Source organism: Shewanella sp. SG41-3, from assembly GCF_014164545.1.
In the GTDB taxonomy this organism is placed as follows: domain Bacteria; phylum Pseudomonadota; class Gammaproteobacteria; order Enterobacterales; family Shewanellaceae; genus Shewanella; species Shewanella vesiculosa.
In genome coordinates, this window is the sequence record NZ_JACJFJ010000010.1 from 57,672 (window position 1) to 115,342 (window position 57,671).

44 protein-coding genes (2 of these 44 cut by a window edge) are annotated in these 57,671 nt (G+C 43.0%); 10 read left to right on the forward strand and 34 right to left on the reverse strand.

Annotated features, from left to right (window positions below; translation table 11 throughout):
• Positions 1-678: the 5' portion of a 4'-phosphopantetheinyl transferase superfamily protein gene (locus H5164_RS20170; RefSeq protein ID WP_182757200.1), read on the reverse strand. 183 nt of this gene lie to the left of the window's left edge; the window shows 678 of its 861 coding nt (coding positions 1-678); its start codon is at positions 676-678; its stop codon lies beyond the left edge, outside the window.
• Between the two features lie 294 nt (positions 679-972).
• Between H5164_RS20170 and H5164_RS17505 the strand changes: the two genes are divergently transcribed.
• The 7 genes from H5164_RS17505 (at position 973) to H5164_RS17535 (ending at position 20,240) form a co-directional block, all read left to right on the forward strand.
• Positions 973-1,110 (forward strand): hypothetical protein, encoded by a 138-nt coding sequence (locus H5164_RS17505; RefSeq protein ID WP_182757201.1) that lies wholly within the window; start codon positions 973-975, stop codon positions 1,108-1,110.
• Positions 1,111-1,479: 369 nt separating this feature from the next.
• Positions 1,480-2,361, forward strand: coding sequence for a helix-turn-helix domain-containing protein (locus H5164_RS17510; RefSeq protein ID WP_124016959.1), 882 nt, complete (start codon positions 1,480-1,482; stop codon positions 2,359-2,361).
• The gene (locus tag H5164_RS17515) at positions 2,345-10,189 is read left to right on the forward strand and encodes a type I polyketide synthase (protein WP_182757202.1); all 7,845 of its coding nucleotides are present in this window, start codon (positions 2,345-2,347) and stop codon (positions 10,187-10,189) included. Before H5164_RS17510 ends, H5164_RS17515 begins: the two co-directional genes overlap by 17 nt.
• Positions 10,186-12,372: a PfaB family protein gene (locus H5164_RS17520; protein WP_182757203.1), complete on the forward strand. Its 2,187-nt coding sequence runs from the start codon at positions 10,186-10,188 to the stop codon at positions 12,370-12,372. Before H5164_RS17515 ends, H5164_RS17520 begins: the two co-directional genes overlap by 4 nt.
• The gene (locus H5164_RS17525) at positions 12,369-18,278 is read left to right on the forward strand and encodes a beta-ketoacyl synthase N-terminal-like domain-containing protein (RefSeq protein WP_220492737.1); all 5,910 of its coding nucleotides are present in this window, start codon (positions 12,369-12,371) and stop codon (positions 18,276-18,278) included. Before H5164_RS17520 ends, H5164_RS17525 begins: the two co-directional genes overlap by 4 nt.
• Positions 18,279-18,298: 20 nt before the next feature.
• Complete coding sequence (pfaD, locus tag H5164_RS17530; RefSeq protein WP_182757204.1) at positions 18,299-19,927, forward strand: eicosapentaenoate synthase subunit PfaD; 1,629 nt, start codon at positions 18,299-18,301, stop codon at positions 19,925-19,927.
• A gap of 55 nt (positions 19,928-19,982) precedes the next feature.
• The gene (locus H5164_RS17535; protein WP_124016955.1) at positions 19,983-20,240 is read left to right on the forward strand and encodes a hypothetical protein; all 258 of its coding nucleotides are present in this window, start codon (positions 19,983-19,985) and stop codon (positions 20,238-20,240) included.
• A 151-nt stretch (positions 20,241-20,391) separates the two neighbouring features.
• Here the strand turns inward: H5164_RS17535 and H5164_RS17540 are convergent, their stop codons facing one another.
• Entirely contained in the window at positions 20,392-21,084 is a 693-nt protein-coding gene (locus tag H5164_RS17540; protein ID WP_182757205.1) for a fumarylacetoacetate hydrolase family protein, read from the reverse strand.
• Positions 21,085-21,484: 400 nt separating this feature from the next.
• Between H5164_RS17540 and H5164_RS17545 the strand changes: the two genes are divergently transcribed.
• Positions 21,485-23,521 (forward strand): methyl-accepting chemotaxis protein, encoded by a 2,037-nt coding sequence (locus H5164_RS17545; RefSeq protein ID WP_259396858.1) that lies wholly within the window; start codon positions 21,485-21,487, stop codon positions 23,519-23,521.
• Positions 23,522-23,844: 323 nt separating this feature from the next.
• Here H5164_RS17545 and H5164_RS17550 read toward each other — a convergent pair whose 3' ends face one another.
• The 4 genes from H5164_RS17550 to H5164_RS17565 all read right to left on the reverse strand — a co-directional run bounded on the left by H5164_RS17550 (position 23,845) and on the right by H5164_RS17565 (position 28,291).
• The gene (locus tag H5164_RS17550) at positions 23,845-25,428 is read right to left on the reverse strand and encodes a PAS domain-containing methyl-accepting chemotaxis protein (RefSeq protein ID WP_182757206.1); all 1,584 of its coding nucleotides are present in this window, start codon (positions 25,426-25,428) and stop codon (positions 23,845-23,847) included.
• Between the two features lie 506 nt (positions 25,429-25,934).
• A complete protein-coding gene (locus H5164_RS17555; protein ID WP_124016952.1) occupies positions 25,935-26,951 on the reverse strand; it encodes a succinylglutamate desuccinylase/aspartoacylase family protein in 1,017 nt (338 codons plus the stop codon).
• A complete protein-coding gene (rimK, locus tag H5164_RS17560) occupies positions 26,951-27,856 on the reverse strand; it encodes a 30S ribosomal protein S6--L-glutamate ligase (protein ID WP_124016951.1) in 906 nt (301 codons plus the stop codon). The genes H5164_RS17555 and rimK overlap by 1 nt, the downstream gene beginning before the upstream one ends.
• Before the next feature lie 3 nt (positions 27,857-27,859).
• Positions 27,860-28,291 carry a RimK/LysX family protein gene (locus H5164_RS17565; RefSeq protein ID WP_124016950.1) on the reverse strand — a complete coding sequence of 144 codons (432 nt, stop codon included), beginning with the start codon at positions 28,289-28,291 and terminating at the stop codon, positions 27,860-27,862.
• A 466-nt stretch (positions 28,292-28,757) separates the two neighbouring features.
• Between H5164_RS17565 and H5164_RS17570 the strand changes: the two genes are divergently transcribed.
• Complete coding sequence (locus H5164_RS17570; protein WP_182757207.1) at positions 28,758-29,429, forward strand: DUF2461 domain-containing protein; 672 nt, start codon at positions 28,758-28,760, stop codon at positions 29,427-29,429.
• 169 nt (positions 29,430-29,598) lie between these two features.
• On the forward strand, positions 29,599-30,975 hold the full coding sequence (locus H5164_RS17575; RefSeq protein WP_182757208.1) for an RsmB/NOP family class I SAM-dependent RNA methyltransferase: 1,377 nt from the start codon (positions 29,599-29,601) through the stop codon (positions 30,973-30,975).
• A gap of 95 nt (positions 30,976-31,070) precedes the next feature.
• Here the strand turns inward: H5164_RS17575 and H5164_RS17580 are convergent, their stop codons facing one another.
• The 28 genes from H5164_RS17580 to fliE all read right to left on the reverse strand — a co-directional run.
• Positions 31,071-31,469 carry a DUF2802 domain-containing protein gene (locus H5164_RS17580; protein ID WP_124016947.1) on the reverse strand — a complete coding sequence of 133 codons (399 nt, stop codon included), beginning with the start codon at positions 31,467-31,469 and terminating at the stop codon, positions 31,071-31,073.
• 88 nt (positions 31,470-31,557) lie between these two features.
• Complete coding sequence (locus tag H5164_RS17585; RefSeq protein WP_124016946.1) at positions 31,558-32,052, reverse strand: chemotaxis protein CheW; 495 nt, start codon at positions 32,050-32,052, stop codon at positions 31,558-31,560.
• Between the two features lie 2 nt (positions 32,053-32,054).
• Positions 32,055-33,113 (reverse strand): chemotaxis protein CheW, encoded by a 1,059-nt coding sequence (locus H5164_RS17590; RefSeq protein ID WP_124016945.1) that lies wholly within the window; start codon positions 33,111-33,113, stop codon positions 32,055-32,057.
• The gene (locus H5164_RS17595; protein WP_124016944.1) at positions 33,097-33,891 is read right to left on the reverse strand and encodes a ParA family protein; all 795 of its coding nucleotides are present in this window, start codon (positions 33,889-33,891) and stop codon (positions 33,097-33,099) included. The genes H5164_RS17590 and H5164_RS17595 overlap by 17 nt, the downstream gene beginning before the upstream one ends.
• A 46-nt stretch (positions 33,892-33,937) precedes the next feature.
• Positions 33,938-34,390, reverse strand: coding sequence for a membrane anchored protein in chemotaxis locus (locus H5164_RS17600; protein ID WP_310736204.1), 453 nt, complete (start codon positions 34,388-34,390; stop codon positions 33,938-33,940).
• Positions 34,383-35,576, reverse strand: coding sequence for a chemotaxis response regulator protein-glutamate methylesterase (locus H5164_RS17605; protein WP_124016943.1), 1,194 nt, complete (start codon positions 35,574-35,576; stop codon positions 34,383-34,385). The genes H5164_RS17600 and H5164_RS17605 overlap by 8 nt, the downstream gene beginning before the upstream one ends.
• 27 nt (positions 35,577-35,603) lie before the next feature.
• Complete coding sequence (locus tag H5164_RS17610; RefSeq protein ID WP_182757209.1) at positions 35,604-37,817, reverse strand: chemotaxis protein CheA; 2,214 nt, start codon at positions 37,815-37,817, stop codon at positions 35,604-35,606.
• Between the two features lie 15 nt (positions 37,818-37,832).
• Entirely contained in the window at positions 37,833-38,570 is a 738-nt protein-coding gene (locus tag H5164_RS17615; protein ID WP_124016941.1) for a protein phosphatase CheZ, read from the reverse strand.
• A gap of 13 nt (positions 38,571-38,583) precedes the next feature.
• The gene (cheY, locus tag H5164_RS17620; RefSeq protein ID WP_011919599.1) at positions 38,584-38,967 is read right to left on the reverse strand and encodes a chemotaxis response regulator CheY; all 384 of its coding nucleotides are present in this window, start codon (positions 38,965-38,967) and stop codon (positions 38,584-38,586) included.
• Positions 38,968-39,011: 44 nt separating this feature from the next.
• Positions 39,012-39,731, reverse strand: coding sequence for an RNA polymerase sigma factor FliA (locus H5164_RS17625; protein ID WP_182698022.1), 720 nt, complete (start codon positions 39,729-39,731; stop codon positions 39,012-39,014).
• The gene (locus H5164_RS17630) at positions 39,724-40,605 is read right to left on the reverse strand and encodes a MinD/ParA family protein (RefSeq protein WP_124017021.1); all 882 of its coding nucleotides are present in this window, start codon (positions 40,603-40,605) and stop codon (positions 39,724-39,726) included. The genes H5164_RS17625 and H5164_RS17630 overlap by 8 nt, the downstream gene beginning before the upstream one ends.
• Positions 40,606-40,609: 4 nt before the next feature.
• Positions 40,610-41,995, reverse strand: a complete 1,386-nt coding sequence (flhF, locus tag H5164_RS17635) for a flagellar biosynthesis protein FlhF (protein WP_182757210.1) — start codon at positions 41,993-41,995, stop codon at positions 40,610-40,612.
• A 29-nt stretch (positions 41,996-42,024) separates the two neighbouring features.
• Positions 42,025-44,124 (reverse strand): flagellar biosynthesis protein FlhA, encoded by a 2,100-nt coding sequence (gene flhA, locus H5164_RS17640; protein WP_124016938.1) that lies wholly within the window; start codon positions 44,122-44,124, stop codon positions 42,025-42,027.
• Between the two features lie 137 nt (positions 44,125-44,261).
• Positions 44,262-45,395, reverse strand: a complete 1,134-nt coding sequence (gene flhB / locus H5164_RS17645) for a flagellar biosynthesis protein FlhB (protein WP_182698020.1) — start codon at positions 45,393-45,395, stop codon at positions 44,262-44,264.
• A 9-nt stretch (positions 45,396-45,404) separates the two neighbouring features.
• Positions 45,405-46,208 carry a flagellar biosynthetic protein FliR gene (gene fliR, locus H5164_RS17650; RefSeq protein ID WP_182698019.1) on the reverse strand — a complete coding sequence of 268 codons (804 nt, stop codon included), beginning with the start codon at positions 46,206-46,208 and terminating at the stop codon, positions 45,405-45,407.
• A gap of 3 nt (positions 46,209-46,211) precedes the next feature.
• Entirely contained in the window at positions 46,212-46,481 is a 270-nt protein-coding gene (gene fliQ / locus H5164_RS17655) for a flagellar biosynthesis protein FliQ (RefSeq protein WP_182698018.1), read from the reverse strand.
• 12 nt (positions 46,482-46,493) lie between these two features.
• The gene (gene fliP, locus H5164_RS17660; RefSeq protein WP_182757211.1) at positions 46,494-47,255 is read right to left on the reverse strand and encodes a flagellar type III secretion system pore protein FliP; all 762 of its coding nucleotides are present in this window, start codon (positions 47,253-47,255) and stop codon (positions 46,494-46,496) included.
• On the reverse strand, positions 47,255-47,656 hold the full coding sequence (fliO, locus tag H5164_RS17665) for a flagellar biosynthetic protein FliO (protein ID WP_371697198.1): 402 nt from the start codon (positions 47,654-47,656) through the stop codon (positions 47,255-47,257). Before fliO ends, fliP begins: the two co-directional genes overlap by 1 nt.
• An 85-nt stretch (positions 47,657-47,741) precedes the next feature.
• The gene (gene fliN / locus H5164_RS17670; protein ID WP_124016933.1) at positions 47,742-48,125 is read right to left on the reverse strand and encodes a flagellar motor switch protein FliN; all 384 of its coding nucleotides are present in this window, start codon (positions 48,123-48,125) and stop codon (positions 47,742-47,744) included.
• Positions 48,126-48,135: 10 nt separating this feature from the next.
• Complete coding sequence (gene fliM, locus H5164_RS17675) at positions 48,136-49,164, reverse strand: flagellar motor switch protein FliM (RefSeq protein ID WP_182698016.1); 1,029 nt, start codon at positions 49,162-49,164, stop codon at positions 48,136-48,138.
• A 29-nt stretch (positions 49,165-49,193) separates the two neighbouring features.
• Positions 49,194-49,718, reverse strand: coding sequence for a flagellar basal body-associated protein FliL (fliL, locus tag H5164_RS17680; RefSeq protein ID WP_404948435.1), 525 nt, complete (start codon positions 49,716-49,718; stop codon positions 49,194-49,196).
• Positions 49,719-49,808: 90 nt separating this feature from the next.
• Positions 49,809-51,368, reverse strand: coding sequence for a flagellar hook-length control protein FliK (locus tag H5164_RS17685; RefSeq protein ID WP_182757213.1), 1,560 nt, complete (start codon positions 51,366-51,368; stop codon positions 49,809-49,811).
• A gap of 295 nt (positions 51,369-51,663) precedes the next feature.
• On the reverse strand, positions 51,664-52,116 hold the full coding sequence (gene fliJ, locus H5164_RS17690; RefSeq protein WP_124016929.1) for a flagellar export protein FliJ: 453 nt from the start codon (positions 52,114-52,116) through the stop codon (positions 51,664-51,666).
• 5 nt (positions 52,117-52,121) lie between these two features.
• Complete coding sequence (gene fliI / locus H5164_RS17695) at positions 52,122-53,462, reverse strand: flagellar protein export ATPase FliI (RefSeq protein WP_124016928.1); 1,341 nt, start codon at positions 53,460-53,462, stop codon at positions 52,122-52,124.
• Positions 53,443-54,621: a flagellar assembly protein FliH gene (gene fliH / locus H5164_RS17700; RefSeq protein WP_182757214.1), complete on the reverse strand. Its 1,179-nt coding sequence runs from the start codon at positions 54,619-54,621 to the stop codon at positions 53,443-53,445. The genes fliI and fliH overlap by 20 nt, the downstream gene beginning before the upstream one ends.
• 136 nt (positions 54,622-54,757) lie before the next feature.
• A complete protein-coding gene (gene fliG / locus H5164_RS17705) occupies positions 54,758-55,804 on the reverse strand; it encodes a flagellar motor switch protein FliG (RefSeq protein ID WP_124016926.1) in 1,047 nt (348 codons plus the stop codon).
• The gene (fliF, locus tag H5164_RS17710) at positions 55,797-57,476 is read right to left on the reverse strand and encodes a flagellar basal-body MS-ring/collar protein FliF (protein ID WP_165870119.1); all 1,680 of its coding nucleotides are present in this window, start codon (positions 57,474-57,476) and stop codon (positions 55,797-55,799) included. The genes fliG and fliF overlap by 8 nt, the downstream gene beginning before the upstream one ends.
• A gap of 71 nt (positions 57,477-57,547) precedes the next feature.
• Positions 57,548-57,671, reverse strand: partial view of a flagellar hook-basal body complex protein FliE gene (gene fliE / locus H5164_RS17715; protein ID WP_124016924.1) — the 3' portion only. The gene runs 218 nt beyond the window's last position; 124 of the gene's 342 nt are visible here — the last part of the coding sequence; its start codon lies off the right edge, out of view; it ends in the stop codon at positions 57,548-57,550.

Consider the following 57,671-nt stretch of genomic DNA (forward strand, 5'->3'; position numbering starts at 1 on the left):
ATAGTCACTCGCTGCGATAGTAGGAAATTGCTTATTAACAGCTTCAAACACGCTATTAGCAGCGAATGTAAACCCAAAAGAGGTTAACGACTGCGCCAACCCTTTGCCTGTTGCTTTAATAAAAGCCTCTTTTAACGCCCATAAATCAAAAAAACGTTGGCGTTGTAACTCAAGCGGCAATGCCATCAAATCTTCTATTTCAACAGCAGAAAAGTAGTGATTCAAAATAGCTTCTATTTTGGTACTGCTGCGTTCACGCTCAATATCAACACCAAATGACAAGGCTGTTTCAGCGGCATATGCTTGCTTATTACTGACAATGCCGATCATTAGCCAATCGCCGCTATGGCTCAAATTAAAATGCAGCCCAGTTTGAACCAATAAGTCTTCGCTAAGCGCCGGTTTACCCTTAGCACCATAGCTAAAACGCCACTCAAAAGGTTTTAGATCACTATGAAGTGACATAATAGCCCGAAGCGCTAAACGCACTTGTAAACCAGTATTGCGCGCCGATTCACTTCTGTAACGACTAACCTTAGCAACCTCGTCATCGGTTAACCAATTTAAGGCTAAACCAGCCTCATAATCTGCAGCACAAAGCGCACCATCCAGTGGCACAAAATAAATATGTGGCTGAAAAAGCGGCTGAGATGAGTTTATAGGAGATGAAACAGACATTAAAACAAACAAGGCTCTATTAAACGTTAATACCGTTAAATTACCTCAATAAGCTCGATTCAGCGAGGAATTTGTCAAACTCCCTGTATCACGGCGGGTACAAGTCAGTATAGTTAACCTGATAATCGTTATGTTAACTTTTACTGTTGATGATTAGTGCTAATTCATCAACAATCATCACGACCACAACATCGAAAGCTTGAACATTTATACGCATAGTCAGCCTAGTCATTATATTATTGTTATCGTTATTCAGCTCAAACGCTGCATTTGCCCAATGGCACCATCAGCAAAGTGGCGATTAAATCAAGCGAACTCAATAACCCCAAGTTAGAGCGTCAATTAACCTTAGTATTGCGTTCAATCAACTTCCCTGCCGAAAGTGTCGCTGTAATGACCACCATCTGGGCCATTGATTTCTTTCCAAATTAATTGGCTTTAAAAACCGATGAAATTGTTCCAAAGCCGGTAATGAGACTGCTCGTTAGCGGCTTTTTACTCAAATAATATACCGTTTAATTGACGGCTAAATAATTGCCATGATAACGCGGTTTCAGGGCAATTACAGCGACGATGGAAGCATTGAAACATAGCATTAATAGTCGTTTTTACCGCTCAGATCTTGTTTTTAGTCTCGGGTGATTGTATCGGAGTGAAACCTCAGGTAATCTGCTTTGTGCTAAAAAAAGCATAAATGGATATTTGGACTCATTTTTTAACTTATTTAAGTATGAATTAAGTAAGTATGGGTAAGTTTAAATGCGCTAAAGTCCCAATAGATTATTTGGAATACCGGTCTAGATGACAAAAAAGATAACCACACATTTAGCACCTGAACTATTGAAGAGTAAGCCTCGCCCAAAATCGGTTTATCACCGTAATGCGACCACGACGCCGGAAATGCGTCAATTTATTCAGCAATCCGATTATAGTGTCAGTCAGTTATCCAAAATCCTGAATATTAGCGAAGCCACCGTTCGTAAGTGGCGTAAACGTGACTCCATCGATAACACGCCAAATACCCCGCACAAACTCAACACAACACTCTCTCCGATGGAAGAGTACGTGATGCTGGGCTTGCGTTATCAATTAAAAATGCCTTTAGACAGGTTATTAAAAGTTACCCAAGAATTTATCAACCCTAATGTATCCCGATCTGGCCTAGCTCGCTGTTTAAAGCGCTTTGGAGTATCAAAACTCGACGAGTTTGATACTCCTTTTGTGCCAGAAAAATTTTTCAATCAGCTGCCGATCACTCAGGGAGCCGATATTCAAACCTATACCGTTAACCCGCAAACCTTAGCCGATACTTTAGCCCTGCCAAGTCCAGATCCGGACAACGTAGTGCAAGTGGTGTCGTTAAGTATTCCGCCTCAATTAACAAAGCAGCAAGCCTATTCTGTTTTGCTTGGCGTTGATTTTAAGTCTGACTGGGTTTACCTCGATATTTATCAAGACAGCCATACTCAAGCGAGTAATCGCTATATAACCCATGTCTTAAAGCACGGGCCATTTCATTTACGTAAGTTATTGGTTCGCAACTATCACACTTTTCTTGCTCGTTTTCCTGGAGCAAGTCAACCAGCCGCAGTATCTACTAGCACCATTGATGCAGCTGGATCCCAACACCAGATAACTGAACCTCAGTTATCAAACGGAGACTCATATGAGCCAATCCAGTAATAAAGATAAGCGTTTAAACAAACGCTTAAAAGATATGCCAGTCGCGATTGTCGGCATGGCGAGTATTTTTGCTAACTCACGTTACCTAAACAAGTTTTGGGATTTAATCAGCGAAAAAATTGATGCCATTATCGACGTTCCAGAAACCCATTGGAACGCTGAAGATTACTACAATGCTGATAAATCAATGGCCGATAAAACCTACTGTAAACGCGGTGGTTTTTTACCCGAAGTCGATTTCAATCCAATGGAATTTGGCTTGCCACCGAATATCCTCGAACTGACAGACACCTCACAACTCTTATCTTTAGTGGTCGCCAAAGAAGTGCTGGCCGATGCAGGTATTGATGCGCAGTACGATACCGATCGCATCGGTATTACATTAGGCGTCGGCGGTGGTCAAAAAATCAATCATAGTCTCAGCGGTCGTTTACAGTACCCTATACTCAAAAAAGTATTTAAAAATAGTGGTCTAAGCGACGCAGACACTGAGATGTTGATCAAAAAGTTTCAAGATCAATATATCCACTGGGAAGAAAACTCATTTCCAGGCTCACTTGGTAACGTGATTGCTGGGCGTATTGCTAACCGCTTTGATTTAGGCGGCATGAATTGCGTGGTTGACGCGGCATGTGCAGGTTCTTTAGCGGCGATGCGCATGGCGATAACAGAATTAGTTGAAGGCCGCAGTGACATGATGATCACCGGCGGTGTGTGTACCGATAACTCGCCATCTATGTACATGAGCTTTTCAAAAACACCGGCATTTACCACTAATGACACCATTCAACCTTTCGATATCGATTCTAAAGGCATGATGATAGGTGAAGGCATTGGCATGATGGCGCTTAAACGCCTTGACGATGCTGAGCGCGATGGTGACCGAATTTATGCTGTTATTAAAGGGATTGGCTCATCATCTGATGGTAAGTTTAAAAGTATTTATGCCCCGCGCCCAGAAGGCCAAGCTAAAGCATTAAGACGCGCTTATGATGATGCGGGTTTTGCACCGCACACGGTAGGCTTAATTGAAGCCCATGGAACAGGCACTGCCGCTGGCGATGTGGCAGAGTTCAATGGTCTAAAATCGGTGTTTACCGAAGATAATGATACCCAACAGCACATTGCTCTTGGGTCAGTAAAATCACAAGTCGGCCACACTAAATCGACCGCTGGAACCGCTGGGGTCATTAAAGTTGCTTTGGCTTTGCATCATAAAGTGTTGCCTCCGACCATTAACGTCAGTAAGCCCAATCCTAAATTAAACATTCAGGACTCGCCGTTTTATTTAAACACCGAAACCCGTCCATGGTTACCTCGTACAGACAATACGCCGCGCCGCGCGGGTATTAGTGCCTTTGGTTTTGGTGGCACCAACTTCCACATTGTGTTGGAAGAATACCGCCAAGAACATGTTCGAGGCGATAAATATCGTCAACGTTCCGTGCCGCAAAGTCTGTTAATCCATGCTGAAAATAAAGCTGCATTACAGACTCAATTAAGCGCACTGCAAGCTGAAATTAGTGCTGTTGATACCACACAGCAAAATCGTCAAGAAATTGTGTTGGCTGATTTTGGTAAACGTTTTGCCTTAACGACCATAGCCCCTAAAGCCGCGCGCATAGGCTTAGTGGTGGCATCATTAGCAGACTTAACCATTCAGCTGACTCAAGCGCTGGCGCAATTGAGTTCGAATACTGCCGACAGCTGGCAATTGCCTTCTGGCACCAGTTATCGCTCAGCAGCATTAATTCATCCTGAATCGGCAAGCCATAAAGTGGCGGCATTATTTGCCGGACAAGGGGCGCAGTATCTGAACATGGGCGTCGATTTAGCCTGTTTGTATCCAGAAATGCGTCAACAATTGATGCAAGCAGATAAGGTATTTGCGCAACATAAACAAATGCCACTATCGCAAATAATGTACCCTACCCCGGCTTTTGAAGCCGAAGATATTGCCGCACAACACGCAGCATTAACCAATACTGCCAATGCCCAAAGTGCTATTGGTGCAGTGAGCATGGGCCAATATGCATTATTGACTCAAGCAGGTTTTAAAGCCGATATGGTGGCCGGTCATAGTTTTGGTGAACTGTCAGCATTATGTGCTGCGGGGGTCATTAGCCAAGCTGATTATTATCAATTGGCCTTTGCTCGTGGCCAAGCAATGGCGGCAACGCCTAAAGATCAAGATGCTGGCGTGATGTACGCCATTATTGTCCCCGCTCAAGCTGCTGACCAAGGTGTTGAAAAGCTTGAACAGTGCATTAGTGCATTTGAGGGCGTCAAAGTGGCTAATTACAATGCACCAACCCAACTGGTTATTGCAGGCCCAACAGCATCATGTACCTTAGCGGCACAAGCAATCACCGCTGAACTTGGCTTTAAAGCAATCGCCCTGCCGGTTTCTGGCGCGTTCCACACGCCATTAGTGGCCCATGCGCAACAACCCTTTGCTGCGGCCATCGATAAGGTTAAATTTGCTAAGCCAAAACTAAGCCTATATGCCAATGGCACAGGTAAAGCACATCCAAATGATCCTAAAGCAATCAAGGCAGCATTTACTGATCATATGCTGCAGTCAGTTCGTTTTAGCGAGCAATTAACCGCCATGTATGACGCTGGCGCACGAGTATTTGTTGAGTTTGGTCCTAAAAACATCCTCCATAAATTGGTTGAGGCGACCTTAGGCAACAAAGCCGAATCAGTCAGCATAGTGAGCTTGAACCCAAATCCTAAAGGCAATAGCGACACTCAACTGCGTCAAGCAGCGTGTCAGCTTGCGGTATTAGGGCTGGCATTAACCGAGGTTGATCCTTATCAAGCGCCCATCGCTGAACTTGCAAAAGTGTCACCGATGAACGTCAAGTTAACTGCGAGTAATTATATTAGCGCCACCACCCAAGCCAAAATGAACAAGTCGCTGCAAACTGGCACAGTTACCAGCAAAACAGTAGAAGTACCGGTTGAGAAAATTGTGGAAAAAATTGTGGAAAAAGAAGTGATTAAAACTGAATACATTGAAGTGCCTGCAACATCAGCACCAGCCTCTGCGGTTGCCGCACCTTTGGCGGCAACGACGGCTGTAGCGGCTAAACCAGTTAGCGCAAATGTGCCTGCGTCGGCCGATAGTATCGGTGCATTTTTTGCTGCGCAGCAACAAACGGCGCAATTACATCAGCAATTTTTAGCCATACCACAGCAATATGGCGACACGTTTGCTCATTTGATGACAGCGCAAGCACAAATGGCATCATCAGGATTAGCCATTCCTGAAAGCTTGCAACGTTCTATGGAGCTGTTCCACCAGCATCAAGCACAAACATTGCAAAGTCACAGTCAATTTTTAACGCTGCAAGCGCAAGCAAGTCAAGCTGCATTAGCCATGTTACAAGGGCAAACACCAATGCCAGCGTCGACGTCAGCACCAGTAGCTGCGGCATCTATGCAGCCTGCATTTGTGCCCCAAAGCCAAGTTGCTCAGGCCACAACGACGCCTTCGACTGTGGTAGCTCCTGTTGCTGCTGCTCAAGTTCAACCAGCTCAAGCGGTTCAATCTCAACAGACTGCCAGTAAACCAGTCCAGGCTCCTGTAGCTCAGCAAGTGAGTTCGCTTGCAGTTTCAGCCCCAACAGCAGGACTATCGCAGCAACAAGTGTTAGACACTATGCTCAATGTGGTCGCAGATAAAACCGGTTACCCAACTGAAATGCTTGAACTTGGCATGGACATGGAAGCCGATTTAGGTATCGACTCTATCAAACGCGTCGAAATTTTAGGCACAGTACAAGATGAGCTACCAGGTTTACCTGAACTCAGCCCAGAAGATTTAGCCGAATGTCGCACCTTAGGTGAAATCGTTAGCTACATGCAAACTAAATTACCTGCTGCTAATGCAGTTAGTGTTGCGTCCTCTGCACCAGTCGCGGCAAACACTGCAACTGCATCAACTGGCTTAACAGCTGAAAACGTCCAGCGCACCATGCTTGCCGTGGTTGCCGATAAAACCGGTTACCCAACAGAAATGCTTGAACTTGGCATGGACATGGAAGCTGATTTAGGTATCGACTCTATCAAACGCGTCGAAATTCTCGGCACAGTACAAGATGAGCTGCCAGGCTTACCTGAGCTGAGCCCAGAAGATTTAGCCGAGTGTCGCACCTTGGGCGAAATCGTCAGCTACATGCAAACTAAATTACCTGTTGCCAATGCAGTTAGTGTAGCGTCCTCTGCACCAGTCGCGGCAAACACTGCAACTGCATCAACTGGCTTAACAGCTGAAAACGTCCAACGCACCATGCTTGCCGTGGTTGCCGATAAAACCGGTTACCCAACAGAAATGCTTGAACTTGGCATGGACATGGAAGCTGACCTCGGTATCGACTCCATCAAGCGCGTCGAAATTCTCGGCACAGTACAAGATGAGCTACCAGGTTTACCTGAACTGAGCCCAGAAGATTTAGCCGAGTGTCGCACCTTGGGCGAAATCGTCAGCTACATGCAAACAAAACTGCCTGCAGCCATTACAGTTTCATCGGTAGCAACCGTCTCTTCATCTACAGCACCAACAACGGGCTTGAGTGCTGATACGGTATTAAGCACTATGATGTCAGTCGTCGCCGACAAAACCGGTTACCCTGCTGAAATGCTTGAACTGAGCATGGACATGGAAGCCGATTTAGGCATCGACTCAATCAAACGTGTTGAAATTCTAGGTACAGTGCAAGATGAGCTGCCAGGTTTACCTGAACTCAGCCCAGAAGATTTAGCTGAGTGTCGCACTTTGGGCGAAATCGTCAGCTATATGCAAACCAAACTGCCTGCAGCCATTACAGTGGCACCAGTAGCAACCGTCTCTTCATCTACAGCACCGACAACGGGCTTGAGTGCTGATACGGTATTAAGCACCATGATGTCAGTCGTCGCCGACAAAACCGGTTACCCAGCTGAAATGCTTGAACTGAGCATGGACATGGAAGCGGATTTAGGTATCGACTCAATCAAACGGGTCGAGATTTTAGGCACAGTACAAGACGAGTTGCCTGGCTTACCTGAGCTTAACCCAGAAGATTTAGCCGAATGTCGCACCTTAGGTGAAATCGTCAGCTACATGCAAACCAAATTGCCTGCAGCGAACTCAACCGCGATTGCGGCTGTCGCCCCAGCGTCAACGGCAAACAAGGTTGAGGTTAACACCGCAGCATTACCGCCACACAGCGAGGTAGCGCTAAAAAAGTTACCCGCGGCGGATAAACTCGTAGATTGTTATTCAGCGAAAAACTGTATTGTCATCACAGATGATGGCCATAACGCCGGTTTACTCGCTGAAAAACTCACTGCAAAGGGATTAACCGTCGCCGTTATTCGTAACCCACAAACCATCAGCGTAGCGCATTCACCATTAAGCAGTGATATTAAAAGCTATACCTTGAGCAGCATTGATGATGCGCACATTGCTCAGGTGATTGCCGATATTAAAGCCGACTTGGGCGCTGAACATGCCATTGCAGGTTTTGTTCATTTACAGCCGCAAACGCTAGTAAATAATCACCCATTAATGTCGTGTACTCTTGCTGCAAAAGCTGCTGTCGACAACGCGTTCTTATGGGCTAAGCATCTTCACCCAGAATTTGCTAAACCAACGTCTTCGCGTCTGTGCTACTTTACCGTGAGTCGTTTAGACGGCGGGTTTGGCTACTTAGATAATGACCAATTAGCCACAGCGGAACTGAATCAAGCGGCCTTGTCTGGGCTGAGCAAAACCTTAAGCCATGAGTGGCCACAAGTATTTTGCCGCGCCTTAGACATTAACAATAATATTGATGCTACAAGCTTTGCCGATGCCATCGTTGCTGAGTTGTTTGATATCGATGGTGCCAATGCAAGCGTAGATCGCATTAATGAAGTGGGGATTAGTCAGCAAGGTCGAGTAACCTTAGTCGCCGCCAATGCCAGTGAGCAGTTTGCACCAGCAACGCTTGATGGTAACGACACTATTTTGGTCACCGGCGGCGCAAAAGGGGTAACGTTTGAATGCGCCCTCACCTTAGCCAAACAATGCCAATCGCATTTTGTGTTAGCAGGTCGTAGCCAACATTTTGGCAGCGACTTACCGGCTTGGGCACAAGGCAAGCAAGCCTCTGAGTTAAAAGCCGCGGCCATTGCTTATATTCAATCGCAAGGCAATAAACCCACGCCAAAACAAATTGATGCATTAGTGTGGCCAATTAGCAGCAGCCTAGAAATCGATGCTGCATTAGCCGCTTTCAGTAAGGTCGGCGCCAGCGCGCAATATGTCTCAATGGATGTCAGCGACGCCACAGCGGTAGCCGCCAGCCTTAACAGCCTGACGAATGCTAAGGGCGACTCGTTAACCATTAATGGCGTTATTCACGGCGCCGGAGTGTTAGCCGACAAGCATATTCAAGACAAAACCTTGGATGAACTTAACCGCGTTTACCACACCAAAGTGACCGGGCTTGCAAGCATAATTAATGCACTCGACCCACAACAGATCAAGCTGATTGCCTTGTTTTCATCCGCTGCTGGTTTCTACGGAAATACCGGACAAAGCGATTATGCTATGTCGAATGAAATCCTCAATAAAACCGCCCTTAAACTGGCACACACCTTAGCGCATGCTAAAGTAATGAGTTTTAACTGGGGCCCTTGGGATGGCGGAATGGTCAGTTCGGCATTAAAGAAAATGTTTGTTGATCGCGGTGTTTACGTGATTCCATTACAAGCAGGTGCCGAGTTATTTGCCCACAGTTTATTAAGTCAGCAAGGCGCACAATTGCTTATTGGCTCTGATATGCAAGGTTCATCAGATCAGGATAATGCTGTAAAAAAGCTTAATGCGGACGCTTTGCTTATCGCCAAGGGTTCGCTGACGTTTGCAGCTAAGACACAGTCCTCTGATCTTATCAGTATGACGGTGACTCGAGTCTTAACCCCGGCTGAAATGCCTTTTGTTAGCGATCATTGTATTGCTGGTAATCCGGTATTGCCGACAGTATGTGCCATGCAATGGATGCGTGATGCAGCACAAACCTTATGTCATGTGCCTGTCAGTATTGCTGAATATAAATTGCTTAAAGGGGTTATTTTTGACACCAATGAGCCACATTTGCTGCAACTGGAACTAACGCAAACTGACGCTGGGATCAACGCGCTGATCTCATCTCGTTTGTTAAATGAGCCAAGTGCAGCGATGAAACCGCAATATCAAGCAACATTAGTGATCAATAGCGCCGTCTTGAGTGATGATATTGCCAAGCCCGTGATTGATACAGCGAGCCTGACAAAGTGGTCGCATATAGCGCCGTTGAGCTCAGGGGTTGAACTGTATCAAAACGGAACCTTGTTTCATGGCCCGCGTTTGCAAGGCATTAAGCAAGTGTTGGCATTTGATGATGCTCAGCTCTTGTGCCAAGTGCAATTACCGCAGATTAATACCGCTGACTGTGAACATTTTATCCCGTCATCGGCATTAGGTGGCAGCCAAGTTTTCGCGGAAGATTTGCTGCTACAAGCCATGCTGGTATGGGCCAGACTTAAATACGGTGCAGCCAGTTTACCGTCATCTACGGCTGAATGCGTTACCGCTTGGCCATTTGCCAGTGGTGATAAAGGCTATATTCAACTGGATGTTGTTAAACACAGCGGCAGAATGTTAATCGCTAACGTGAGTTTATACCATCAAGATGGTCGCTTGAGTTGCCAAATGCTCAACGCTAAAGTGACTATCAGTAAAAGTTTGAATGGGGCCTTTATTCCACATCAAGCGGCTACTGGTGTGTCTCACCACAGCAAGGAAACAGTGTGACGGTATTAAGCAACATGGCGCTAAACACGATGAGTGAGCGTATTGCAAAGCAACAAACTAAGCCTATGCGATTAGCTTTGTTGCTTTGCAAGCCTAATATTGCCTCGATTAATGAACACCTGATCACTGTCGACACTCATAGTGTCGACGGCTTTGCGTTGGCGTTATTGCACGCTTGCGAACACCTATCGTCCACCAGCAATGATATGGTCAACATTGGCGATCGATTGTGGATTATGTCTGGGTTAATTGCGGCTAAAAACGGTATTCATGCGCATGTTTATATCAATGGTATTGCGCTGAGTAACAACCAAAATGAAGCGGTAACACTTGCCCTTAAGCATGCAAAACGTCTGCATGCTCAGCCACAGATAGTCGCGCTAGATGGCTGTTATAATTTTAGTGCAAGTTCTGATGGCAATGCCACTGATGATGCAGTGACGGATCCAGCTAATGATTCTAGATCTGAGTCCGCTCCTCATGCAAGTGCGCCCCATACGAATGAGATGGCACAAACAGCACTGACGGCAATGGTCAACCTAGTCGAGTCTATCGCGAGTCGCTGTATACCAACCCAAGACAAGGCTAACGGTCAATATTGGTTTAGTGCATTTCACCAAAGTCGAGTCGCAGCTTTATGTTATCCAACCGCATCAGGTGTTCAGGCAATCATCCTTACCCAAGGTCGTGCACTTATCGCCGCCAAGCCGTTAATCAGTGCTCAACGTTTATGGCTGCCGCTTAGCGCCGCTTCATTGGCGCAATTGCACACTAAGCTGATGGGCCTTTCTTCGCAGTTACACTCAGCCATTGACGACATAAGCTTACTCGAGCTTATCAAAACCAGTTTGTTAGATTATCAAACAGATGCACCGCTAGCCCTAGTCTTAATGGCAGCCGATCGCCGCGCATTAGTACAAGAAGTCAGCGCGATGATGACCATAATCGCCACTCATCAGCAGCATGATGCGAATAGTCATACCCCGATAGAATATAAAACGCCTGCGGGCAGTTGCTTATATTCAGCGCCGCTGGGTCATAATGGCTTGAGCTTTGTTTATCCTGGCGTTGGCACTGTGTACCCAAAAATGCTTAGTCAAATAGGCCTGGTTTTCCCAGATTTGTATGCTGAACTTGAAAACCAAGGTGACATGCAATCGATGTTACAAACGGACTTTATCTATGCGGCAGATAAAAATCGTGCCGCACAGATGAGCCTGAGCCAATTAGCCATTGCAGGTGTTGGCGCCAGTTATATTTTAACCAAGCTGTTGCAGCAAGAATTTGCCATTGAGCCTCGTTTTGCTTTGGGTTATTCCATGGGTGAAGCGGCCATGTGGGCGAGTTTAAACGTATGGCAAACACCGCACAGCATGATTGCAGCCACGCAAAACAGCAGTATTTTTACCCAAGATATTTCTGGTGAGCTCCGCTGTGTTCGCCAACAATGGCAATTAGCCGATGACGAAAACATTGTATGGAATAGCTTCGTTACTCGAGCCAGCATTGACGAACTCGCGCCCCATTTAGCCAATTACCCTCGGGCTTATATTGCTATTATTCAGGGTGATACCTGTGTTGTTGCCGGCTGTGAAAACAGTTGTAAAGCCTTACTAAAACAAGCTGGTAAACGCGGTATTGCCGCTAATCGCGTCACCGCAATGCACACGCCTGCGGCATTGAACATCAGCGAATCAGTAAGGCAATTTTATCAACAACCATTAGTAGAAAACTTACCAAGCCAATTGCAGTTTATCTCCGCAGCAGAGACTCAGCCTGTTGTATTAACCTCACAAGCCATTGCAAAATCGATTGCCGATACTTTTTGTCATCAGCTCAATTTTACTCAGTTAATTCTTAATGCGCGAGAGCAAGGCTGTCGACTATTTGTTGAAGTAGGTGCCGATCGGCAAACTACCACCCTAATTGACAAAATCAATGCGCAGAGTAGCAATAGCGTCTCAGCGATGGCAATGGCCGTCAATGCTAAAGGTGGCGATGACGTCACCAGTTTACTTAAATGCCTAGGGCAACTAATTGCTCATCGAGTGCCCATGTCATTAAGCCCTTTTATTCGCAGCCTTGACGCTAGCATTAATACATTATCCCAGCAGGCGGCATTAGCCGACGGCTCATCCCTCATTTGTTATAGTGAAACATCATTAGAAGGAGAACCTCATTGAGTTCTCAAGCTACCCCTAAAATAGCCATTGTCGGTTTAGCCAATCAGTATCCAGACGCGGATACTCCCGCTAAATTTTGGCAAAACTTATTAGACAAAAAAGATTCGCGCAGCCAAATCAGTGCCAGCAAACTCAATGCTTCACCGAGTGACTACTTGGGTGTACAAGGCGAATCGGACCGTTTTTATTGCGATAAAGGCGGCTACATTCAAGACTTTCAATTTAATCCTCAAGGTTATCGCATTGAGCCCAGCGCATTTAATGGCTTAGACGATAGCTTCTTGTGGGCAACCGACACAGCACGTAATGCGTTAACTGATGCTGGTATTGGCCTTGACGATAGCTTGCTTAAACGTACCGGTATTGTGATGGGAACCTTATCATTCCCTACGGCTAAATCTAATGAACTGTTTGTACCTCTGTATCACAGCGCGGTCGAAAAAGCCTTACAGACCAAGCTGCAACAGCCAAACTTTAGCCTACACTGTTTCAATAATAGCCTTAACAAGAGTTGTGATCAGCCACAAGCTAATCACACTGCCACCGCTCAACCGGTTAACTTGGGTAATGGTGCCATTGCCCATAATGCCTCGAAAATTGTTGCCGATGCTTTGGGTTTGGGCGGTACGCAGCTGAGTTTAGATGCAGCCTGTGCTAGCTCGGTTTACGCCTTAAAACTCGCCTGTGATTACTTGCATACTGGTAAGGCAGATATGATGTTAGCTGGCGCTGTGTCTGGCGCAGATCCATTCTTCATCAATATGGGGTTTTCAATATTTCATGCTTATCCAGACCATGGAATTTCAGCGCCCTTTGATCGTAACAGTAAAGGCTTATTCGCCGGCGAAGGTGCGGGGGTATTAGTACTTAAACGCCTTGAAGACGCTGAGCGTGATGGCGACCATATCTATGCTTTAGTCAGTGGTATCGGTTTATCAAACGACGGTAAAGGTCAGTTTGTGTTAAGCCCAAATAGCAAAGGCCAAGTACTAGCATTCGAGCGCGCTTATCGCGATGCGGCAGCAATAGACCCAAGTATTACCCCTGCCAGTATTGAAGTGATTGAATGCCATGCCACGGGAACGCCATTAGGCGATAAAGTAGAATTAACCTCAATGGAACGCTTTTTTGAAGATAAACTTCAAGGCAGCGCGACGCCACTGATTGGTTCAGCCAAATCTAATCTAGGCCATTTACTCACCGCGGCAGGCATGCCTGGGATCATGAAAATGATTTTTGCCATGCGCCAAGGCGTGTTGCCACCGAGTATTAATATCAGCTCCCCTATTACCTCGCCTAACGGCTTATTTGGTCAAGCGACTTTGCCCAATGTGGTCTTGCCTTGGCCCGATAAAGCCGGTAATAAAGCCCGCCATGCAGGTGTATCAGTATTTGGTTTTGGCGGTTGTAACGCCCATTTACTGATTGAGTCCTATCAAGATCAGGCAGGCATAAACCATGCTGACAGTAAACTCTCTCAGCTTAGTCGCAGCAAAATAGTCAGTACAGAAACGCCAATGCACATTACCGGCATGGCAGCCCACTTTGGTCAGTGCAGCAGCATCAATGCGTTGGCTGATAAAATCATCAATAAGCAACCACTGTTTAGCCCATTGCCCAATCAACGCTGGAAAGGCTTAGACAAGCACCCTGAGTTATTGGCTCAATATGGCATACATCAGGTGCCACAAGGGGCGTATATTGAACAGTTCGATTTTGATTTTTTACGTTTCAAAGTGCCGCCTAATGAAGATGATCGCCTGATATCGCAACAACTGTTATTAATCAAAATAGCAGATGAAGCCATTGCCAATGCCAAGCTAACGCCTGGCAGTAAAGTAGCCGTGTTGGTTGCCATGGAAACCGAACTTGAATTACACCAATTTCGCGGTCGAGTTAACTTACATAGCCAAATAGCGCAAAGCCTTAATGCCCAAGGGATCCAGTTATCCAGTGCTGAATATGCCAGCCTTGAAGCTATTGCGATGGACAGTGTTTTAGATGCCGCCAAGCTAAATCAATATACCAGCTTCATTGGTAACATTATGGCGTCACGGATCTCCTCATTATGGGATTTCAATGGCCCGGCATTTACCATTTCAGCTGGTGCACAGTCAGTTAATCGTTGTATCGATGTGGCGCAAAACTTATTTGCTCTTGGCTCGCTACAAGAGCCTTTGGATGCCATCATCATCGCCGCGGTAGATCTTTCCGGCAGCATTGAAAATATGTTATTCAATACTGCCAAGCTTAATGCTAAAGGATTAAGCTCAACCGACTGGAAAGTAGGTGAAGGCGCTGGCGCGATAGTGTTGCAACAAACTAATGCTGCGCATCCTGAGCTTGACAGCTATGCCAGCATAGACAGTATTGATTTTGACTCCTTATCACAACGCCCGGCCAATATTGCAGCAGATCTTATCGAATTAAACCAATCGCCTGAATGCATATTAACAACTCAAGGCCAACAGTTTGTCCAAGGATTAACTGATGCTGCAGCGATCAACTCAGCGCCGTTATTGAGTAAAGCACAAGATATTCTCGGTCATACCTTTGCCGCTTCTGGCATGGCCAGTTTACTGCATGCTTTAGTACAAAGCCGCCATATTGATAAATCGGCCATCAACGCCAGTGTATTCACCAGCAGCGAAACCCAATACTCACAGGTTAATCTGTCTGTTTCGGCGCCGCAGCAACACGCATTGCGTACTCGTCTGAGCAACAATTTGACGCAACAATTAGCCACAGGCAATAAGTTAAGCTTAATTAAGCAAGTTAGTTTAGGTGGCCGAGATATCTATCAACATATTATTGATAGCTCACTTGAAGGTCTCAACAGCATTGTGGCTCAATGCGCCAATATCACAACAATGGCCGACAGCAATATAGATCAATGTGCTGATACCACTTCAGCAACAGCTAAAACCATTGACATGACTAAGCCAAAAACCACCTGTGACAGCAGCCACTTTAGTGTCAATCATAGCGAGCATATCGCCGAGTCTCTTATGTCAGAAAACACAGTTTCAACAGCACAGCAACCTAAGGTTGCCAGTGTGACAAGCCCGACCATACCGCCAGCACATTTAAGTGCATTTCAGCAAAATCAATGGTTAGCGCAGCAAGCGCACTTAGCCTACTTATCCAGCCGAGATGCGGGGTTAAAAGTCGCAGACAGTTTATTACGCTCACAATTAGCCGGTTTCGCCGGCCAGCAAATCTCTTATGTGTCGCAGGCTTCACAGCCTGCTGTAAATGTAGATCCTATCGCCTCAGCTGCTGTACCTGTGGAATTAATTCAACCTAATCATGCTTGTGTGCCAGCTTACACCGCGCCGATCCCCGCGGATAAACCGTGTATTTGGAATTATGCTGATTTAGTCGAGTATGCCGAAGGCGATATCGCTAAGGTATTTGGCCCAGATTATGCCATTATCGACAGCTATTCTCGTCGAGTAAGACTGCCCACCACAGATTACTTGTTGGTGTCGCGCGTCACTAAACTTGATGCGACCATGAATCAATACAAACCTTGTTCAATGACCACAGAATACGACATCCCAGTCGATGCACCGTATTTAGTCGATGGTCAAATCCCTTGGGCTGTAGCAGTAGAATCGGGTCAATGTGATTTAATGTTGATCAGTTACTTAGGCATCGATTTTGAAAACAAGGGCGAACGGGTTTATCGTTTATTAGATTGTACTTTGACTTTCTTAGAAGATTTACCTCGTGGCGGTGACACGCTGCGTTACGATATAAAAATCAATAACTTTGCTAGCAATGGCGATACGTTATTATTCTTTTTCTCTTACGAATGCTTCGTAGGCGACAAGATGATCCTCAAAATGGATGGCGGCTGCGCAGGCTTCTTTACCGACCAAGAACTGGCCGATGGTAAAGGGGTTATTCAAACTGAAGATGAAATAAAACGTCGTCAACAAGTGCTCAATAATCCAAACAAACCGACCTTCACGCCATTACTACACTGTAGCCAAACGGCATTTGATTATGGCCAAATTTATCATTTACTGACCGGCGATATTGGCAGCTGTTTTGGCGGCGAACACGTCGCCCACCAGCTACAAAATGGTATGCAAAAATCGCTTTGTTTTGCCTCAGAAAAGTTCTTAATGATTGAGCGTGTTAGTCAATTACAAACTCAAGGTGGTGCTTGGGGCTTAGGCTTACTCGAAGGTCATAAGCACATTGCGCCTGATCATTGGTATTTCCCTTGTCATTTCCAAGGCGATCAAGTGATGGCCGGCTCGCTAATGGCAGAAGGTTGTGGTCAACTATTACAGTTCTTTATGATCCACATTGGCATGCATACTCTCGTCGAGAATGGCCGATTCCAGCCTCTGGAAAACGCCTCACAAAAAGTCCGCTGTCGTGGCCAAGTGTTACCACAAACCGCCGAACTGACTTATCGCATGGAAGTGACTGAAATAGGCATTCATCCTCGCCCTTACGCCAAAGCGAATATTGATATTTTACTTAATGGCAAAGTTGTGGTTGATTTCCAAAACTTAGGCGTGATGATTAAAGAAGAGGCTGAATGTACGCGTTACCCACTTATCTCGTTAAACGCAGCGAACACTAGCCCTGCCGTTGATTCAGACGCTAGCAGTAAAGTGATGGCTAACAAAGCGCCATTAATGGCGCAAGTTCCAGATTTACATGCCCCGAGTAACAAGGGCGTTATTCCGCTAAAACACCTTGAAGCGCCCATCGTAAGTGCCGATTCAAAGTATGCTAATCGCGTGCCTGATACCGTACCATTTACGCCATACCATATGTTCGAATTTGCCACAGGCAATATCGAAAAGTGCTTTGGCCCAGACTTTAGTATTTACCGCGGATTGATCCCGCCGCGTACACCTTGTGGCGATTTACAGTTAACCACGCGCGTCGTTGAAATTAACGGTAAGCGCGGCGAACTGAAAAAGCCATCATCGTGTATCGCAGAATACGAAGTGCCGGCAGATGCTTGGTACTTTGCAAAAAACAGCCATCAAGCGGTAATGCCTTACTCAGTGCTAATGGAAATTTCACTACAACCTAACGGTTTTATCTCAGGCTATATGGGCACCACTCTAGGTTTTCCTGGGCAAGAGCTGTTTTTCCGTAATTTAGATGGTAGCGGTAAATTATTGCGCCATGTGGATTTACGCGGTAAAACCATAGTCAATGACTCAAAGCTATTATCAACCGTCATCGCTGGCAGTAACATTATTCAAAGCTTCACCTTTGAATTAAGTGTTGATAACGAGCCGTTTTACACTGGTAGTGCGGTATTTGGTTACTTCAAAGGTGATGCGCTAAAGAACCAGCTTGGTATTGATAATGGCAGGATCACCCACCCTTGGCATATCGATAATAATGTCGCTGCAGACATTAGCGTCAACTTACTGGATAAACAGTCGCGAGTATTTAATGCACCAGCGAGCCAACCGCATTATCGCCTTGCGGGCGGCCAGCTTAACTTTATCGATAAAGCCGAAATTGTTAACACTGGTGGCAAATACGCTAAGGGCTATCTTGCTGCGTCACGCACGATTGACCCAAGTGATTGGTTCTTCCAATTTCACTTCCATCAAGATCCGGTTATGCCGGGTTCATTAGGTGTTGAAGCCGTGATCGAGTTGATGCAAACTTACGCCATCTCTACAGACTTAGGTAAAGGTTTCACCAATCCGAAATTTGGTCAAATATTGTCGGATATTAAGTGGAAATATCGCGGTCAAATTAATCCGCTTAACAAACAAATGTCACTTGATGTGCATATCAGTGCAGTAAAAGATGAAGACGGTAAGCGCATCATAATAGGCGATGCAAACCTCAGTAAAGATGGTCTACGCATTTATGAAGTCAAAGACATCGCAATCTGTATTGAAGAAGCTTAGGCCCAAAAGGAATAATAATAATGACAACACAAGTGCACAACGAAAAGCTTTCTCCTTGGCCATGGCAAGTTAGCCAGCAACACGTTAGCTTTGATCAAACTGGGATGAACAAAAAGCTCAAAGATTTATCACAAGCGTGTTATTTGGTTAACGACGCGCAACAAGGCTTAGGCGTGGCGCAACAAGCTCAAGTGGTGACCGACGCAGTTAATGCACCTAACACTTTACCTGTAAGCGCTTTTGGACCTGCACTGGGTACCCAAAGTTTAGGCGACAGTAATTTTCGCCGCGTGCATGGGGTAAAATATGCCTATTATGCTGGCGCGATGGCTAATGGCATTTCCTCGGAAGAATTGGTTATCGCGTTAGGCCAAGCGGGTATTTTATGTTCGTTTGGCGCAGCTGGGTTAATTCCATCTCGAGTTGAACAAGCGATAAACCGCATCCAAGCCGCGCTGCCCAATGGGCCATATGCGTTTAACTTAATCCACAGCCCGAGTGAGCCAGCGCTTGAGCGTGGCAGTGTTGAGCTATTTTTAAAACATAAAGTGCGCACGGTTGAGGCCTCAGCCTTTTTAGGCTTAACCCCACAAATAGTCTATTACCGCGCAGCAGGCTTAAGCCGCGATGCTCATGGTGATATTCAAATCGACAATAAAGTGATTGCTAAAATTAGCCGCACCGAAGTCGCGATTAAGTTTATGCAACCAGCACCCGTTAAAATGCTGCAACAACTTGTTGATGATGGCCTCATTAGCGCAGAGCAAATGGAACTGGCACAACTTGTACCAATGGCGGATGATATTACCGCTGAAGCCGACTCTGGTGGCCATACCGACAACCGTCCATTAGTGACGTTACTGCCCACTATTTTGGCGTTAAAAGATGAAGTGCAAGCGCAATACAAATACAAAACACCTATCCGTGTTGGCGCGGGTGGCGGTGTGGGTACACCCGATGCCGCGCTGGCTACGTTTCATATGGGCGCAGCCTATATTGTTACCGGATCAATTAACCAAGCCTGCGTGGAAGCGGGGGCTAGCGAGCATACGCGCAAATTACTAGCGACGACCGAAATGGCCGATGTGACTATGGCACCCGCTGCTGATATGTTCGAAATGGGGGTCAAGTTACAAGTGGTCAAGCGTGGCACATTATTCCCGATGCGAGCCAACAAGTTGTATGAAATTTACAGCCGTTATGACTCAATAGAAGCGATTCCAAGTGACGAACGCGAAAAACTTGAAAAACAAGTATTCCGCTCAAGCCTAGATGATATTTGGGATGGTACTGTGGCGCATTTTAATGAGCGCGACCCAAAGCAAATTGAACGTGCTAAAGACAATCCAAAACGTAAAATGGCCTTGATTTTCCGTTGGTATCTTGGCTTATCAAGCCGCTGGTCAAACTCTGGTGAAGTCGGCCGTGAAATGGATTATCAAATTTGGGCAGGCCCAGCATTAGGCGCATTTAACGCTTGGGCTAAAAATAGTTATTTAGATGACTACAGCCAACGTCATGCAGTAGACTTAGCGAAACATTTAATGCATGGGGCAGCTTATTTGGCCCGAGTGAATTTATTGACGGCGCAAGGCGTTAGCCTTCCAGTAGCATTACAGCGTTGGCGCCCAATTGATCAAATAAAATAGTTGTTCAAGTGGATCTCGGTTCATCGCGAGATCAGCTACAAAGATAGGAACTAAGATGAGCGATACCCAGAAACTCGATTTCTCAGCGATTAATGCCCCTACATTGGCGTCATTTAATCAACAAAAGAATCTGATTAAGCGCATGCTTAAAGGTAATAATGCCACTTGCAGTGATTGCAATAAACCGCTAACACTGCAATTGCCGCCTAACACTAAACAGGCCAAACCTGCAGCTAAAGCCCCTGGGATTTATTGTGCTAAAGGTTGCACCGATATCGAGCTAGACATGGAAGCGGTAGCGTTAATGAAATAGTACGCAGAAAAGCAGTACTCATTGAAAAGATAAATGCGTAAGTACTCGCCAGCAATGACCAATAAAAAATGACCACCTTTAACAAGATGGTCATTTTTTTTCGCGCTTTATCTATTTACATGCAGCACTATCGCCATGTCCAGTACTAAGATTATTGAGCAAGCCACTGCTTGAGGATCATTGGCTTACCACAAAGCTGTTCAAGCGAATGAGCACCCGAGAGTGCAGTCTCAAACTGACTAAATGGCACATTAGGCCATAAACTGATCGTAAATTGCGTATCAGCAGTGACAGCTCCCACACCTTTTGGGGTTCCCGTCATAACAATATCACCATCATTTAAAGTCATAAACTCACTAAGCGCATTAAAAATGGCTCGAGGCTGATACATCATTAATTGCTGATGCCCAAGTTGGGTCACGACGTTATCAATGGTTAACTGAAAACACCAATTATCCATGCCCGGAGTGATTGGAATAAATTGACTAAACAGGGCTGAGCTATCAAAGGCTTTTGCTCTCTCCCACGGTAAGCCTTGTTTTTTTAATTTACCTTGGAGCTCGCGTTTGGTCATATCTAACCCAAGGCCAACTGCACCAAACTGACCATCTGCCACCATAAAACATAACTCCGCTTCATAATGCAACACTTCGTCCTTATAGCTTAATAAGATCTCAGTAATCGCTGAATTAGGCTTAAGAAATACCACCATATCATCGGGTACTTCATTGCCTAATTCATCAATATGCTCAGCATAATTTCGCCCAATACATATCACTTTCGACGGCGTAATATTTTTCTGTTGGCCACTGGCTTGTATTAGCGTTACCGATTGTTGACTCACATTAACCTCGAATGGTTTCAAAATAATGATAAAAAATATCGATTTAGCGATATAAACAACTACACTTTTTAGACTTAAAGCAAAATACTATTGGGTATCTAGTGAACATAAAGATAGCCTATCAATCTTGCTGCTAACTGACGATATAGATGTTGAACAGTAGCCATATAAACTTAACAAGAATATACACATCTTGATTACAAGCTAGGTATTGCTTACTTATAAACAATGAAATACTACTATAAAAACAAAGATATATTTCTATTTTTTGCATAAGTGCATTTACATTTTTTTTACAACGTTCTAGTCTAGAGTCAGTCTTGAACAGACAATAAACAAGCAATAGCACATATAAATATAGTATGAATGACGTCAGGTAAATAACAATAAGAGAGACCAAATGGCCATGTTCGAATTCACTATTAAACAAAAAATAGCGCTAGGTTTTTCCTCAATAGGCTTATTACTGCTTGTTGGAAGTAGTTTTTTCTATGGTTCCCTAAATCAAATTCAAACAGCAAATAATAATATTGAAACCTTAGCCGTCCCGGTACAAAATCAATCGAACGGGTTGCAAATTACCTTATTAAAAATGGCAAAAACAGATAGCCTAGCTTATTCACAAACAGGTAATGACAATATTAATCTCAGCTTTACACAATTTAATCAATTACAGCAAGAATTCGATAACGTATTAAGCACACTATTAGTCAAAGTCGCCGACCAGCCGACGATGCAACAGGCGTTAACCAAAGCCCAAAATGCTTATGAGCAGTACATTAAGCAATCTCGCACTATGTTCAACGCAAAACTCGAAATAGAGCAAACCCGCGCCACTTTCACCACTTTAAAACAACAGTTCGACGATGCGCGCATCAGCGCCAGTAATAACATGATTGATTTAGAGCTTATCGAAGCGCCAGAAAATGAGGCCTCATTATTAGAAGAAGTGGTTGGTGGTGGAGTACGTATCGATGACATGCTATTTACTCTGGGTAATACCATGACAGAACTCGGTCGATTAACCTCTACCGATGCCGTGGACATCCACAAACAAGATGTTGCCATGTTATTAGGTAATATTAGCGTCAATGGCAGCTACTTAACTCAACAAGCTGAACCCTTAGGTGCTACGGCGCTATTTGCAGAATTTAACACTCACTTGCAAGCAATTAAACAATTTACAGATGAGCCTGGTAACTTGTACATCGCGCAACAAAATGTCATCAATAAGCAACTCTTGGCAGAGCAAAGTCACCTGCAAGCTAACACCTTTTTTGATACGACTAATCAGCAGTTAGATCAATTAGTCACACTCGCTAACGAACGGTTCCACCTATTGCAGATGGTGGCCGTTGATGAAGTGACGACAGCACAAACATTAGCCATTTTAATGGCAGTGATATTTGTATCGATGGCGATTTTTATTTATTACTTTACCTCAAAAGCCATGTTAGGCCCTCTACAAGCAATAAACATCGCATTATCGCGAATTGCGGGTGGCGATTTATCGCAACGATTAAGCAAACGAAATAATGATGAATTTGGCGAATTGATAGACAACACTAATAAGTTATCTGATGATTTGACCCAGTTATTACAAGCGATTAATAGTGATGCCCATCAATTAGATGAATCCGCTATTCGCTCACAAGTACAAAGCGAAAAAATATCTCATTCAGCCTCACAACAGATTGATAATATTAGCCAAGCCAAACAGCTTGCCGAACAAATACATCACAGTTCAACTCAGGTTAATCAACAAGCTTCTGAATCAGAGCAATATATCAAATCCGCCTCTGTCCAAGGAGGACAAATAAAAACCATTGCCGATGATAATCGTATCCGTATTGAGACCTTATCAAGTAGCTTGCACGACTCAGTTAAGATCATGACAACGCTTAGTCAGCATAGCAACAATATTGGCGGGATTTTAACAACGATTAGTGCTATTGCAGACCAAACCAATTTACTTGCGTTGAATGCAGCCATTGAAGCAGCCAGAGCGGGTGAGCATGGTCGCGGCTTTGCTGTCGTTGCTGACGAGGTACGTTCATTAGCCTCTAGAACTCAATTATCAACAGCCGAAATTCAAACCATGATAGATGCATTGCAGCAAGAAACCACAAACGCCGTTAAGGCGATCACCCAAGGACAAAACCAAGCCAGTGAATGTGTAGAACAAAGCCAATCTTTACATGATGCGATTGAAAATATAGAAACCGCATTAAATACCATTAGTGGCATGAGCCAAAATATTACTCACGCGGCCAATGAACAGGTTAATTACAGTCAACAAATAGAACAAACAATGACTCAGACTGCAGACTCAGCGCAACAAAATGCCCAAGAATCGGCATCAATGACAGAAAGAAGCCAGCAACTAAACCAATTAGCTCATTCACTGACGACCTCAGTAGAACGCTTTAAACTATAACCATTAAGCGAATAAAAACCTGAGGAAAAGCCAGAGGGACAGTATCAATAACTCAATAAACTATCAGCTAGATCCATGAGCTGATCCACTGACTTCATGTATCAGTGCAGTGGAACGTTTTATACTATAATGAAGCGAATAAAAACCTGAGGAAAAGCCAGAGGGGCGGTATCAATAACTCAATAAACTATCAGCTAGATCCATGAGCTGATCCACTGACTTCATGCTCCAGTACAATGGAACGTTTTATACCATCATGATTAAGCGAATAAAAAGGCCAGAAACATTCAAGTTTCTGGCCTTTTTGACATCTGCTGTTTAATTTATTTCTTGCCTATGGCACCAACGGCAAAACGTCTGATAATTGATCTAACCATCATTACGGATTCACCTAACTCACTACTATTATGTAAGGATTTTTCTGATGATATTTTAGTTATCTCTGCTGAATCAGCAATATCAATAATTTGTTGGTTAATGTGTTCAGCGACAGCGCCTTGCTCTTCTACAGCGGCTGACATATCTAGGGTAAGTTGGGTAATTTGCTCGACTGATTGATTAATCGACGCTAATGCATTACGAGTTTCATCGACAATTTGAACACCTTTACTTGCCGCTTGCTCGCCCCTAAGTGACACTTGGACAGCGTTACTGGCACGTTTGGTTAATACACTGACAATACTGTGAATTTTATCGGTTGATTCGCGAGTTTTAAATGCCAGAGAGCGGACCTCATCAGCAACAACACTAAATCCTCTTCCTTGCTCACCTGCCCTTGCTGCCTCAATGGCCGCATTTAACGCTAGTAGATTAGTTTGATCGGCAATACTGGAGATAATACTGGCGGCTTGACCAATCTCATTGGTGGATTCCGATAACTCGCGAACGGTAGTCGCAATATCAGCAACCGAGAGATTTAATTCATCAATAGACTGTTTGGCTTGATTTGCAAGTAGAGCCCCTGCACTCACATTGTCTAATGCATCTTTAGCACTATCAGCATTACGCTCGACATTAGCAGAGACCTCTTGTATCGCTGTAGACATCTCTGTAATGGCTGAAGCAATTTGTTGTATTGATGCGCTTTGAAGACCGACAGCTTTAGCGGTTGACTCTGCTTCAACTTGGGTATGCTCAACAATACCATCTAAAGATCCTGCTGCATCCTCGATCCTTGTCATAGCGGTACGACATCGAGCAATTTCACAACCAAGAGCTAATTTAGCCTGTGCTTTGGCGCCAAAATCAGCAAAGTAGGTTTCTGCGACAGTGCGATCGGTAAACGAATTAGGATTGAGTGTGACGACTTCTAACCAGTCTTGCTGTTGTTTATAGCCTAACCATGCAGCTGATAGAGTGAGTGTGATTAAACATATCAAGCCAGGGAACAGCCCCCAGAACTCAAAGAGTACCATTGACAAAACAAACATAGGTAACCAAACGGGTAACAACTTAAGTACTTGATGTTTTATTTTAGCGTGCAGTGGCCTTGGGGATTTATTGGCCTTGATCCTGGCATAAGCAGCCTCTGCTCGAGCAATTTCTGCAGGTAATGCCGTTATCCTGACGGACTCATATCCTGCTACTTTATTATTTTCAAACACTGGGGTGACAAATGCGCTAACCCAATAGTAATCGCCATTTTTTCGACGATTCTTAACCAACCCCATCCATACTTTACCAGCTGAAATACAGGCCCACATCTCTTTGAACACTTCACTTGGCATATCGGGATGGCGAACGAGATTATGGGGTTTTCCGATTAACTCGCTTTTTTCAAAGCCGCTGACCTCAACAAAAGCATCATTACAATAAGTGATGTGGCCGCGTAGATCAGTTCCTGAAATTAAACGAACTTCATCGTCGAAGTAATATTGCTTTAGGGTAACGGGTTGATTATTGCGCATGAACACTAAATCCTTTTAAATGTATGGAAAATAAGCATCCATTAAGATTATCTTTGACACCAAGGTGCAAAGATAACAATTTCGTTTAATGAGCTTGTTGATTGATAACATCACTGTACTTAACGAGATATAAACTTATTTTGATAAGTCATTATAAGTTTGGTATGTATCTGAAAATTGTCAATTAATTAATTAACTATCTGTAAAATAATTTTGGTCGATTTATTACCAAGCATTACTCTCGTCGTTTTAAACTTAACCTTGATTGGCTTATCGTGAAGCGAGTTGAAAATGAGCTGAATTCAGGATACTTAGCCTAAAACAGTAAATCCAACATTAGGTTAATCATCCTGTTGCGAGTTTAAAACACATCTCTATCTATAAACTTAACCCGAGCTTCGTCATCACCAAGGGTTAAGTTATCTAATAACATAGTGCTAATAATCGCTTTATACAGCTTGACTAACAATCCAATTAAACTCTCAAAGGGTTTCTATTCAAGAACGTTATTCAGCGTACTCTTGCATAAAATCATCAAGATTATCGTTAATAACTTCTATTTCATCACCACTAAATTGTGCAATGTGAAACAAGCCCTCACCTTCATTGGTGACCGGAATATTGCTGTTGCCAATAATAATCCCATCTGTTGGGGCCTTTAATGGTATCGGCTCGCCGCCCAGAGGGTTAACAATATTGGCTAACACTTGGCCTTTAGATACTCGCTCACCCAGTTTAAATTTAATATTCACCAGCCCATCAGATTCACTGCGTACCCAGTAACTGCGACTTGCATTAACACTGGTGGTTTTAGTGTTAATTTTACCTTTGGTCATACCTAAACAACGCATCACATTGATAACGCCATTTACACCAGACTTAATCGACATATCGCTAAAGCGCAGTGCTTCACCAGCCTCATATAAAATACAAGGAATATTAAGGCTGTTAGCATAACCGCGCATTGAACCTTCACGTGCTTTAGAAGACATTATGACTGGTGCTCCAAAAGCATTAGCCATATCGAGCATCATTGTATCGTCGGTATCACAGCGGATCTGCGGTAAGTTATCGCGATGAATTGCGCCAGTATGTAAATCAATAATATGGGTTGCACGTTTAACTAAAATACTGCTAAATAAATGCGCTAAACGGCTGGCAAGCGCACCTTTAGCTGAGCCCGGAAAACAGCGATTTAAGTCACGACGATCGGGTAAATAGCGAGATTGTTGAATAAAACCAAATACGTTAACGATAGGGACAATGAGTAAGGTCCCGGTTAAGGTTTTAGCATTCACACGACCGAGCAAGCGTCGACATATTTCTATGCCATTTAACTCATCACCGTGGATCGCTGCGCAAACCAATAAAACAGGTCCCGCTTTAGTGCCATGAAACACTTCAACGTGCAGATCCATCGGTGTATCGTTATACAGTTTTGCTGCGGGCAATTTAACACTTTGCTGAGTGCCTGCCGGTACGCTAACATCACCGATAACAAACGGTTCGTGCTTTCTTGCCATTAACCAACTCCTTTCGTTTTCGAGCTAGTAGATTTAACATTTTTTTCAATAAACTGAATAATTTTTTCCGCAACATCAATACCGGTGGCTTTTTCGATGCCTTCAAGACCCGGAGATGAGTTAACTTCCATCACTAATGGACCGTGCTTAGAACGTAAAATATCTACACCCGCAACGTTTAGCCCCATCGTTTTAGCAGCACGTAATGCCGTTGAACGTTCTTCTGGAGTGAGCTTAACAATGCTGGCAGAACCACCACGGTGTAAATTAGAACGAAACTCACCTGGTAATGCTTGGCGTTTCATCGCCGCAATCACTTTGTCACCAATCACGAAACAACGAATATCAGCGCCACCAGCTTCGGCAATATACTCTTGCACCATGATGTTGGCTTTTAACCCCATGAAGGCTTCAATAACCGATTCGGCGGCTTTACGGGTTTCAGCTAATACCACACCAATACCTTGAGTGCCTTCAAGTAACTTAATCACACAAGGAGCACCACCGACCATGTCCAACAAATCGGGAATATCAGCAGGCTTACTGGCAAAACCGGTCACCGGCAAACCAATATTCTTGCGAGATAACAGTTGCAATGAACGTAATTTGTCCCGAGAACGTGTAATGGCGACAGACTCGTTTAATGGGTGAGTGCCCATCATTTCGAACTGGCGTAATACTGCTGTGCCATAAAAGGTCACTGACGCGCCAATTCGCGGAATCACTGCATCAAATTTTGGCAGCTCTTCACCGCGGACATGAATACTAGGTGCATTCATGTTGATGTTCATGTAACACTTTAATGGATCGACAATTTTGATGGTATGACCGCGAGCTTCAGCAGCTTCTCTTAAGCGACTGGTCGAGTATAAATTCTTATTTCTCGACATTATTGCAATATGCATTTGTTATTCTCCTGCTAAAAATGATTCTGCTGAATTAACCAAAAATCGCCCTTCTAACGCGCGACGACCTAATAACATCCTAAATTTCATGTGATCTCTATTGGTCAATGTCAGTTCGATGTCAAAAAGTTGTGTACCGATAAGAATGGGGGTTTTTATCACGTAACGTTTGGTTACATGGCCGCCGGAATCACTGACATCTCGGCGATCAAATACTTGAAACTCACACACGACTTCTCGGTCAGAATCCTGGTCAGGATGCAGCCAGACTCGAACCCATTTTTGGTTATTTTTTTGAAACGGTTTTATTTTGAACGCATGCAAACAAGATGTTTTTGCGCCAGTATCCACTTTGATTTTGACTCTTTCGTTGCCAATATCAGGAAAAGTGCCCCACTCACGCCAACCCACAATACCGAGGGAATGTTCAGTCATGGTCAATCCTTTCTTATAGAGGAATTATTCATTCCAAAGTGTAATCTTTAAATGAATTAGTGTTTGAATAGATAGCAAAATCGGTTTAACGTCTTGCACTAGCCAACCAATATATGTTGTTGATTAAAGATGAACCACAAGGTTTACATCAATAAACTAGCCTTTGAAGCGATTTTAACACCAACACTTTATTTATATCAAATTAACATTTAAAGAATAATGAAAAAAAATTTCTATGTCAGTAAGTTACAATGGATATACGGTAATTTAAAAAGCATCAAAATATTATGTTTACTCTAGATAAAATACCAAAAAACACCGCATTAATATAGAGATGTCAACATAAGGTATTCAATCTTAATAGTTTAAATAAATCCTAGCTATGTCACTTACTACAGACATTGTTTAACATACTAGTAAAATTATAACATTATAATCTGCATCGCTATTGTAAAAAGGTATCGTCATGTTCAGTCAACTTAGTTTCGATTTTTTAAACACTCTAGCAGCCAATAATGATAGAGAATGGTTTAAAGCCAACCAGCAACAATATGAAGATCAGGTTAGAAGCCCTGCATTACAATTTATAGAAGCCATGCAAGGACCCATTTTAGGCTTATCACCACGATTTGTTGCTGTAGCTAAAAAAGTCGGGGGTAGCCTAATGCGCCCACAACGCGACAGTCGCTTTAGTAAAAATAAAACGCCTTATAAAACCAATGTGGGTATCCAGTTTAGACACTTTCAAGCAAAAGATGTGCATGCGCCTGGATTTTATGTCCATATTGCCAATGATGAATGCTTTATTGCGGCTGGAATTTGGCATCCTGAATCAAAAACGCTCAATGCAATTCGCCATTGTATTGATGAAAACCCTAACTCGTACCAAAAAGCATTAGCGCAATTGAGGCAGGCTGGATTTGAATTAACAGGCGATAGCTTATCCAGACCGCCACGCGGATTTGATAAACATCATCCCATGATTGACGAGCTAAAGCGTAAAGACTTTATCGCCATAAAATCCATTAGTCCTGAGCAAGTATGCCAGGCTGATTTTGTCGAGTTTTGTGCGCAAGAATATCAGCATACTCGCGCATTAATGGCTTACTTATGTTTTGCCCTAGAGCTAGATTTTTAGTCTTTAAGCACCATAACGACACGTTAATCATGGTGTTGTTGAAAATATTAACTCATTTTTACGCTATTATAGTTTTAGCTCATTATTTAGATAAGCCGTGTTAAACTAGCAAAAAATAGTTTCCGGTGCAGCACTCTGTTAATTGCTGCACCTATTACCAGGTCAATTCATGAGCCATAATATTTCCGCCATGTCTAACACAACACCATCAATTGAGACATCTGCGTCCGAAATCGCTGCGATCACGCCAGCACAAAAACGCGCCTTAAGTTACTCGACAACGATTGAAACACTTTTCAATCAAGTGATGAACACCGGCATGCCAGCCGATAGAATCATTGGCCAATATTTTCGCGAGCATAAAAAACATGGCTCTAAAGATAGACGAGTGATCCGTGAAAGTTTGTTTGGTTTATTTCGCTGGTGGGGTTGGTTAAGCCAGTTAGAGACCAGTCAAAAACACAGTACATGGTTCCAACAATTAAGCGCTTGTGCAATGTTAGAACAACACCCATGGCATGATGTCACTGGTGCTTGGAATGATTTTGCTAATTGGCCCAAAACCCGCGCAGATCAAACCACCCTAGATAATCAAGCCACATTAAAGGATAAATTAGCCGCTTATATTGCTTTAAGCGCGATAGAAAGTTGTCAAATCACTCAGTTATTACCCCAATGGTTTTGGCAACTTTGTCCAGTAGATAGCACAGAGCAATATGCGCTTGTTAACGCAATGACGACTCGCCCCCCCATTTGGGCTCGGGCACAAACATTATCAACAGCCAAATTAATTGCATCACTTAAACAAGCGGGTGTTGAAGCTAAAAACAGCGGCTACTTTGCCGATGCCATTAGTCTAGGGCATAAAAGTATTAATCTAAATGAGATAGAGGTTTATAAACAAGGTCATCTTGAAATTCAGGATTTAGCCTCACAAGTTATTGGCCAAATTTGCCAGCCGAACAATCATGAGAAATGGTGGGATGCGTGCAGTGGTGCTGGCGGTAAATCCCTGCAATTGCATTCATTAATGTCACAGCAAAGCACAGAATTTAGCGGTAGCATTACGGCATCAGATATTCGCCATAAACCTTTAGAAGAGCTGCGTAAAAGAGCTAAACGTGCGGGTTTTGAGCATATCAGTGTCGCGCCATGGAAAGGAGAGGTATTGCCTGTCGATGCTAATGCTTTTGACGGTGTATTAGTTGATGCACCCTGCAGCTGCACTGGCACTTGGCGTCGAAATCCTGATATGCGCTGGCTTGATGATGCTAGCGCGATTACAGACAAGCCTATACTTCAATTAGCAATTTTACGTCGAAGCGCTGCTGCAGTAAAATCGGGCGGTAAATTGGTTTATGCCACCTGCTCTTTATCACCAAGTGAAAATGAACAGATTGTGAAAGACTTTTTATCAGTAACGTCTGAGTTTGAACTTGAACCAGTCATACATCCTTTTACTGGTGAGCAATTTGATATGTTAACGATTTGGCCTCAACAAGCCGATAGTGATGGGATGTTTGTTGCTAAGATGCGTCGTAAATAGCACGCTGACTCAAACACTAATGCCAAATAATGCTCCACTAAAAAGCCATCTTTCGATGGCTTTTATATTATGGTTCACAGACAAACACTATTGAGCTATTTTCTGTGCAGCCGCAGTATTAATTCCGCTTCAGCTTTTGGCAATTCACACTCTTGCATTAACTCTTCAATACCAGCCCCAAGACCGACCATTTTGAGCGCACGCGAGTATAATTTAGCTTGTGGGTCTTGCTGGCTAGCTTCTTCAAGCATATCAGACTGTTTAGACAGTTTTTTTTCTAGTTCGACAACTCGCCTACCGACACCAATAGTACCACTGCGTAATTCGTGTAATTCACGCTTAACAGCTTCACGCTGACGGTCGCTTTCTTTAACCAACACAGTCAGGGCATCCACTTTAGTTTTTAATTTACTCGACTGTTTTTGCAAGTAAAGTACTAAAACAAGACATGCAATCGCACACACTAAAGCTGCAATTAGAAATTCATCACCCATTAACATACCTATGTTGCTATTACTCAAAAGCACTAAGCCAAACAAAAAAGCCAACAGTGATTCGGTTGGCTTTTCGGTTACAACACGACTAGATTTGAGTTAATTCAACCCACTCATCGTCAGATAATAGTTTATCTAAATCAACCAAGATTAATAACTCGTTGTCGCGATTACTCACCCCTTGAATAAATTTAGCACTTTCTTCCGTGCCGACATTAGGAGCGTTATCGATTTCAGAACGGCGCAAGTATACGACTTCAGCCACGCTATCAACTAAGATACCAATAACTTGTTTTTCTGCTTCAATAATCACGATACGAGTCGAGTCGTCTAATTCTGCTGATTGTAAGCCAAAACGTGAACGAGTATCGATAACGGTAACTACGTTTCCGCGAAGGTTAATAATCCCTAACACATAATCAGGAGCACCTGGCACAGGAGCTATTTCGGTATAACGTAATACTTCCTGAACTTGCATTACGTTAATACCATAGGTTTCATTATCTAATTTAAATGTTACCCATTGTAATACTGCATCGTCTTTACTTGCAGCAACCGCTGCTACACTTCTAGAATCGCTCATAGTTAACCTCGGTCAATCGAATCCTGACAACCTAAACCTGCATCAAGCATTTTGATTAATGCTTGAACATGTAAAATGCCACACATTTGTTGTTTTACTACCCCAGCAAGCCAAGGACGCTTACCCGGTTTTTCACGCCAATTGACGTGGGATTTATCTATTTTAACGGCGTTAACTAACGATTCGCACGTTAGTCCCCACTGACTATCTTCTAGCATAACAAGATATTGATAATTTACCGTTTGTGCTAATGCTGGAGAATATTTTTCAGGCATTACCCATGCACATGTATCAACCACATTAATTTTAGTATCTCGGTGGGTTTGCACCCCTTTAAACCAAGAGGGCCTACCAATAAGATGGTTTATCTTGTCAATTTTAATAATCCCCCCCAAGCTCACTAGTGGTACCGCTAACGTTAACCCTGCAACATTAAAGAATAGCACCTGAAACTCATCATCAAGTACTTCTTGTAAATCATGGGTGATACTCGGTGGTTGATGCCCAACCTGAGTTTGTGGTGGCGTTTGCACTTGCTCCGCCGAATTCATCACCAACTCTTCATGCTTAATAATAGCGTCTTTTATAACAGCATGTGAACTTTCGTTATTATTTATATCGACTAACGGCTTGATTTCTTTATCCGTTAGCTCTATTTCTTGTGTTTTTGTATTATTAACGACTGCTTTAGGCTCAATATCACTAATTGCCTGACGAACACGTTCAGCGCTATTTTTGATCTGTTGCGATAAATCTGTTTCAGCACTAGGTGTAGATACTGCTGATAATAATTTTTCAAGCGCCAGTTTATCTACACTGGTTGTCGGCTGGGCATAATCCCACTGGCTCGCAACAACAGATGAAATCTTAGACAAAGTTGGCGGTGAATAATGAGCTGATGAAGATGCGGCTATTGTGGTGGTATCAGCCAGCTTGTCCTCGATAATATTTAGCGATTTAGTAGTAATATTATTAGCAGGATTCACAGGAATCGACTCTGACGATTCCTGTAGTAAAAGACTGAAATAATCAAAAACAGTTTCATCAACCGATTTTGACATGGTTAAACTCCTGAGAAAATAAAAAATCCAGCAGACGATTGTAAGCTTTTACACCTCGGCTACTGGCTGAATAATGTGATGCAGGTAAATGAGCCAAGCTTGCATCTCTAAATTTAGTGTCCACAGGAATCACATCACTAGGCCAAAGTGATGAACCATATTTATCCTGCAAAAATTGTAGTGCGATAGGTGAGGCTTTAGTTCGCTTGTCATACATAGTCGGTAATACGGTGAAACTATATCGTGTTTTCTTGGAACGCCCCATGATTTCCATGGTTTTCACCATACGTTCAAGGCCTTTTATGGCTAAAAACTCAGTCTGAACCGGTATAATAATGTGATGACTTGCAGCTAATGCATTAACCATTAGCACCCCTAAAACAGGTGGGCAGTCAATGATAGCCACATCATATTTATCTTCAAGTAGCGCCAATAAATTGCGCAACACCAAGCCCATACCTTCCTGATGACCTAAGGATCTATCCAGTGTTGCTAACGCCATATTAGCAGCAATAATATCCAGTCCCTCTATTTGAGTTGGGATGACATTTTGTAATATAAACTCTTGAGTCAGTGTCTGGTGATTCAAAAAGACATCATAAAGCGAACATGGCACTTCATCTGAATCAATACCTAAGTAATAACCCAATGAAGCATGAGGATCAGTATCAATCATCAGCACTCGTTGACCACGCTTAACCAATGCTCCGGCTAAACTGGCTACTGTGGTTGTTTTACCGACACCACCTTTTTGATTCGCTACCGTCCATACTTTCAAAAAAAGCCTCTCAACTCATTATAATGATGCTGTTATGGAATATTGACTACTGCTTGTGTTGTGTATCATCACGGGTTGTTACACGGATCCCACCGTTAGGTAAACGGATCACCTTAACCCCTTGAGCATCTTCTGACACTATGATTTCTTGATTATTGCCTTCACTAACAACTTCGGGATGCTTAAGTTTAGTGGGCTGATCATCATCTAAAGCGCCAGGTCCAAACAACACACTTTTAGCTTGCTCTTGTCCTGCGGACGCAACAATTGCTTGAGTTTGTTCAGGATGCTGAGTTAACCAATTAGCAATATTAGCAGCTTGCTCCTCAGGAACCATCAAAAGTACTTGAGAGTCGGTTAAACGAGCCACATCTTGCTTTAATAGTGTTATCTTTTTATTCGCATCAACATACAAACCCGCTAGTACTAAGATGGCAATAAAACACAGAAAAAAACCCAGCATGTGCTTAGTCTGTAAGGAATAACTCGACTTAGCCACGACTAGACTCTTTTAAAATAGCTTCAGCAATATTATCCAACGAAATAGAGTGAGTCGAGATACCAGCAGATGCTACAGCTTGTGGCATACCATATACCACGCAGCTTGCTTCATCCTGCGCCCAAATAGTGGCACCAACAGACTTTAACATTCTAGCCCCTTCTCTACCGTCGGCCCCCATCCCAGTCAACACTACAGCCAAAACATCTCCACCAAAAGCTTTAGATGCAGACGCAAAAGTAATATCTACACTTGGCTTATAATTCATTTCAGGGGTACCAGGAACAACTTTAAGTCTGCCTGTAATACCATTTCGCTCAACCATAAGCTGCATACCACCGGGCGCTAAATAAGCGCATCCAGGGCGCATAACATCCCCATTTTCAGCCTCTTTTACATCAATTTTACACAATGTATTTAAACGTGCTGCAAATGCAGGAGTAAATGCTGCAGGCATGTGCTGGATCAATACAATTGGATGAGGATAATTAGCAGGAAAAGCGGTTAATACTTTCTGCAAAGCCACTGGTCCACCAGTTGAAGTCCCGATAAGTAATACTTTGTATTGTTTACCACTAGCCCGAATAGACGATATTGATGAACTCGTGTTATTGGGAGTATGGCGATCGGGAGATGCACTAGAGTGGGTTGCCGCAGGCGTTGGAGTTAAACCGCTGCTAAATGGACGACGAGATGAATAGGTATCCGAAGCGGAAACCGATGTTTTACGAGGTTCAGGTGATGATGAAGTCGATAATGAACTTGATGCTGAACTTGGGCGATATACTCTGCGTCGCCCCAAAGCTTTAATTCGCTGCTGCAGTAACAGTATTGCATCGTCTTTATTGGTCGCAATATCTTCAAAGCGTTTTGGTAAAAAATCTAATGCGCCGGCTTCTAACGCATCAAGTGTCGCTTTGGCACCATCATGAGTTAATGATGAAAACATTAAAATTGGAGTGGGGTTAGTAGCCATGATTTCACGCACAGCAGTAATACCATCCATCACTGGCATTTCAATGTCCATGGTAATGACTTGAGGCTTTAACTTTGCAGCCATTTCAACAGCTTCTTTACCGTTAACAGCAACAGCAACGACTTCGAGATCAGGATCTTTATTAACAATCTCACTGACTCGACGTCGAAAAAAGCTAGAATCATCTACAACTAATACTTTTATGGCCATTGAATTCCTTAAATAATGGAACTTTTTTTATTTTTTGCTTTTGGCGTAATGTTTCAGTAGTCCTGGCACATCTAAAATAAGTGCAATACCACCATCTGATGTAATTGTTGCCCCCGCCATTCCTGGCGTACCTTGTAACATACTGCCAAGTGGTTTGATGACAACTTCTTCTTGCCCAATTAATGCATCAACAACGAAACCGATTTGCATCGTACCAAGTTGAACAATCACAACATGGCCATGCTTCTTATCACCATGCTTAAATGTCGATTTCTTACTGTGCAACCAATGTTCTAGATAAAATAATGGCACGGCTTTATTACGGAAAATAACCGTTAATTGACCATCTACAATATTGGTTTTGGTTAAATCTAAATTAAATATCTCATTAACACTCGATAATGGCAGAGCGAAAACTTGATTAGACACATCAACCATCAAGGTTGGCATGATAGCCAAGGTTAACGGCACTTTAATTTCAAGTGTGGTGCCCTTACCTTTCATCGAATCAATGTAGACAGTACCATTGAGTTGATTTATGCGGGTTTTCACCACATCCATACCCACACCACGGCCTGAAATGTCTGAGATTTCAACTTTAGTTGAAAACCCTGGAGCGAAAATCAGATTATACGCTTCGTTATCAGTCATTCTCGAGGCGGCATCTTCATCGAGCACACCACGACTTATCGCAATTTGTTTTAGCTTTTCAGGATCCATGCCAGCGCCATCATCCTCAATTTTCAGCAGGATGTGATCACCTTCTTGGCTAGCCGATAAGGTAATAGTACCGGTTCGGGATTTGCCATTTGCTTCACGAGTAACCGGCATTTCAATACCGTGGTCGACTGAGTTTCTCACTAAGTGGACCAAAGGATCGGCTAAAGCCTCAACTAAATTTTTATCAAGATCGGTGTCTTCACCAATCATCACTAAATCAATTTCTTTATTTAATGTACGCGCTAAATCTCGAACAACCCGTGGGAAACGACCAAATACTTTCTTGATAGGTTGCATGCGCGTCTTCATCACCGCACCTTGTAAATCAGCGGTCACCAAATCAAGGTTAGCAAGTGCTTTTGACATTTCCTCGTCTTCACGATTAATGCCTAAGCTCACCAGTCGATTACGGACTAATACCAATTCACCAACCATATTCATGATTTGATCTAAACGAGCGGTATCAACGCGAACTGTGGTTTCACCTTGTGGCACAGACGACGCTTTGACAGGGGCTTTATCTGCTAAGGGTTCAACTTTTGGCACAACGGCTGGAGTCGATGGCATAACTGGCTTAGCAACTGGAGTCGGAGCGGTTTTTGCTGCCGGTGGAGGAGTAACCACTTTAGCAGATTCTGCAGCAACCGGAGTTGATTGCACTTTCGCTACTGGGGCAGTGCCTTTACCGTGTAATTCATCTAAAAGACGTTCAAACTCATCGTCGGTGATTTCATCTGAGTCTACTGCGGGTTGAGCAACTGGTGTACTTGCAGGTTTAGCGGCAACCACAGGTTCGTCTTTGGCTTTAAATGAACCTGAGCCGTGTAACTCGTCTAAGAGTGCTTCAAATTCGTCATCGGTAATTTCGTCACTGCTTTTTGCTGGTGCTGGTTTTGAGTCAATATTGTCTTTCTTTATTGCAGAAGATTTAGATGCAACAGGACTGTTACCTGAACCGTGTAAGGCATCAAGCAAGGCTTCAAATTCTAACTCATCAATTTCATCGATGCTGCCAGAATCAGACGTTTCTGCCGTAAAAGAACTCACATCTTCAATGACTTCAGGCTCGTTAACCTCAACTACATTTTCGATAGGTTCAAGTTCTGCAGCCGACATCTCTGAGGGTAATGGCGCACCTGAGCTTAATAATTTGAGTTTCGCAAGTAGCATTGGATCTGCAGGGTCTTGTTCTTGTCCCTGTTGAGTTTGAGCAAACATAGTATTAATGGCGTCGACCGCTTGCAAAATAATATCCATTAATTCTGCATTTACGCCACGTTTTCCGGTGCGCAATAAATCGAACGTATTTTCAGCTTCATGACACACGTCAACCATCGGCTTTAAGCTTAAAAAACCAGCTCCGCCTTTGACAGTATGAAATCCACGGAAAATAGCATTAAGTAAATCACTGTCATCAGGATTATTTTCAAGGGCAACTAGCTGCTCTTGTAGAAGCTCTAAAATCTCACCAGCTTCAATTAAAAAGTCCTGGAGTATCTCTTCATCAACATCAAAGGACATTAAATTGACTCCTAATTAGAAACCCAGACTTGATAGCAGATCGTCTACTTCATCCTGACCTGTCACCACATCTTCACGCAGTTCTGCATTCATGATGGGGCCTTCTGCTTCTATTTTATTATCGTTTATCGTTGGCGATGACTCAGTAATATGATCACCAAACACCGTTAGCATTGAAACTAAATTACTTTCTACTTCACGAACTAAATCAATCACTCGACGGATCATTTGGCCAGTTAAGTCTTGGAAGTCTTGCGCCATTAAAATTTGATTTAATAGCTCACGAAGACGATTACAATCATTTTCACTGTGTAACATAAACTGCTGAACATCATGGCAAAGTGATTTAAACTCACCCAACTCGATGTCACGACGCATCAATTTATCCCACATTGGCGTTACTGATTGAATATTACTGATAATGGTATCGGCCAAAGGTAGACATTCTTCAACTGCATCCATGGTTTTATTAGCAGCTTGCTCTGTCATATCGATAACGTAGTTTAATCTTTCTTTAGCATCCGGAATTTCGGTATTGGCTAATTCAGATAAACGGTTATCAATTTGAAAATCTTTTAATGCACTATGAAGTTGTCGAGTTAACTTACCCACTTCTTCAAAAAGCTCACGCTGCAATGGTGTAGCAAGCTCCCTGATGACGTCATCAGCTTTATCTTGCTGACCTAAGGTAAGCAATTCAACAAGTTCTTGGGCCTGTTCGAGAGTGATTAACCCCGATATTGATGCCTGCATGACTTATCCTTGCTTATGCGAGTCGTTCAAAGATTTTATCTAACTTTTCTTTTAACGTTGCGGCGGTGAAAGGCTTTACCACATAACCATTTACCCCAGCTTGCGCTGCAGCAATAATTTGTTCACGCTTGGCTTCTGCGGTTACCATCAATACGGGTAAATGCTTTAACGAATCATCTGCACGGATTGCTCTAAGTAAATCAATACCTTGCATTCCAGGCATGTTCCAGTCAGTTACTACAAAATCAAAATCGCCTTTTTGTAACATAGGTAGGGCTGTTGAGCCATCATCTGCTTCTTGGGTATTATTAAATCCCAAATCTCGCAACAAGTTCTTAATGATACGCCTCATTGTTGAAAAATCGTCAACAATAAGAATCTTCATATTCTTGTCCAAGGTTTCCTCCGGTGAGCTGACACTCGTTTGCTCTAAATAAGTTATTATTCTTGTGTCCAATGCTTGAGTTTAGCTTTTAATCTGAGCATTGCCTGACTTAATATCTGGCTTACACGCGATTCACTAACATCAAGGATGGCACCGATTTCTTTTAAATTTAATGCTTCGTTGTAATATAACGACAACACTAACGCATCTCTTTCTGGCAATGTCTTAATTGCTTCAACCAATGCAGATTGGAATTGAATTTCAGCAAGCGAGTCAAAGGCCTCATCTGGCGATTCATTATCTGTGATTAACACATCTTGCGAAACACCAAGATCTTCTATGCCTATGATTTTACCAACAGAAACATCATTTAAGATATGATGGTACTCATCGAGCGACATTTCAAGCTTTTCAGCAATTTCAGTATCATAAGCATCACGACCAAGCTGTTGCTCTAATTCATCAATTACTTGTGCAACTCGACGATTATTACGGTGAACTGAGCGTGGAACCCAGTCACCACGACGAATTTCATCTATCATCGCTCCACGAATTCTAATGCCAGCAAAAGTTTCAAACTTAGCACCTTTGCTGTTATCAAATTTTGATGAGGCCTCAAGCAACCCCATCATTCCAGCTTGTAACAGGTCATCAAGTTGCACCGATGCTGGTAATCTTGCCAGCATATGATGAGCAATTCTTTTTACCAACGGTGCATACTGTTCAATGATAGACGTTTTGTTATCGAACTGAGTATACGCTGCGGCTTTATTCACCCGTTCTTCCTTCTTGTATCGGCTTACGTTGTACAAGACGTTCAACAAAAAATTCTAAATGACCACCGGGTTGCTGTGGCACAGGCCAAGTCATAATTTTATTGGCTAATCCGTGGTAAGCAATGGCTGAAGGTGATTTAGGATACGCTTCAACGACTAGTTTTTGTTTGCGAACAGCTTTACGTAAATTCTCATCAAAGGGAATGGTTGCCACCAACTCCAATGCAACATCTAGAAATCTATCAGTCACTTTACTGAGTTTAGCAAATAATTCCATACCTTCTCGTAAACTACGTACCATATTTGCCACAATTTTGAAGTGGAACACACCATGTTCACGACTTAGTATCTTAATTAACGCATAAGCATCAGTAATCGATGTTGGTTCGTCACAAACTACAATTAATACATCTTGTGATGCACGAGAAAAACTCAGCACCATATCTGATATACCGGCAGCAGTATCAACAATTAAAATATCAAACTGAGTCCGCATTTCACTAAATGCACGGATCAAACCGGCATGTTGTGCTGGTGTCAATTCAACCATCGCTTGTGAACCTGATGTAGCAGGAACAATACCGATACCTTTGGGTCCGCGTACAATGATGTCATCTAATTCGGCATCACCTGACAAAACATGAGATAAATTTTTCTCAGCACGTATCCCGAGCATCACATCGACATTGGCTAAACCTAAATCGGCATCAAGTACTAATACACGTTTGCCCTTTTCGGCTAATGCTACCGCAGTATTAATTGACACACTTGTTTTACCAACTCCGCCTTTACCACCGGATACGGCAATTACTTTAACTTTATCGTTATTTGGTTGATTCATCATACGTAAACCACTTGCTTGATCCCGAGTCATATCTTTACTCAAATGCATAGGCTGTGTCATTAGACCACACTGTGTCTTGTGATAATTGTTGTTCAGTTTCATTTAACGCCGCGAGAGCTTTCTTGGCTAGCTCTAGTGTATCTGCGACTTTCATGTCCTCAGGAACACGTTGACCGTCAGTAACATAGCTTAATGGTAACTCATTTTGAATCAATACGCTCAATGCACCTGCAATTGATATTGATTCATCTAATTTTGTTAAAATCGCACCCGCTAATGGAATACGTTTAAAATGTTCTACAGCATCTTGTAAGACACGGCGCTGGCCTGTCGCTGACAAGACTAAGTAACTCCGAATGGGGATCCTACTATTTGCCGTCAAATTATCAAGTTGCTGATATAAGCGCATATCTCGCTGCCCCATACCGGCGGTATCGATTAATACTAACTTACGATTCCTAAATTGATAAAGAATTTGTTCTAATTCGGCTAAATCATGTGCTTGTTTCACCGGACAGCCCATTATTTTGCCATAAGTTGCTAATTGCTCATAGGCACCAATACGATAATGATCTGTGGTAATCAATGCCACCTGCTCGGGGCCATGATGGGCAGCAAATCGAGCTGCTATTTTAGCTAAAGAAGTCGTCTTACCTACACCTGTTGGGCCAACAAAAGCGACCACCCCCCCACGTTTGACAATATCATCACCTTGGTTGTCGAGTAAGTTAGCTAAGCTTTGCGGTAGCGCTCTTACTAAGTCGGCTGGCGTATAATGTTGACTCAATCCTGCTAGTTTAGCAGCAACTGCAGGAGAAAACTCTGCGGCAATCAATTTACTTTCAAGCATAGCACCAACTGGATCGGTACGCTTTTTTTGGTCTTTCATTAACGATGACACTTGATGAGTCAATAAGTTACGTAATGAAGCCATTTCTTCACGTAACGCGTCCATATCATCAGATTGATTTCTATTGGTTTTTTTAGCATGTTCAGGCGCGGCTTGCGCTTTTAACGTTGATGTAGGCTTAGCTGACTTTGCCCCTTGTAATTGACGCGCCCACTCAGGTAATTCAGGTTCATCTTGGCGAACAGACATTTGTTGTTTCATGCGATTATGCTGTTTTTCAAGCAATGCTTGAAGAGAATCTGCTTCCGGTGGCGGATTTACCTTAGATTGAGCTTTCATTACAGGCTTTGCGCCTATTGAGACGCGATCCTCACTGACATCCATAAAGCTTGTCGTTGGCGCTTGCGATGCAATAGAGGCCTTAGGTTCATCATAATCGACTGCGGCGACAATTTCGATTCCGCCTGCTACTTTTTTGTTTGACATAATGACAGCGTCAGAGCCTAAGGTCTCTTTTACTTGAGCCAATGCTTCGCGCATATCTTTGGCAAAAAATCGTTTAATTTTCACTTATGCACCTCAATAAACTGACGTTATCACTATTGGCCAACAGCAGAAACAATTCTAATTTGTTTCTCATCGGGTATTTCTTGATAAGAAATCACTCGTAAATTTGGAATAGTGTATTTAACAAATCTGGACAGCGTTGACCTCAACATACCAGAGGTCAATAAAATGGCTGGTTGCCCTACCATTTCTTGCTTCTGTGCAGCATCTAACAATGACTGCTGCATGCGTTCTGCAAGGCCGGGTTCAATATTCGGTCCTTCACCGCCAGTCGCCTGCATAGACTTATGCAACATCTGTTCCAACTCTGGCGCCAATGTAATGACAGGTATTTCAAGTTCAGGCCCAGAGATTTCTTGTACTATCATGCGTTTTAGCGCTATACGCACTGCTGCAGTTAAGACTTCGGTATCATTACTCTTGGTGCCGTACTCTAATAATGTCTGCACTATGGTGCGTAAATCACGAACCGAGACACCTTCGTTAAGTAAGTTTTGCATGACTTTAACAACCGAACCCAACGGCATAATATCGGGTACAAAACCATCAACTAATTTAGGCGAGTTCTTGCTCAGCATATCCATTAACTGCTGCACTTCTTCATAACCTAATAGTTTGGCTGCATTATTACTCAATAACTGACTAATATGCGTTGCCACAACCGTTGCGGTATCAACGACGGTATAACCTAATGTTTGTGCATGTTCACGTTGTTCTGGTGTGATCCACACCGCCTCTAAACCAAAAGCGGGGTCACGGGTGTCAATACCGTCAAGCTTACCGTAAACCTGACCAGGATTGATCGCTAGCTCACAATCATGTCTAACTTCAGCCTCACCGACCACCACACCCATTAAGGAAATACGATATGCATTTGGCGATAAGTCTAGATTGTCACGAATATGCACCGCTGGCACTAAAAAACCTAATTCTTGTGACAATTTTTTACGCACACCTTTAATTCGGCCTAATAACTCACCACCCTGAGACTTATCAACCAATGGAATTAACCGATATCCCACTTCCAGACCGATAGTATCAACATGGCGCACATCATCCCAACTTAACTCTTTAGGTTCTTTATCTCTAGCTTCTACTGGCCCTTTGGTCGCCAGTGTCAGTGCCGCTTGTTTTTTGTCAACATTCCGCTTGTAGACAAAGTACGCTGCACCAGCAGTAATAAATGCGAAGGTCAAAAATGCCACATGAGGCATTCCAGGCACAATACCCATGATAAACAGTAACCCAGCAGCAATGGCTAATGATTTGTGACTGTCAAACATCTGACTAAACATCATTTGGCCCATATCACCAGATTCATTTTGACGCGTTACCATTAACGCGGCTGCAATTGATAATAATAAACCGGGAATTTGCGCAACCAAGCCATCACCGATGGTCAGCAAAGTATAAATTTCTACTGCACTAGAAAAATCCAGATCATGCTGAACGATACCAATCACAAAGCCACCAAGTATATTGATGACAAGAATCATAATACCGGCGATAGCATCACCTTTAACGAACTTTGAAGCACCGTCCATCGCACCATAAAAGTCGGCTTCACGAGTCACTTCAGCACGGCGAATACGCGCCTGGTCTTGGGTTAAGGTGCCAGCATTTAAATCAGCATCAATGGCCATTTGCTTACCCGGCATAGCATCCAAGGTAAATCGAGCACTCACCTCAGCAATACGCCCCGCACCTTTCGTTACCACAGCAAAGTTAATGATAATAAGAATAATGAACACCACTAAACCAACCGCATAGTTTCCGCCAATAACCACAGAACCAAAGGCTTCAATCACTTTACCCGCAGCATCACCACCATTATGACCTTCGAGCAATACAATACGGGTGGAGGCAACGTTAAGCGCGAGTCTTAATAAAGTCGCAACCAGTAAGACTGTCGGAAATGCAGCAAAATCAAGGGGTCTGTCAGAATAAATAGCAACAAGTAACACAACTAATGCTAACGCGATATTGAATGAAAATAGGATATCGAGTAAAAAAGCAGGAATGGGTAAAACTACCATCCCAAGCGCAGCAAGTACCAATAAAGGTGTACCGATACCTTTAAATGTCGATGGTCTTATTTGTTTAAACTGCCCGAAAGCTGCTTTTGCATCCATAGAGGGGAACCCTTTGTATAGTCTATTGCGAAATACTATGTTTTTATTTGACGCTAATAAATCTACAAAGCAAAAACTAAGCCACTATTAGTTATAGCATCATTCATAATGTCGCGATTTGACTGATATAGGGTTGATTAATGTTTTAAATCATCAGGAATAGGTTGATTAATAGGAATGGGTTTAGGCCGACGACCTTTGCCTTTTTGATATTGTCTTAGCTGAAAAACATACGCGAGTATTTGTGCTACTGCAGTAAATAGGCCTTCTGGAACTTGCTGGTCTATTTTAGTTGTGTGGTAAATAGCACGGGCAAGTGGTGGAGCAGAAACAATAGCAACATTATGTTCACGAGCAATTTCACGTATTTTAAAAGCAACATCGTCGACCCCTTTAGCGATTAAAAAGGGTGCAGAAGAACGACTTACATCGTATTTAACCGCCACAGCATAGTGTTCAGGGTTGACCACGATAACATCAGCATTAGGTACCTCGGTCATCATGCGTCGTTGCGCCAGCTCTTGCTGCATTTGTCTTATGCGGCCTTTAACTTCAGGCTTACCTTCAGTGTCTTTATATTCATCTTTAACTTCTTGCTTGGTCATTTTTAACTGTTTGTTATGATTCCAAATTTGAAATGGCACATCAATAACAACAATCAATAGCATGGAGCTACACAGTAAAATAAACATCCAAATCAACAAATCTAAGGCGTGATAAACATTACCAGGAAGATGATCGCTAGACAGAGTCAAAATATCATAGAAATAAAAACTAAGAAGGAAATATGCAGATAACGCTACCACAGAAAATTTAGCGATACCCTTTGTAAGTTCAACTAAGGCTTGAGTACCAAACATGCGTTTAAAGCCGCTCATTGGGTTCATTTTACTGCCTTTTGGCATAAAGGCTTTGACTGAAAAAGACATGCCGCCTAAGGCAATATTCCCCAGAAAAGACACGAATGCCAATAAAGCAATAAAGCTGATCAACGGCCAAGCAAGCTCATTGCCAACAACGCCCCAAACCCGAAACATGGAATTAGTATCAAAAATTTGATCGCGTTCCATTGAAAAAACTTGCTTCATAATGGTATAGAGACTTTTGGCGATAGCAGGTCCTGTCATCGAAAAACCTATCGATGCAGCAAGCAATACAGCTGCAGTACCTAACTCTTTAGAGCGGGCGACTTGACCTTTTTCACGCGCTTGATCAAGTCGCCTCCCTGTAGGTTCCTCGGTGCGTTCTTGACTGCTATCATTTTCTGCCATCTATGCCCCCTAAAAAACCACTGAGCCATCAATTTGACATTGAAGTAGCAGTAGATCACACATGAGCAGCTGTGCAGCTAACCACACCTCATCAAAATGCGCCATGATCGGGGCTAACGTTAACCATAAAATCAATAAACCGCTAACCATAGTGACCGGAAAACCAATCGAAAAAATATTTAATTGCGGCGATGCACGAGTCATCACACCAAAGGATAAATTGATTAGCAACAAGGCAATAATCGCAGAAATCGACATCGTTAAGGCTGAGCCGAACATGAAACTGCCCCAATCAGCAAGGGCACGGTAATTAGCAATTGATATGCCTTGATTTGAAATTGGAATCGTTTCAAAACTGGCTACCAACATCCGCAACATCAATAAATGTCCATCTACGGCTAAAAAAATTAATGTGGCGAGCAATAGAAAAAAGTTACTCACTACGGGTGTTTGTTCACCGGATCCTGGATCGACCATAGAGGCAAAACCTAAACTGGTTTGCATACCAATAATTTGCCCCGTTAACACAAAAGTTTGCATCACCATTAAGGTGACAAAACCCATAGTGACCCCGATCAAAATTTGCTGAGCAATCACAAAAACGGAACCTAATGCCATTAGCTCGATATTTTCAATAGGAGGCAGCATAGGCGCAACGGCCATAGTTATCGCAACAGATAACATCAGCCGAACTCGAGCGGGTGTAGTATTTGCGCCAAACACAGCCATTACCATCAACATGGATGAAATACGAAAAAAAGGCAAAAGATAGGCCGCAATTGTTTGACTGATTTCATCAAACAAAATATCCACAACTTAACCTATAACCTGTGGGATGAGGTTGACCATCTCATAAAAGAAATCCATCATAGTTTGCACTAGCCAGTGGCCTAAAAACATCAATGCAAATAAGGTCACGAGTAAACGTGGTAAAAAACTTAAGGTTTGCTCGTTAATTGAAGTTGCAGCTTGAAAGACCGCCACAATTAAACCAATAAATAAGCCAGGCAAAATAATCGCTGACACAATCAATACAATAATTGACAGTGCTTCTCGAAAGATATCAATGAGCGATTCTGGAGACATAAATACGAGGCCTTATATTCCGAAACTATTCGCTAATGTGCCCATCACAAGACCCCAACCATCAACCAGTACAAACAGCATGATTTTAAAGGGTAACGACACAATCATTGGTGACAACATCATCATCCCCATCGCCATTAAAATACTGGCAACCACTAAGTCTAAGACTAAAAAAGGCACAAACAGCATAAAGCCAATTTGGAATGCCGTTTTCAGCTCACTAGTAATAAATGCAGGAATAACAACGCTCATTGGCGTTTGTTCAGGAGATTGAATGTCTTTATAGCCTGATATTTCAATAAAAGTTTGTAAGTCTGTGGTGCGAACTTGCGACAGCATGAATGTTTTAATTGGCTCTTTGCCAACGTCATAAGCTTGGGTTAAGGTCATGGTTTCATTGATATAAGGTTCTACGGCTTCAGCATAAATCTTGTCAAACACGGGCGCCATAATAAAAAAAGTCATAAACAAGCTAATCCCAATCAATACCTGATTCGACGGTGTTTGTTGTAACCCCAAAGCTTGTCTTAATATCGATAACACCACAATAATACGGGTAAAAGAGGTGAGCATAATCACCATGGCAGGAATAAAGCTCATTGCCGTCATCAGCAATAAAATCTGCATGGTTACCGAATATTCAGTGGTTCCATCAGCACCAGTTGTAACCGTCAATGCAGGTAACACTCCGTCTTGAGCCAGTGCAGAGGGTGATAGAACAACGGCCACTAACGTCAGTATCGCCAACACCAATGCTGTTATGTACTTATTCATTATTGCTGTTCCTTGGCTTGTTTTAGGCGACTGGCAAACGAGGAAAGTGGAACGTCGACAGGGGTAGATAACTTATCGATAAGATTAATCTGTTGCGAAGTCACGCCAAGTAAATATTGCTGACCATTGACCTCCACCAATACCACCTTTTCACGCTGTCCAATGGGCGTCACAGCAATCGTTTTAATGATTCCACCATTTGATGGGACTAACTTAAGACGTTTCACAATATAAGCTAACAAGAAAATCAACGCTAAAACGACAATTAATCCACCAACCATATTCGCTAAGGTTGCAACATTAGAGGTTTCGGCGGGCCGAACTAAGGTGTTACTAGCTAAAGTACTAGACATTGCAGGGGCGCTTAATGCCTCACTCATGATGCCGAGCATTGGTATCATATTAGCCACTGTGATTCCTTGTGATAGTTAACCCACTAAGCAAAGACTCAATGAATACTGATCTCTGCTTCGTTAGTGTAAATGGTTATTTTAACTTTTTAATACGTTCAGTCTGGCTAATAACATCAGTTAAACGAATACCAAATTTGTCATTAACGACCACCACTTCCCCATGGGCAATCAAGGTGCCATTAACCATAACATCCAGAGGCTCACCTGCGACGCGATCAAGCTCAACAACAGAGCCTTGGTTCAACTGGAGTAAATTTCGAATGCTAATAAAACTTCTTCCAACTTCCATAGAAATGGTCACAGGAATATCTAGGATACCATCCAATTTTGCCGCTTCTTCTTTAGAAATAGGCTTGGACTCGTCGACTAACTCATCTAATTCGACATGTTCCGCTTCTTCTAAAGCCTGTTCAGCCATTGCTGCAGCCCAGTCATCGCCAGTATCTTCTGTACTCATTTACTTCACCTTATAAGTCTGAAATATCACGCGACTTGCCTTTGCGAGTCACTAATTGCAGCTCTGTTTTAACCGTTTCTGGCCGCGGGATTTTTTCACTGATTTTTAATGCTAAGTTATCGCGTGATTTACCCATTTTACAGCGGTAAGTTGGTAAGCCCTCTATTCGCATCATAATATGTTCAGGCAAATCAATCGGAATAATATCACCCGCTTTAAATCCCATCACATCACGTAAAGTCACTTCATGCTCAACCACATTGACATCAAAACCAACTTGCACGTCCATGATCTCATCACGTAATGCTTGCGACCAGCGCATATCGGTATCTTGTTTATCACTTTGAACACCGGCATCGAGTAATTCACGTATTGGTTCAATCATTGAATACGGCATAGTGATGTGGAAGTCTCCCCCCCCACCATCGACTTCGATGTGGAATGAGTTTATCACCACCACTTCTGTTGGACTGACAATGTTGGCCATGGCAGGGTTCACTTCAGAATCGAGGTATTCAAACTCCACGTCCATTACCGGCGCCCATGCTTCTTTGTAATCTTCAAAAATAATTTTAAGCAGTAACTGGACTATTCGGCGTTCTGTTGGAGTAAATTCACGACCTTCAATTTTGGCATGAAAACGGCCATCACCACCAAAGAAGTTGTCGACGAGAATAAAAACTAGCCTTGCTTCCATGGTAATTAACGCTGTGCCTTTTAGTGGACTAAAACGCACCATATTTAAACTCGTTGGAACAAATAGCGTATGTACATACTCACCAAACTTAAGCATTTGTACGCCATTAATTGACACTTCTGCAGCGCGACGCATCATGTTAAACATACTGATTCGTAAATGCCGAGCAAATCGCTCATTGACGATTTCAAGCGTTGGCATACGACCGCGCACAATACGATCTTGAGATGAGAAATCATACGATCGTGCATCAGCACTATCTTCTACAATGTCATCATCATCATCGTCATCGACACCATGTAATAGCGCATCAATCTCATCTTGGCTTAATAAATCACTCACATCATCGCCTTAGCAGTTAACGCTTTTAGTTATTGCATGACAAAACCAGTAAACAGGACTTTCTCTACCACTTTATTTCCTGTTATTGGTTGCAGCGTATTCTGAACATTGAGTAAGGCTAACTGGCGCAGCTCGTCTTTACCTGCTTGGGTACTAAGCTTTTGCACATCAGCAGCACTAAAGGTCGTTAATAACGCATCTTCAATTAAAGGAATATGTTTTTGGGTCAATATACTATTACTTTCACCACGCACCATTAATTGGACTTTTATTTCAACTAAACGAGCACGGTCAGCGCCTGGTAAATTAAATAAAAAAGGTCTTGGCATACCGACATACTCTGCTTCAGAACTGACTATCGGCGCAGCGGGATCGGCAGATGCATCACCACTGACGTCGGTAGCGGCAGGCTCGTCCGAGCCCATAAAAAACCACAATCCGCCGCCAATAAGCAAAACTAATACTAAACCAATGCCACCAAAGATGAATAGTTTCTTGCTTTTTTTACCGGCGTTAGGTGTGTCGTTTAACTCTAATTCTTGTTCAGGCATTATGGTTCCTAATCAACATTGTGATTAACATTATAACTTAACTGAATAACTCGTTATTCTTGAAAAGATATATTAGTGCTATAGGTTACCTGCTTAAGCATAATAATCTATAGCAGAATGTAAACTCCTTGATGGATTTGTCATCAAGCTAGGCTCTTGTGCTGAAATTTCATCCAATTGCGTATCTCCAGCGGCATGATCACCAGATTGTCCTTGCTGATCACGCCCGCTATCGCCTTGAGAAACCTGACTGTCTGTTAGTTGTAATCCTTCTTGGGCAAGCATATCGCGTAATCGTGGCATAGCTTGCTCAACAATATCACGGGTTTGCGACTGAGCAACATGAAACTGTACTTGGGTTTGATCACCATGAATTTGAATTTTAACGGTTAAATGCCCAAGTTCCGGCGGATCTAAACGAATTTCAGCTTGCTGAATACCATTACTGACCATAGTAATTAACTGCTGCTTCATGACCGGAGAAAAGCGCTGGATCATCTCTTGCATTTGCGCACCATGATCGCCTTGGGGTTTCAACGATAACTGAAATTGTGGTACATCACTTTTATGTATCGGAGTAAAACTACTCTGATTTTGTAAAGCCTTAGTGTCGGTATCACCGATATCATTCACTGCGTCTAAACCCAAGTTAGCCGAATTTATATTGGCTGACAGTTCTCCTGATGCACGCTTGGTCGCTAGGGAATCTAGGACCACAGAAAAATCAGCTTTCGCCAGCATTTTGGCATTATCAGTATCTGATTGAATATTGCCATCAATACGAGTGCTATCACCTAAAATCGTCTTAGGGTCGGCAGATATCGCTGAAGAAGATGCAAGAGTGGCGCTAGCCTCCAAAAAATCGGTGCGGTCTAATTTAACAACCGCAGAATTAAGACCCGGAGAGCCGGCTTGACCTGGAACGGTGGTACTGGCGGCAATTGATTTATCAATTTGGTTTTGTTCTTCAGAGCTAAGGATACTTTTTGGGGAATCGTCACTACTGTCCATATCTGCAGACACCATCGCTAAAATGGATTCATCAACAACAGGCGCTTGTAAATTAAAGTCACTAATTAACTCGCTTAAGCCCTTAATGTCTAGTGCTTGTAAATCATTTTCAGATAAATTGGCAAATGCCATTAAGCTGGATATATCTTCAGGGCTAAGCTGAGAAAGAGCTTCTTTGGTAGAAAGAGAGTCAGCGGGTAAATCAATAGCATCAGTGAATAACGCCCCCATCTCTGACTGACTATCGCTATTCAGCTCATCAATAATACTGCTGTCAGGGTCGATCAAAGATATCGCGTCAAAACCAATATCTAATGTATCCACATGCGGCAATTCATTTCCGCCAGAGGAATGACGTTTATTTAATGCATCAGCCATATTAAGCTGAGCAAAAATCAATTCAATATCAGCATTTTCTTCAGTAGCTAAATCAAGGTCATTGGCAGCATCGACTTGATCCACTTCAGCGTCTAACGATACAGGTGCACTATTGGCGTTAGGCCGCGAAGCAAGTTCGGATTCACTCGCTTGATTAAAAGCAGACAAGAATGATGTATTTTCAACACCTTGCATGTTTCCTTTTGTACTAAGATCAGCAGATTTACTGCTATTTCCAAGTAAGATATTGCTCATCTGCTGCATAATCAGCTCCACTCAATCAAACAAAGTTAGGTCATTATCGTCTAACAAACAGCTATCAAATTACCTCGATGAATCATATGTCGATATTAGGTAATATCAATAGAGTCATTACAAACCTCATCATAAGGTTTCCACTGTCGCTTCGCTGACGATTTCTATTCCAATGTAAACTTAAATTTATATTAAGCAATTTAAGTGCCAATAAATATTAGTTGATAAAGTTTAGATAATAAATAGAGTTTGAACACGAACCAATCAAAAGGGATTGCGGTAAAACGAATGTTAGATTTGGAGGCTATGACTTAATTGATTTTTGACGGTAATATTGTTGCATAGCAAACTCATCTGACATTTTTTGTTCACGTTTTGCTTCTACGACCATAGCCTTTTTGGCTTTCTGAGCGAGTAACATTTCTACCGCTTTGCGTTTTTGTTGTTTTTCTTGCCAGTGAACTTGACGGTAACCCACTTGTTTTTCGGCATCTTTAACCGCTGCCACTTGTTGGGTAATAGCACTATCAACTTGACGAATAAACTGATGAAACTGATGGTACTGATTAGCACGTAATGTCGTGCCCGTGTGCCCTTCCATCTGCTTCATGTAATCTAAACGGTAATTGTTTAGCGCATCGAGCTGCCCTTGGCGTTTTTGTTTTTCAAATTGAGCCGACTTGAGCTGCAATGCCGCTTGTTCCTCGGCAGCAGTCGCTAGCTTCAATACCGTTAATAATGGGTCTGTGCGAGTCATCTAGGTTATCCCTGACATTGAGCGGCAATTTGAGTCAACATCACTCGGCTTTCTTCAAATGAGACAGGTTCTTTAAACCCTTGACGTAAAAAAGCATTCATTGCAGGTTGTAAACGTATCGCATTATCAATCCGAGGATCACTGCCTTGTGAGTACGCGCCAATTGAAATCAGGTCACGATTTTGCTGATACAAAGAATACATCTGTTTAACTTTACGCATCGCCTCTAAGTGTTCTCCACTTATCACCATTGGCGCAACACGGCTAATTGATGCTTCCACATCAATCGCAGGATAATGACCCGAATCGGCAAGTTGACGAGATAGCACAATATGGCCGTCTAAAATCGCTCGAGAAGCATCTGCAATCGGATCTTGTTGATCATCACCTTCGGTCAATACAGTATAAAAAGCCGTAATAGAACCTTGACCAGCGCCGCCATTACCGGCGCGCTCAACTAAACGGGGTAACTTAGCAAACACAGAAGGTGGATAGCCTTTGGTTGCTGGCGGTTCTCCTACCGCAAGCGCCACTTCACGTTGCGCTTGGGCATAACGTGTCAAGCTGTCCATTAACAATAAAACATCGTAGCCTAAATCACGAAAATATTCGGCTATACGAGTCGATGTTTCACAAGCACGTAAACGCATTAATGGCGATGTATCTGCCGGTGCAGCCACTACAACCGAGCGGGCACGACCTTCTTTACCTAAAATTTCTTCAATAAATTCTTTAACTTCGCGGCCACGCTCGCCGACTAATCCCACCACAATAATGTCGGCTTTAGAACCTCGAGTCATCATGCCTAGAAGCACACTTTTACCTACCCCAGAGCCAGCAAACAGCCCCATTCGCTGACCTTTACCTACGGTTAACATCGAATTAATGGCACGAACACCGACATCTAATGGTTCGGTAATGGCACGTCGAGACAATGGATTAATGTAAGGACCATGACGGGCTGCGTATTGATCCGTATTCAATGGCCCCAAACCATCTAACGGCACGCCGCTACCGTCTAATACTCTACCTAACAATGCTAATCCGACATTTAATCCAGATTGCTCACCCAAGGGTTGAACCCGTGCGCCAGGCAAGACACCTCGCAGCTCTTCAATAGGCATTAAATACAACAGTTTGTCATCAAAGCCAACCACCTCAGCAACTAACTCACCAACCATGGTTTCAATGGAGCATAAACTGCCCACAGGCGCACGACATCCTGTCGCTTCTAAGGTTAAACCAACAACCCTAACTAACTGGCCGCTAGCGACGGGTCTAAGCGGTAGCACGTGTTTATGATGCACCGACAGTTTATTGAGGAGTTTATGTTGACGGGTGGTCATCGATATTTCCTTGAGATAGCCCTTTGTTCTGTTGCTGATCGTCATCGCCTGCGCCATTACCCGCTGGTGCACTTGTATTGAGCGTTATATCGTTATCGACAGTGGCATTTTTATCATGCTCAACATTGAGTGATGCAGCTGAGCCATCTAGAACATTTTCAGCGACAGATTCAGTCGCATTGGTCTTCTGAGCAACATCTGTTTGTCCAGTCTCGAGCTGATTATCTTGGTCGGGAGCAGTATCTGAAGCGGCTTGATCGTTGACTGCCTCAATCCCATTAGCAGACTCAGAGGCTTGTTGATACTCTGTCAAATTTTCGACTGATGTTGTTTGATATTGTGGATGAGTAGACTTTTGTTGTTGTACATTTTTAGCTATCTGATTCGACTGCGCATCCAATTCACTAAATACTTGATTGATACGTTGCTCGACGCGTAAATCAACGGAGGAGCGTACACTTTCAATAATACAGTCGCCATTTGATAAAGTAGGATCGATATCAATTTGCCAGTTATTTTTTTGTAATTGTTCAGCACTATAGCATTGGCTGACGATTTCAGCATCGGCTTGATTTAAGCGTAATTTAACCAGTTGTTCTTTTAATGGTAGGGCGTCAACACCTTGGCGTAACGCTGATAATATATGCTCTGGATGCGTTTTTAGTTCGTGACCAATTACCGACTTTGCTAAGCTGATTGTCATGGCGAGCAACTCGGCTTCAATTTCGTTATCAACTATTGATAATGGCAACTCAAATTGAGTCATAATGTGATTAAGTTGCTCAACTAACTGATTAACTTTAGTTTGACCAGCCTCATAACCTTGTTGTTCGCCTTGAGCAAAACCTTGCTGATGACCTTGCTCTAATCCTTCTAAACGCCCTTGTTCCAGCCCTTGTTGATGACCTTCTTGTTGACCTTGCTCAAACCCTTCTTGCTCTGCCGCTGCGCGAATATCTTCGATTTGTGCCATCGTAGGCGGCGCCATAGACTTCTCGGGGCCAGAAACGGGGTTTGGCCGATGAGCTTCAGAAAATTGACCAAATAAATTTGAAGGATCGTGACTGCTGTCTTTGGTAATATCAGGTAATTGCCAATGGCTAAACTCATGCTCATTATCGGCATTGGTGACATCTTTAGGCACTTTTGATTCAGACATAATTGGTCACTTGTGTTATTGAAAACATTGGCTCAAAGCAAAATAATAACAGGAGTACAATGTATTAGCTTTACTGACAACAAACGAATTAGGCAAGTAAATTAGGCATATCTTTCAGACATACCTAATCATAAAATTACAAGAACTCGTCACCGCCACCGCCGCCTAGCATAATTTCACCACTGTCACTGAGTCGACGTGCAATAGACAGAATTTCTTTTTGTGCTACTTCAACTTCACTGATACGAATAGGCCCCATGGCTTCTAAGTCATCACGCAGTAATTCTGCAGCACGCTTGGACATGTTCCCAAGAATTTTCTCTTTTAAAGCTTCATCAGCACCTTTGAGTGCTTTCATCAAGATATCTTGCTGTACTTCACGTAACAATGCCTGAATACCACGGTCATCAACGTCAATGAGGTTTTCAAATACAAACATCATGTCTTGTATTTGTTGCGCCATCTCTTCGTCAGACTCACGCATAGTTTCCATTATTTGGCTCTCAATACCAGTATCGAGGTAGTTCATAATATTGGCTGCAGCTTTTAAGCCGCCCATTTTGGCTGCTTGCGCACCACCTTGACCCGCAAATTGTTTTTCCATGATGTCGTTTAGCTCTTGCAATGCTGCTGGCTGAACTTCTTCAAGATTGGCAATACGCATCATTAAATCTAAACGGGTATTTTCAGGGAACTGACTAAAAATTTCAGCCGCTTGATCCGGTTCTAAGTAAGACAACACAATGGTTTGAATTTGAGGATGTTCATTTTGAATAATGGTCGCCACTTGGCGGGCATCCATCCACTTTAATGAATCAAGCCCCTTAGCGCCGCTGCCCATAATAATTTGTTCAATTAAGTTACCAGCTTTATCTGCCCCCAATGCCGCGGTTAACGCTTTACGGACGAATTCTTCACTGTTAAAACCAATTGAAGAGAATTTTTGAATATCATCTAAAAATAGCTTGTGAACCCCAATGACTTTTTCTTGACCAAAGTCATCCATCGCCGCCATCGCCATACCCACTTTTTGTACCTGCTTAGGCTCTAAGTGTTTCAAAATTGACGCAGCATCCGCTTCACTCAAACTGAGCAATAAAATGGCTGTTTTCTCAACACCAGTAACTAAATCTGGGTCAAATGCCGTTGATTTCTCTGCTTTTTCTACTTTGTCTTTAGCCATTGTCTTGTAACCAGTTTTTAACTACTTGAGTGGAAAGTTCAGGCTCGTTAGCCACTAACGCTCTAATTGCTTTAATCATATCATCATCTTTATGCAAATTAGGTATATGAATTGAGCCATCATCAGCATAACTGTATTCCGCCTCTTTAGTATTGAGCATACCTAAGGTATCTGCTGCATACTGATCTTCAATTTCTGCTAACTCATGTCCAGGACGAACATCATCTGGCATGTTGATCCCATTAGGATTGGTTAGCTTCTTAAGCATAGGACGAACCACAGCCAAGATAAGCACTAAAATAACAATCGCACCTAATGCTAGCTTAATTGCACGCCAAAACCACGGTTGTTCCCACATATCAGGTTCAGGTAACTCTTCAATTAGCTGATCCATAAAGGGAACGGTTACCACTTCAAGAGCATCACCACGCTGGGTACTAAACCCAACAGCGCCCTCGAGTAAACGACGAATATTAGTTAACTCTTGCTCAGTTCTCGCCACACGAGTGACCTGGCCATTTTCATCTACTTGCCCTGGTTTAAAGTTAATCGCTACTGACACACTCACACGGCGTACCACACCAATTTGCTGACGAGTATGGCTGATAGTTGTATCTAATTCATAATTACGAGTCGCTTCTTTTGAAGAATCGCCAGATACGGTTGAAGCTGTCGCTTCACCTGCAACTTGCGGAATATCCGACTCCATCGGCGGTTGATTACTTAGCGCACCAGGAATACCACCAGAACTTCCACCCGTTGAGTTACGTTCAATGGTCATTTCACTTCTAATAGCCGGTAAATCTGGTGAAAAACGTTTTGCGGTTTGTTCTACTGCAGTAAAGTTCATATTAACATCAACCTGAGAAGTAAAGTTCTCAGGGCCTAAGATAGGCATTAGGATTGAGTCAATTTTTTTACGGTATTCAGCTTCTTGTTGCTGCACGAGCTCTTGCTCACGACGTGCTCTTGCTGAGGTACCATCTTGGCTACCTGAATTCAGCAAACGCCCATTGGAGTCGGTTACCGTTACACGAGAAGGCTCTAACCCTTGAACAGCCGAACCAACAATATCAACAATCGCGTCAATCTCTTCTTGGCCTAAACCACCACGGCGCACACTCACCACTACTGTAGCACTTGGCTTAGAAGCATTACGGGCAAAAACATTTTCTTTGGGTAACGCTAAAATGACTTTAGCACGGCTAATACTTTTTAGTTCTTCAATAGCTCTGGCTAGATTTTGTTCTTGGCTTTGTTTTAAGCGCGCTTGTTCCATACGTTGGCTAACACCAAAACCACTGTCTTGGCTTAAATAATCGTTAGCTTGAGTGCTACTTTGAATCCCCGCACGGCTAAGCAGTAATTTTACTTCTTGATATTTATCTTCAGGTACTTTCACCACATCGACGTTGATTTGATACTCGATTTGGTTTTTATCAAGCACATCTAAGACTTGGATCATCTCAGCTGTTTCCATTTTACCAAGTGGTCGATAATCTGGCTCTTGTGCCCACATCATCACAAACACAGCGAGCGCTAGGCATATCGCTAGTGCCAAAATCATGATCACTTGGCGCATCATATCTGCACCGCCGATGCCGCCAAGCAGCCCAGATTTATTCTCTTGCTGGACGCCGCCATCAACTGTTGAATCTGAACCTACCATCATGTCTGTGCTCACAATACGTACCTGCTATATCTAATGTTGTTATATTATTTAGTGCTTAACGCTATCTGCAGCTAAACAGGCATACTCATAATTTCTTTATATGCTTCAACGAGTTTATTACGTACCTGCACCGTTGCTTCAAAGGCAACACCGGCTTTCTCACGCGCAATAACCGTATCAGAAAGGGTAACCGTC

Coding starts and splice junctions, on each gene's coding strand:
- H5164_RS17550 (WP_182757206.1), bottom strand. CDS start 25,428: ATGCGCAATAATCAACCCGTTACCCTAAAGCAATATTACTTCGACGAT.
- H5164_RS17510 (WP_124016959.1), top strand. CDS start 1,480: ATGACAAAAAAGATAACCACACATTTAGCACCTGAACTATTGAAGAGT.
- H5164_RS17580 (WP_124016947.1), bottom strand. CDS start 31,469: ATGGGTGATGAATTTCTAATTGCAGCTTTAGTGTGTGCGATTGCATGT.
- H5164_RS17555 (WP_124016952.1), bottom strand. CDS start 26,951: ATGGCAAGAAAGCACGAACCGTTTGTTATCGGTGATGTTAGCGTACCG.
- H5164_RS17515 (WP_182757202.1), top strand. CDS start 2,345: ATGAGCCAATCCAGTAATAAAGATAAGCGTTTAAACAAACGCTTAAAA.
- H5164_RS17565 (WP_124016950.1), bottom strand. CDS start 28,291: ATGACTGAACATTCCCTCGGTATTGTGGGTTGGCGTGAGTGGGGCACT.
- H5164_RS17535 (WP_124016955.1), top strand. CDS start 19,983: ATGAGCGATACCCAGAAACTCGATTTCTCAGCGATTAATGCCCCTACA.
- fliF (WP_165870119.1), bottom strand. CDS start 57,476: ATGATGGTAGGTTCAGATTCAACAGTTGATGGCGGCGTCCAGCAAGAG.
- H5164_RS17570 (WP_182757207.1), top strand. CDS start 28,758: ATGTTCAGTCAACTTAGTTTCGATTTTTTAAACACTCTAGCAGCCAAT.
- fliO (WP_371697198.1), bottom strand. CDS start 47,656: ATGATACCAATGCTCGGCATCATGAGTGAGGCATTAAGCGCCCCTGCA.
- fliQ (WP_182698018.1), bottom strand. CDS start 46,481: ATGTCTCCAGAATCGCTCATTGATATCTTTCGAGAAGCACTGTCAATT.
- H5164_RS17615 (WP_124016941.1), bottom strand. CDS start 38,570: ATGCAGGCATCAATATCGGGGTTAATCACTCTCGAACAGGCCCAAGAA.
- fliH (WP_182757214.1), bottom strand. CDS start 54,621: ATGTCTGAATCAAAAGTGCCTAAAGATGTCACCAATGCCGATAATGAG.
- H5164_RS17610 (WP_182757209.1), bottom strand. CDS start 37,817: ATGTCCTTTGATGTTGATGAAGAGATACTCCAGGACTTTTTAATTGAA.
- fliG (WP_124016926.1), bottom strand. CDS start 55,804: ATGGCTAAAGACAAAGTAGAAAAAGCAGAGAAATCAACGGCATTTGAC.
- H5164_RS17605 (WP_124016943.1), bottom strand. CDS start 35,576: ATGGCCATAAAAGTATTAGTTGTAGATGATTCTAGCTTTTTTCGACGT.
- fliP (WP_182757211.1), bottom strand. CDS start 47,255: ATGAATAAGTACATAACAGCATTGGTGTTGGCGATACTGACGTTAGTG.
- fliJ (WP_124016929.1), bottom strand. CDS start 52,116: ATGACTCGCACAGACCCATTATTAACGGTATTGAAGCTAGCGACTGCT.
- H5164_RS17545 (WP_259396858.1), top strand. CDS start 21,485: ATGGCCATGTTCGAATTCACTATTAAACAAAAAATAGCGCTAGGTTTT.
- fliI (WP_124016928.1), bottom strand. CDS start 53,462: ATGACCACCCGTCAACATAAACTCCTCAATAAACTGTCGGTGCATCAT.
- fliN (WP_124016933.1), bottom strand. CDS start 48,125: ATGAGTACAGAAGATACTGGCGATGACTGGGCTGCAGCAATGGCTGAA.
- H5164_RS17585 (WP_124016946.1), bottom strand. CDS start 32,052: ATGAGCGATTCTAGAAGTGTAGCAGCGGTTGCTGCAAGTAAAGACGAT.
- H5164_RS17685 (WP_182757213.1), bottom strand. CDS start 51,368: ATGCAGCAGATGAGCAATATCTTACTTGGAAATAGCAGTAAATCTGCT.
- H5164_RS17575 (WP_182757208.1), top strand. CDS start 29,599: ATGAGCCATAATATTTCCGCCATGTCTAACACAACACCATCAATTGAG.
- rimK (WP_124016951.1), bottom strand. CDS start 27,856: ATGCATATTGCAATAATGTCGAGAAATAAGAATTTATACTCGACCAGT.
- H5164_RS17590 (WP_124016945.1), bottom strand. CDS start 33,113: ATGTCAAAATCGGTTGATGAAACTGTTTTTGATTATTTCAGTCTTTTA.
- H5164_RS17630 (WP_124017021.1), bottom strand. CDS start 40,605: ATGACTCGGGATCAAGCAAGTGGTTTACGTATGATGAATCAACCAAAT.
- flhA (WP_124016938.1), bottom strand. CDS start 44,124: ATGGATGCAAAAGCAGCTTTCGGGCAGTTTAAACAAATAAGACCATCG.
- flhB (WP_182698020.1), bottom strand. CDS start 45,395: ATGGCAGAAAATGATAGCAGTCAAGAACGCACCGAGGAACCTACAGGG.
- pfaD (WP_182757204.1), top strand. CDS start 18,299: ATGACAACACAAGTGCACAACGAAAAGCTTTCTCCTTGGCCATGGCAA.